The following is a 54,780-nucleotide window of genomic DNA, read 5'->3' on the forward strand; positions in this document are numbered from 1 at the left end:
CGCCGAGGATCAGGAGGCCGACGATGGTGAACCACGTCTCGGGCGCGAAGCCGAAGGTGGTCACCTCGGCCGCGCCGTTGAGTGCCTCCTCGGCGAGCACCGGGAACGCCCCTTCGCCCGCGAACTTCGCGGTGCCGAAGGTGGCGAAGACGGCGACGACGCCGACGAGGAAGAAGTAGTCACCGAAGCGGGTGACGAGGAACGCCTTCTTCGCGGCGCTCGGCGGTCCTTCCTGACGGAACCAGAAGCCGATCAGGAGGTACGAACAGAGGCCGACGAGTTCGAAGAACATGAACGCCATGAGCAGGTTGTCGGCGACGACGAACCCGAGCATGGACGCGGTGAAGAGGCCGAGGCCGGCGTAGTAGCGCGGCAACCCCGTCTCGCCCTCGTCGTTCATGTAGCCGAGGCTGAACACGTGGACCAGTAGCGAGACCAGCGAGACGATGAGCAGCATCATCGCCGCCAGCGGGTCGAGCAGGAGGCCGAAGGTGAGCGAGACGGTCTCCTCGCCCGCGCCGGCCGCCCACGTGTAGAGCGTCTCGTTGTAGGCGTTACCCGCACTGACGGTCAGGAAGACCCACGCCGAGAGGAGCAGGGAGCCGGCGGTGGCGGCGATACCGCCGAACGCGCCGCCCTTGGGCAGGTACTTCCCGCCGCCCAGCGATACGAGGAAGGAGAGGAACGGAAGCAGAACGATCGCGGGTGCGTAGTCGAATGCAGCCATGTTACCACCTCATCTCCTTTGCCAGCGTCACGTCGACGTCGCCGAAGTTGCGGTACAGCACGAGGATGATCCCGATGCCGACGGCGACTTCGGCGGCGGCGAGCGCCATCGTGAACAGGCTGAACGTCTGGCCGGTGACGTTGCCCCAGTAGGCCGAGAAGGCCACGAGGTTGATGTTGGCCGCGTTCAGCATGAGTTCGACCGACATCAGGAACAGCAGCGCGTTCTGCCGGGTCAGGATGCCAAAGAGGCCGATACAGAACACGGCCGCGGCCAGCAGGAGGTACCACTGAACCGGAACCATCAGCGGTCACCTCCCTGATCGGCCTGCGGCCGCCCGTCCGAGGAGCGTCGCTCCTCGCTCTCGCCATCCGTCAGTTTGTCACGAACCTCCCGGCCACCGTCGGCCAGGAGGGCCACGACGCTCCCTTCGTGTTCGCGCCGGGCGAGCATCACCGCGGCCACGAGCGCGGCCACGAGGACGATGTCGATGATCTCGAACGCGACGAGCATGCCCTCGCCCGGGATTGCTCCCATGTCGAGATTGAACATCGCGTAGCCGATGCTCGCCGTGATCGGGGCGTCCGGTCCGAACCCTTGCGGGTCGCCGAACGAGGCTTGGAGAATGGCCGCGGCCATCACGACGAAGAGGACGACGGCCGCGAGGCCGGGCAGCAGGTGCGCCCCCGTCCGGAGTTCGGGTTTCGTCGTCACGTCTCACGCACCTCCGTTGTCGATGCCGATTCCGCTGCCGCTGTCGATTTCGTGAGCATCACGGCGAACGTGATGAGGATGAGAACCCCGCCCACGTAGACGAGTATCTGCATGGCGGCGAGAAACTCCGCCTGCATCATCACGTAATGTACCGCGACGCTCAACAGGGCGCCGCCGAGGAGGAGTGCGGAGTGCCACACGTCCTCGACCAGGACGACGCCCAGGCTGCAGCCCAGTGTGATCAGGGCGAACAGCGCGAACGCGATCGTTTCATACACCATTGCTTGAATTTGCTTGAGGTATTCCTTTGAACGTTTCGAGACGGCTCAGCGCCGACTCGGCTATCACTGGTAGTCGATTTCGCCGTCACCCTCGCCGATCCACGCGCTCCGGTCCGGGTTGCGCGATTCGAGCGGGTCGATTCCCTTGTACCACGGGACGTTCTTCAACTGCTCTTTGTTGTAGACGAAGTCGTCCTTGGTGTCCGCCGTGAACTCGAAGTTCTGGGTCAGCAGGATGGCGTCCACCGGACACACCTCCTCGCAGAGTCGGCAGTAGATACACTGGCCGATGTGGAGGTTGTACTGTTCGCCGTTGCGCTGGTCGTCCTGCACGATCTGGATCGTGTCGTTCGGACAGACGTTCTCGCACTGCCGACACCAGATACAGCGCTCCTGGCTGAACTTGTGGACGCCCCGGAACCGTGGGCTCACTTCCGGCGCCACGTCGGGATACTCGACGGTGAACGTCTTCCCGTCCAGCGCGTGTTTCATCGTTACCGCCATGCCTTTGAGGATTCCAATCATTACGCGATCACTCCCACGAGGACTGCCGTGAGCACCAGGTTAGCGAAGGAAAGCACGAGCATCCCCTTCCAGCCGATCTCTATTAGCTGGTCGATACGCACGCGCGGGACCGCGGAGCGGGCCCACTGCGTGAACAGGAAGAACGCCCACATCTTGATCACCATCCAGACGAACCCGGGCAGGACCGGTCCCGCCGGGCCGCCGAGGAAGAGGACGGCGATCAGCGCGCCGCCGAGGAAGATGTGGATGAACTCCCCGAGGTAGAACAGCACGAAGTAGACGCTCGAATATTCGGTCTGATACCCGGCGACGATTTCGGTCGGCGCCTCCGGAATGTCGAACGGGTTCCGGCCAATCTCTGCCATGTTCGCCGCGATGAAGAGGACGAACGCGAACGGGTTGACGAACGCGTACCAGCCCGGAATCGCGATGCCCGCGATGGTCACGAGCGTCTCCGTCTGGGCTGCGACGATTTCGCTCGTCCGGAAGGTGCCGGCGAAGATGATCACCGACGCCGCCGTGATGACCAGCGGAATCTCGTACGCGAGGTTCTGCGCGATAGAGCGCAGCGCCCCCAGCAGCGAGTACTTGTTGTTCGACGCGTAGCCAGCCATCACGAGACCGACCGACGCGATGGAGGCGGCCGCGAACGCGAAGACGATGCCCGTCTCGGGGTCGGCCAGTTGGAGGCCGCTCCCGAACGGGATGACCGCGAAGCCGAGCAGCGCCGAGAACGGCAGGATGATGGGCGCGATGTCCCACGCCGGCCGGTCGACGCCTTCCGGAATGATCAGTTCCTTCGAGAGCAGGCGGACCGCGTCGGCCACGATGATCAGCAGGCCGAATGGCCCGATCCGGTTGACGGCGATACGGTCCGTGAACGCGGCCGTGATCTTCCGCTTGGCCCACGGCCCGGCCAGCGCCGTCATACCGAGCATGATGTTGGCGATGAGGAAGGCGCCGATCAGGCCGCCGACGATGTCACCGAACGTGCCGGTGAGGCCGAGCGCACCCGAGATGGTCTCGGGGAGCGTCGTCACCGGGCCGGAGGCGGTGGCGGTGGCGTTGGCCGTCGCGTTCGCGGTGCCCGTCGGCGTCGGTGTCCCCGACTGGAGCAGCACCGGATCCATCAGCGATCCACCTCGCCGAGGACGATGTCGAGGCTGCCGAGCGACGCGATCAGGTCGGGGATGTACTCACCGTTGGACATCTCCGGCAGCGTCTGGAGGTTCGAGAAACACGGGCTCCGGATCTTGAACCGGGCCGGCTTCTCGGTGCCGTCCGCGCGGACGTAGATACCGAGTTCGCCTTTCGCGCCCTCGACGGCACGGTAGATCTCGGTGTCGTCGTCCGGCCGGATCGTCCGCGGCACGTTGCTCTGGATCGTCCGCTCGTCTTCCGGCCAATCTTCGAGCAGGTCGACACACTGCTCGATGATCTTCGCGGACTCCTCCACCTCGCGCAGACGGACGAGCAGGCGGCTGTAGTTGTCACAGCCGTCCTCCGTGACGACGTTCCAGTCGAGTTCGTCGTAGTAGCCGTAGGGGTCGTCACGACGGAGGTCGTAGTCGATTCCTGAACCCCTCGCGACGGGACCGGTCGCCCCGTAGCTCTTGGCGACCTCCGGCGGCAGGACGCCGGTGTCGACCGTGCGCACCTGCAGGATCTCGTTCGCGGAGATGAGGTCGTGGTACTCCTCGAGGGCCTCCGGGAGGTCGTCGAGGAAGTCACGGATCAGCTCGAAGAACTCCTCGCGGGGTTCGGGCAGGTCCCAGACGACCCCGCCGAGACGGAAGTAGTTGAACATCAGGCGCTGGCCCGTGAGTTCTTCGAGGATGTTCTGGGTCTTCTCGCGGTCGCGGATGGCGTACATGAAGATGGCGGTGAAGTCGCCATACACGTCGAGCGCGAAGGTGCCGACCGCGAGCATGTGGGCCGCGATCCGACACAACTCGGCGCCCAGCGTCCGGATGACCTGCGCGTACTCCGGCACCTCGATGTCCGCGAGGTCCTCCGCGACGCGGGCGTACGCCCACTCGTTGAGCAGCCCCGCCGAGATGTAGTCCCATCGGTCCGGGTAGGGCATGATCTGGTAGCGATACGTCCCCTGCTGACAGATCTGCTCCTCGCAGCGGTGGAGGTAGCCGATGTCGGACTCCACGTCGACCACCTGTTCGCCGTCGAGGATGGTCTTGAGGTGGAGGACGCCGTGGGTCGCCGGGTGGTGCGGCCCGATGTTGAGGAACATCGTGTCGCCCGCGTCGCTCGCGTGGTCCTCCTGCAACGGGTTGGCGTGTTCGCGCAGGGGGACGATCTGCGGTCGATCCTGATCGTAATCCCGGCCCAGTGGATGCCCCTGCCACGTCTCGGGCAGGAGGATACGGCGCATGTCCGGGTGGTCATCGTACTCGATGCCGACGAGGTCGTACGCCTCGCGTTCGTGCCAGTCGGCGGTGCGGTAGACGGGTTCGGCCGACTGGCTCACCGGATTGTCGGTCGGCGTCGGCACGACGACGCTCACCTCGTCCGTCGGGTCGTCGTACTTCTTGAGGTGGTAGATGGACTCGTAGCGGTCCTCGTACTCCTGTGCGGTGACACAGGAGAGGTGGTCGTAGCCGGCCTCGTCGCGCAGGCGGAAGAGGGCGTCCTGCACCTCGTCCGGCCGCACGACGAAGCCCGGTGCGTTGAGGTGGTCGTCACGGTCGAGGACCAGATCGCCGAGCAGGTCCTCGATCTCCTCGGCGGTCGTCTTCTCGACCGTATCCGGAGTGGATTCTTCGAGGCTCATGGCGAGTCAGCCCAGTTGTAGCGCATGACGAGGTCGTCCTCGTCGATCTGTTCGGCGAGCTTGTCCACCACTTCGTCGCGGTCGAGGTCGCTGAACTGTTCGAGTTCGTAGGGTTTGACCGTCACCGGCGAACTCTCGCCGTTGGCGATCCGCTCCTGCAACTTCGCGACGCCGTAGATCAGCGCCTCGGGTCGAGGCGGACAGCCCGGGATGTGGATGTCGACCGGGATGACTTCCTCGGCACCCTTGACGACGTTGTACCCCTCCTGGAACGGGCCGCCGGAGATGGTACACGACCCCATGCCGACGACGAACTTCGGTTCCGGCATCTGGTCGTAGACGCGCTTCATCCGCGGGGCGAACTTGGAGACGATGGTCCCCGGGACGATGATCACGTCGGCCTGTCGCGGCGACGCGCGCGGCACGCCGGCCCCGAACCGGTCGAGGTCGTGTTTGACCGCGTACGTGTGCATCATCTCGATACTACAGCAGGCGATGCCGAACTGTAGCATGAACATCGAGGAGCCACGCACCCACTCCATGAACCGGTCGAACTTCGTGAGGATGAACGGCGAGGAGCCGAACGCCTCGCGAAGTTTGGAATTGAACCGGTTGTCGGTTCCCGACGCCCCGATACGGGCGTCGCGTGTCTCGCTTCCTACCTGACTCGTGTCGGTGATGAATCGTTCCTGTTCGCTACTCATGATTGACGCTCCGTTTTACGGCGGGATGCACGCGGGCTCTTGACCCACTTGACCGCGCCGTTCCGCCAGGCCCAGACGAGACCGACGACGAGAACCCCGATGAACACCAGCATCGGCACGAGGGTTTCGACGAGGGACGCCCCGCCCTCCAGCGCGGACCGATAAATCAAGGTCCACGGGAAGATCAGGACGGTCTCGACGTCGAAGATGACGAACAGCAGCGCGACCATGTAGTACTGGATGTTGAACTGGACGTGCGCCGTCCCCGTCGGGACCTCGCCGCTCTCGTAGGGTGTTGTTTTTCCTTGCTCCGGTACGGTGGGACGCAGGAGTGCCGAGGCGACCATCATCCCCACTGGGAGGCCGACTCCGACGAGTCCCAACGCACCGATGGCAATCCATTGGTTCATATACAAGTCTCCTGAACGTACCGAAGTTAGAAACCCTCCGTTATAAGCGTTGATTTACGTTCTCACGGTCATCTAAGCCGCTCAGACACGCGAAAAAAGGCAGAGCTGGCGACAGAGGGGAACAGTCGTGTCACAATTCGTCAGCTGACTGCCGGACGACGGAAAGAGATAATGCGGTCCGGGTGTGGAACTTACGTAATGCCAGCGCGCGACCGGACTGCGTACGATGTTGTCGTCGTCGGTGGGGGGCCGGGGGGATCAACGGCGGCCTATCAGCTACAACAGTTCGGCCACGATGTCCTGTTGATCGACAGGGAGACGTTTCCACGCGACAAGCTCTGTGGCGGTCTCATCACGTACAAGACGCTCCGACTCCTCGACCGCGTGTTCGACGAATCCGAGAGCCATCTCGTCGACGAGGGCATCCTGAATTTCGGCGCCGATGAGTACGCCGCCTACTTCAACGACGACCTCGTTCTCCGGGACAGTATCGACGTGCCGTTCTACTTCGCCAAGCGGTTCGAGTACGACGAGTTCCTCCACGACCGGGCCGTCGAGGCGGGTGTCGACACCCATCTCGGGGACGGGGTCAGCCGCATCGACATAGAGGGATCGACCGTCGAAACGACCGACGGTGAAACGTTCACTGCGGACTACATCGTCGGTGCCGACGGCGCCTCCAGCCGTATCCGGAGCCAGTTGGCCGACGAGGGCCTCGTCGACACCAGCGGGTGGCGAAAGAATCTCGCCATCGCCGCCGAGGCGTACGTCCCACGGGACGCTATCGACGTCGACATCGACTACCCGATGCTTCACTTCGGTGTTCTGGATTGGGGCTACGGGTGGGTGTTCCCGAACACCGACCGCCTCCTCGTCGGTGTCGGGGGACTCAACGCCAAGAACGACCGGGGGTTCCGGCGCATCCTCGACGACTACTTCGACCTGCTCGGATTCGACTACGATCCCGACACAGTCAAGGGCCACCCGATTCCGTTCGGCAACTATCTCGACCGCCCGGCCCACGGGAACGTCCTCCTCGTCGGCGACGCCGCCGGCACCGTCGACGCCATCACGGGCGAGGGCATCTTCTACGCCCAGCGAAGCGGGGAACTGGCGGCGTGGGCTATCGACCGCGCGGAGTCGGGCACGACGGCCGCAGTCGCGGACGACTACACCGACATGCTCCACGAGTACGTTCACCCCGAACTCCACCACTCCAAGCAGGCGCGACTGTTCATCTGGGGTGGTCCACAGTTCCCACGCCGGCTCGCGATGAAAGCCTGGTTCGCGTTGCTCAGCGATCCGTCCGTCGAACTCGTCCACGGGATCCGAATCTACGACCTGCTCCGACGCCGGGGCGACGTGATGCACGAGACGCTGCCCGGTGGAACGCCGCGCCCGACCTGAACGCATGTTGAGCGACTCCCTCGACTACAACCACACGTCACACTGGGTGAGCGCCGTCATCGAGGCCGACCGTCCACTGCCCATCGACAACCCGGTCCTCGCGAGCATCGTCCGGTTCGGAACCCTTCCGAACGCCTTCTTCCTGTTCGTGGTGACGGTGGGACGGGCGCGCGTCCCCGAGGATTTCACCATCGCCATCTTCTTCGCCGTCGTCTGGCTCAACATCGGCCCCGCGCTCATCTGGTACTACGACGAGCGCGTGATGCCGACCTTCTTCCGGGAGGTGACCGAACTCGTCGAAAACGACGAGCGCATCACCGCCCTCAGCGAGAAATACGACCACTTCTTCTCGGATCAGTACTGGATTCCGACGGGACTGTGGACGCTCCTCCTGTTGGCGCTGTTCTTCCGAAGCCAGTCGTATCTGGCTGCCGAGGGGATGTTCACCGTGGGCGGCCCCTACTACTTCGTCTTCCTGATCTCCGTGGTGTGGCTCGGGGTGTTCACCGGCATCGGCTTCATTGGCGTCCTGACGACGATGCTGGTCATCCGGGAACTCTCGAGTGAACCGCTCAACATCAGTCCACTCCACCCCGACGGGCTCGGGGGACTCGGCTTCGTCGGCTACTACGCGATCCGAACGACGCTCACGTTCTCCTCGGGATCGTTGCTCCTCCCGCTCGCGTTTATTTTCGTGCGCACGAGCGAGTTCACCGTGCTCATCTACCTCATCGTCGTCTCGTACATGGGATTCATCGCCGTCTCGTTCGCCTATCCGACCTACAAGATCAACAAACAGGCACAGCGGATGCAAGAGAAGCAACTCGACCAGTTGCGCCGCGAGTACGAACGTGCGAAACGCCGCGTCCGGAGCGGAAGCCGCGTGGAGGGCGACGGAAACACGACCGATCTCCAAGAGGTTACGGATCAGTTACGTCTCCAGCACATCAGAGAGGAGTATCAGAACTACCAGAACGTCCGGCTCTACCCGTTCCAAGTCGACATCATCGTCAAACTGGTCAGTTCGGTCGTCCTCCCGCTGGTTTTTCTCGCCATCGACCAGTATCTGATCTAGTCGCCGACGGACCGTTTGAGTGCGTCGATGAGGTTCTGGATCTCGTCGTCGATGTTCGCCTTGAAGAACCGCTCGACGCCCGGAAGCTTCTCTTGGACGCGGAACCGGATGGTTACCTTACAGCCGTCGTCGGTTTCTTGGAGTTCGTGTTCGCCGACGACGCGCATCACCTTCGACTTCCCGACGAACCGGACGTAGTGTGGCGGATCGCGATCCACGTCGCGTGTCTCGACCGTGATCCGTCGGTTGAGGAATCGGACTGGAATCTTCACGTACCACGTCGCTTCGTCGCCGTTGATCTGGTACTCGTCGACGAACTGTATGGACCGTGCTCTGTTCTCCGGATCGGAGATGAACGACCAGACCTCCTCGATGGGGAGCGAGAGATCGAAGACCCGCTCAACGGTGACGGTCACGGACGTATCTTCCCCGTCCGGACTACAAATAGACAGCGGAAGCCCGACGGAACTACTCCTCCCGCTCCCGGAATCCGTCGATGCCGAGGTCGTGGAGCGCCCGCGAAACGTCCGCCACGCCCGCTCGCAGGTCGTCGTGTTCGACTTCCAGTCGCTCCACGAGTTCCGCGTGTTCGCGGCCGAGGATCTGCACCGCCGACAGCGCCGCGTTGTACGACTTGCCCGCGTCGACGGCGACGATGGGCGCGCCAGTCGGCATCCCGATCACCGAGTCGACCGACTTCTCCTGCACCGGCACGCCGATCACCGGGAGCGGATAGGCGATAGAGGCCGTCATGTTCGGCAGGTCCGCGGATTTCCCGCCCGCGCCCGCGATGATCACGTCCAGTCCCCGCTCCGCCGCCGTCTCGCCGTAGGCGTACATCAGATCCGGCGTCCGGTGGGCGGAGACGACGTAGCTCTCGAACGTGAACCGGGCTTCGGGCGGGTTCGCGTAGTCGGTCTGCTCGGCGAAGCCGAGTTCGCGCAGGGCGTCGTACGCACCCGCCATCACGTCGAGGTCGGAGTCCGACCCCATGATGATCCCCACCTCGGGGGTCGCCTCGGGCGGGTAGTCGGCGTCGGCCTGTGCGTGCAACTCGTCGATCAGGTCGTGTACGTCGGTCATTGGAAAGTGAGACTGTCGCGCAGTTCGCGGGTCGATTCGAGCAGATCGTCGAGTGCGTCGGTCGACGGCCGACGGCCCTCCTCGCCCGTCGCCGTCACGTGCCCCATCTTGCGGAGCGGGCGCACGTCGTCCTTGCCGTACCAGTGGAGGTTCGCCCCCTCGCGTTCGAGAACGCGTTCGACGCCGGCGAGGGTGGCTGGCTTGGTCTCGTCGACCGTGCCGAGGATGTTGGCGCTCACCGTCGGCGCGCGCTGGCGGGTCGAGCCGAGCGGCCACCCGAGGACGGCGCGGGCGTGCTGTTCGAACTGCGAGGTGATCGCCCCTTCGATGCTCCAGTGTCCGGAGTTGTGGGGGCGCGGTGCGATCTCGTTCACCAGAATCTCGCCCTCGCGCGTCTCGAACAGTTCGATGCCGAAGACGCCGCGGCCGTCGAGGGCGTCGAGTACGTCGCGGGCGACGGCTTGGGCGCGCTCTTTGACCGCCTCCGTGGTCCGCGCGGGAACGACCGTCTCCCGGAGGATCTCCTCCTCGTGGACGTTCTCACCGACGGGGAACGTCCGGACCTCGCCGTCGCCCTGCACGCCGATGACGGAGACTTCGCGCTCGAAGTCGACGAACGTCTCCGCGACGGCGTCGGGGTCGTCGACGGACCCGACCTCGCGGATCGCGTCCTCGGCCTCGCCGACCGATCGAACCGGAACGTTCCCCCGGCCGTCGTAGCCACCGTGACGCGCCTTCAGCATGACGGCACCGAACTCCTCGACGGCGGCTTCGAGGTCGGCCACCGAGTCGACGCGGCGGTATTCGGGGACCGGAATCCCCGCCTCGGAGAGCATCTCCTTCTCCGCGAACTTGTCCTGAATCGTCCGCAGCGTCTCCGGCGTCGGGTGGACCGGCACGTCGGCCGCGGCGCCCGCGTCCGCGAGGTAGTCCGGGTCCGCGAGTTCGATCTCGTAGGTCAGGGCGTCGGTGCGCTCGGCCAGTCGACTGATGGCGTCCGGATCGTCGAAGTCGCCGACGATCTGGTCGCGAGCGACGGGCGCGGCTGGACAGTCCGGCGTCGGATCGAGGACGATCACCTCGACGCCGAGGGGCGCGGCCGCCTCGGCGAGCATCCGGCCGAGCTGACCGCCGCCGACGACGCCGAGCGTCGGTCCGGGGACGGTTATCGTCATGGGTGGTCGTGGTGGCGAGCCGCGCTTAAACGTTGTTACACCGGACGAGCGGGGCGGTGACCTGCCTGCACATCACGACGACGCGACGGTAGGATCCAGATCAGTCCACGAACTCCATCCCGGTGATCTCGAACCGAGCGCCGCCGGACTCGGCCGTACGAACGTCGATGCGCCAGCCGTGTGCCTCGACGACCTGTTCGACGATGGAGAGCCCGAACCCGGTGCCTTGCTTGAGCGTCGTGTGGCCGCTCTCGAACACCTGCTCCCGTCGCGACTCGGGAATCCCGTCCCCGTCGTCTTCGATATAGACGCCGCTCCGATCGGGGAGGACCCCAGCAGTGACCGTCACCGGCTGTGTGTTGTGTTCGCTCGCGTTCCGGAGCAGGTTCTCGAACGCCTCTTTCAGCCGGTTCGGATCACACCGAATCCGCGCCGAGTCCACGATGTCGAGCGTCCGTCGGGCCATCGCGGTGTTGGTGCCGCTCGCTCGCACGAGGTCGGCGAAGTCGACGGTGGTCAGTTCGCCGATGGTCTGTCCCGTCCGTGCGAGCGACAGGAGGTCTTTCAGCATGTCGCTCATCTGCTCTATCGCCCGCGAACACGTCGCCAGGTGGTCGCTGTCACACTCCCGCCGGGCGATATCGAGATGACCGTTGACGACGTTCAGCGGGTTTCGCAGGTCGTGTGCGACGGTCGACGTGAACTGATTCAGTTTTTCGTTCCGGTTCGCTAGATCGCGCTCGTGGGTCTTGCGCTCGGTGATATCGCGTGTGAAGCCGGTCACCCGTTCGACCGTGCCGTCCTCGGCCACGATCGGTTTACAGTGTGATTCTACCCATCGTTGTATCGACGACGGGTGTTCGACGCGGAATTCGATCTGCTGGGCTTGGCCCTCCGAGACGCGTTGCATCGCCAGTTTCACCCGGTCGAGATCGTCGGGGTGAACCCCTTCGAGAAACGATTCCGGCGCGGCGCGAAGCGTCTCGGCGGGCTGACCGAAGACGGGTTCGTACGCCGCGTTGACGAACAGGAGTTCGTCCCAGTCCGCGGAGAACGTCCAGAGCACGTCGTTGGACATGTCGGCGAGTTCGTGCAACCGTTCGTCCGCCTCCGCTGCCCGTTCTTCCATCCGATGCCGTTCGACGTACGTGATGATCCGTTGGGCGACGAGCGGATGCTGGTTCTCGAGCGTTTCCCGGACGATATAATCGGTCACGTTCGCCGAAATTGCCGCACTGGCGACCGACTCGCTGCCCGTTTCGGTGAACATGACGAACGGAATCTCTTCGTCCTGGGCTCGGACGGTTCGGAGGAACTCCACGCCCGTCCGTTCGGGCATATGATAATCGCTCAGGATGCAGTCGATGGGTTCGTCGTCGAGAATCTCGAGGCCCTTCTGTGCCGATGTCGCCGTTCGGACGGTCAGCTGCTCCACTTCGCGCTCCAGTCCCGTGACCAGGAGTTCGAGGAGGTCGGGATCGTCGTTCACGTAAAGAACGGTTATCGGCTCGTTCTCTACTCGCATTTGTCCTATTTCCCACCCGCGACAGATGTATTTTGACCCCCAGCTATCACCTCGGATAATCAGTAGTCACGCTTCTAGTGACCGCTCCGAGCAGTCGAACGGACGGGGAGTTCGCGGAGCGGCCGTGCAACCATCGTCGGTAACTCGCTTCTGGCGGTCGAAATCGTGCAGCACCCGCGTCGTTCGGTCGACTGTGGTGCGGTGTCCCTTCGTCGTGTCCGGCGGGTGTCACCGCGTTCGTGTCACTGGCTTCCGGTACTAATCGTGCCGGAAGGACCTGTGACCGGTGAACGCCATCGCCATATCGTGTTCGTCGGCGGCGGCGATCACGTCCTCGTCGTTCACCGACCCGCCGGGCTGGATCACGGCCGAGATACCGGATTTGGCGGCTTCTTCCACGCCGTCCGGGAACGGGAAGAAGGCGTCCGAGGCCATCACCGCCCCCTCCGCCGACTTGCCCTCCGCGTGTTCCTCGGCTTTCATCGACGCCAGTCGGACGGCGTCGACGCGGCTGACCTGTCCCATGCCGATGCCGACCGTTTCGGTCCCCGACGCGAACAGGATGGCGTTGGATTTGACGTGTTTCAGCGTCCGCCACGCGAACAGCATCGTCTCGATTTCCTCTGCCGTGGGTTCGCGCTCGGTGACGATTTCGAGGTCGTCGCGGGTCGGCACCCAGTCGTCGCGCTCCTGTACGAGGCGACCGCCGGTCAGCGGCTTCTCGGTCAGTGTGTCGCCCCGGTCGCCCAGTTCGCCAACGTCGAGAATTCGGAGGTCCTCCTTCTCGGTCAGCACGTCGAGGGCGCCGTCGGTGTAGCCCGGCGCGACGACGACTTCCTTGAACGACTCGACGATGGACTCGGCCGTCGCGGCGTCGCAGGTGCGGTTGAGAGCGACGATGCCGCCGAAGGCGCTCATGGCGTCGGTCGCGAGGGCGTCGTCGTAGGCCTGCGCGAGGGTGTCGGCCGTCGCACACCCTGCAGGGTTGGTGTGTTTGATCACCGCCGCGGCCGGTTCGTCGAACTCCCGGATCAGGTCGAGAGCGGCGTCGGCGTCGTTGTAGTTGTTGTACGAGAGCGCCTTCGCCCCCTCGTTCAACTGGTCGGCGTGGACGACGCTCGCGCCGTCGTCGCCGGCGTCGGCGTAGAGTGCGGCGTCCTGATGGGGGTTCTCTCCGTAGCGCAGCGTCCGGCTCCGGTCGTCAGAGACGACGCGGCGGGCGGGGAACTGCCCCGATTCGTCGCCGTCGACGACGACGCCGTCGTCGGTGACCGTCACGCGGTCCTCGGCGAACCACTTCACCGCGCGTGGATACGCCTTGAACTCGGCCTCGTGCAGGACGCGCCGCTTCAGGTCAGCAGCGTCGTCGTCTTCGTAGACGGGCACGGCCTCCTGCGTGACGATGGGGCCGGCGTCTAGCTCTTCGGTGGCGACGTGGACGGTACAGCCGGTGGTCCGGACGCCCGCCGCCAGTGCCTGTTCGTGGGCGTCGTCGCCGCGGAACGACGGGAGCAGGGAGGGGTGGACGTTGAGGACGGTCGGCAAGGCGCCGAGCATCTCGCCCGAGAGGACGCGCATGTAGCCGTCCATGCAGACGAGGTCGAACTCGTAGTCGTCGAGGTGGTCGCGCATCCGCGCCTCGTGGTCGGCGCGGGACTCGTCGTCGCCGCGTTCGACGACTTCGGTCGGGATGCCGCGGTCGGCGGCCGCCGAGAGCACCGGTGCCGATTCGTGGTCGGTGAGGACCACCGCTACCTCGGCGCCCCCGGGCGCCAGATCCGCGATGTGCATCAGGTTCCGTCCGCGATTGCCGGCGAGACCTGCGATTCTGAGCATGGTCGTGGGAGGCGTGCGCGAGGGAAAAACAGTTCCGACTGGCTCCGACCGTCCGGCGACACGATTCCCCGCGAGACAAATTATTACTGTTCTGCCATCCTTGGTCGATGCGGATTAATGTTATTGCTCCAACAAGAATTCGGGCTCGATCCACAGCAGTACATCCCGCCGCTGATCAGCGCCGTCACGACAGTCGTGTTGTTCGTCGTCGTGTTCGTCGTCCTCTACCTGCTCGGAAAGTACTTCGTGACCCGAGCGGTGGGGGGCGGACTCAGGCACCGCGACTTCGACGAGACGCTCGTCGGGCTCGCCGTGAGTACGACGGTTGGAGTCGTCGCCGTCGTGGCGGTCGCACTGGCCGCGACGGTCGCCGGCTTCGGCGTCGTCCTAGCCGCCTTCGCCACCCTCGCCGGTGCGCTCGCCCTCGCTGTCGGCTTCGCCGCGCAGGACCTCATCGCCAACTTCGTCGCGGGCGTGTTCATCATTCAAGACGAACCGTTCACGGTCGGAGACTGGATCGAGTGGAGCGGGAACAGTGGCGTGGTTCGAGAGATCCAACTGCGGGTGACGAAACTGGACACGTTCGACAACCAGTTGGTCACCGTCCCGAACAGCGACCTCGCTAGCGCGGCAGTCGTCAACAACGTCGCGAACGACCGACGCCGGGTGTCCGTCGGCTTCGGTATCGGATACGAGGACGACGTCGAACGGGCGCGGGAGGCCATCGTCGACGAGGCGTCGCGTATCGACGGGGTCCTCGACGAGCCTGCACCGACCGCCCCCGTCACGGAACTGGGCGACTCGGCCGTCGTCCTCTCCGGTCGGGTCTGGATCGATCCGACCGAGAGCGGCTACGGGGGCGTGCGCGCTCAGTTCCTGGAGGCTGTCAAGGCACGCTTCGATGCCGAAGGGATCGACATGCCGTACCCCAACACCGAACTGTCCGGCGGTATCGAGGTCACGAACGTCGGCGGAGAGGAGGAAACGGCGATGTGATCTTTCGACGGACATCCAACGGATCGGTACGCTTTTGCGTCGTCCCCGGACACTGCCGCCCATGACCGATCTGCCACGGAGCGACCCGCTCGCGGCCGTCTCGCCGCTCGATGGGCGCTACGCGCGGTACACCGAACCGCTGGTTCCCTACGCCAGCGAGTCGGCGCTCATGCGGGCTCGCGTCCGCGTCGAAGTCGAATATCTGCTCGCGCTCGCCGACCTCGACGCGACACCGGTCGCCGTCGATGCCGACGAACGCGAGTCGCTGCGCGCCTGCTACGAGGAGTTCGACGCCGAGGACGCCCGCCTGATCAAGCGCCTCGAAACCGAAGGTACCGACGGGTACGCCGCGACCAACCACGACGTGAAGGCGGTGGAGTACTTCCTGCGGACGCGGACGCGGGAGTCGCTCCACCCGTGGATTCACTTCGGCCTCACCAGCGAGGACGTGAACAACCTCGCGCACCGGTTGCTGCTCAAACCCGCCGTCGAGGAAGTGCTTCTTCCCGCGCTCGCGGACGTGCGCGACGAACTGGGGACGCTGGCTCACGACTACCGGGATACGCCGATGCTCGCCCGGACGCACGGGCAACCGGCGACGCCGACGACGTTCGGCAAGGAGATGGCCGTCGTCGCCGCCCGCCTCGGCCGGACGATGGGCCGGGTTCGGGAGGCGGCAACCGGACTCTCGGGCAAACTCGCCGGCGCCTCGGGCACCTACGCCGCTCACGACGCCGCCTACCCCGACGTGGACTGGCCGGCCTTTTCCCGCGAGTTCGTCACCGGTCTCGGCCTCGATCACACGCCGCTGGCGACACAGGTCAATCCCTGTGACGATCTGGCCGCCCTGTTCGACGCCCTCCGCGGCGTCAACAACGTCCTCCTCGATCTCGACCGGGACGCGTGGCTCTACGTCTCGGACCGCTACCTCGGTCAGCGAGCGGTGGAAGGGGAGACGGGGTCGTCGACGATGCCCCACAAGGTGAACCCCATCGACTTCGAGAACAGCGAGGGGAACCTCTCGAAGGCCAACTCGGATCTGACCTTCCTCGCGGACTACGTCACCACCTCCCGCCTCCAGCGTGACCTCTCGGACTCGACGGTCAAGCGGAACATGGGCGCGGCGCTCGGTCACTGCCTCATCGCCTACCGCAAAACTGAGGCGGGGCTGGGGAAGGTCGTCCCGAACGAGCAGGTGATGCGCGAGGAGCTCGACGGGACGCCGGAGGTGATCGGCGAGGCGGTCCAGACCATCCTGCGCCGCGAGGGCGACACCGAAGCCTACGAGCGTGTGAAGGAACTCACGCGGGGCCAGCGGGTGACCATCGAGGACTTCCGCGACCTGTTCGACGACCTCGACGTGGACGAGTCGGTGCGCGAGGAACTGCGGGCACTGACGCCGGCGGGCTACACGGGCCGGGCGGCGGAGTTGGCGGCGACGCCGGACGAATAGGGCGTCGCGCGGTGCGCAACCCCTTTTAGTCGTGGTGTCGTACGTGTCGGCATGACGTTCCAACCCGGGAGCGACCTCGACGCGGACGCCGTGCAGGAACGTGTCGACACCGCAATCGAGGAGAACGACGTGGTGCTGTTCATGAAGGGCAACCGCCTCATGCCCCAGTGTGGCTACTCCCAGCGGGCGCTCGAACTGATCGACCAGTACGTCGACGACTTCGAGACGGTCGACGTGCTGCCGGCGCTGCCGGAGTTCCGCGAAGCGCTCGAATCCCACAGTGGGTGGGAGACGACGCCCCAGACGTACGTCCAGGGCGAGTTCGTCGGCGGGAGCGACGTCCTCGCGGAACTCGACGAACGGGGCGAGCTCGAGGCGACACTCGCCGGCGAGTAACCGGACGTGTTGCCCCGTCAATGAGAACAGCAGGTCATATAAACATACGCCCCCTATACACGAGTAGACGGGCGTAGCGGTGCCACCTTCGCCGAGAACAAACTATGTCAGGCCGCGTATATCGACTCCACTCGACGCTCGAACTGCCACTCGAAGACGTGCAGGACTATTTCGAGGGGGATCCCGACCTTCCTCCCGAAATCGCCGACGTAACCCTCACACGACGCAACAACACACTCATCCTCAAGGCCGTCTCGGAAGACGAAGACCTGAGCAAGTACACGCCGACCGCACAGCTCAAAGCCAGCGTCACCGAGACGCGGGTGTACGAGGAGGAGCCGCCACGGGCCGGTGGGCCGTGGCAAGAAGAGGAAGAGGAGATTCCCTCGGAACTCGTCGAGTTCGCCTGCTTCAAAGGTGACCGCGAGACGGTGCTCCAGAACACCGCGCTCCAGTACCCCATGTTCCTCGTTCTCCGGGATATCGCCCGGATGGCCGAGAAGGGAACGCTCACCGCCATCGTGGAGGAGGACGACGAACTCAAGGCGACCCGGATCGTCGAGGGCGAGGATCGCCCGGCGTCGGTCGAAGTCGTCGAGAACCCCAGCCAGTCACAGGCCGAGAAAAACGGCGTCAACTGGCGGGACAACCAGTTCATCTCGTAGCGTAGGCCTCCGGGGAGGGATCTGCCGCCGAAGGGCACGGAACTCTCTTCCGTAGTGCAGGCTGGCGGTTTCGAGTCGCTGTGGATACGGTGTCCGGTCGACAGTCGCTCCATCGTGGCAATATTTATCATTATTTACCGTGTAGGTAAGCTAGCGCTCTCCGTGGGGGAGAGGGGGGTGTGAGAGGTGTCGACAGAGCGCCAGAGAGGGGAGACTATGTCAACACCAGCAACGGAAGTCGATCAGACTTCCATCGACGACTTTCGGGAAGCGGTACGGGGGGCGCTGATCCAACCCGGTGATCCTCTGTACGACGACGCGCGCGCGATCAACAACGGGATGATCGACAAGCGGCCCGGGCTGATCGCCGAATGTACTAACGTCGCGGACGTGATCGCGGCCGTCGACTTCGGCCGCGAACACGACCTCGATATAGCCATCCGCGGCGGCGGTCACAACGGTGCTGGGCTGGCCCTCGTGGACGACGGGCTGGTCATCGACCTGTCGGAGATGAACGGGGTCCGCGTCGATCCCACGGAGCGGACCGTCCGGGTCGACGGCGGCTGTACGTGGGGTGACGTCGACCACGCCACGCATCCGTTCGGCCTGGCGACGGTCAGTGGCGTCATCTCGACGACCGGCGTGGGTGGCCTCACGCTCGGCGGCGGTCACGGCTACCTGACCCGCAAGTACGGACTGACAATCGACAATCTGCGAAGTGCAGACGTCGTACTGGCCGACGGCAGTTTCGTCCGCGCCAGCGACGACGAACACCCGGATCTGTTCTGGGCGCTCCGTGGTGGCGGCGGCAACTTCGGCGTCGTTACGTCGTTCGAGTTCGACCTCCACCCGGTCGACACCGTCGTCGCCGGGCCGATGTTCTGGCCGATCGACGAACTCGAATCGACGATGCGGTGGTACCGCGACTGGCTACCCGAGCAACCGGACGACGTCTACGCGTTCTATCTCAAACACCAGGTGCCACCCGCGGAGCCGTTCCCGGCGGAGATTCACGGCGAGATGGTCTGTGGGCTCATGTGGTGTTATCTCGGGTCGGCCGAGGACGTCGACACGGTGTTGCAGCCGGCACGGGAGATCGCCGAGCCGTTGTTCGAGCACGTCGGTCCCGTGCCGTACCCGGCGCTACAGAGCATGTTCGACGACCTCTATCCGCCGGGCGATCAGTGGTACTGGAAGGCCGACTTCGTGCACGAAATCACCGACGAAGCCATCGCCGAACACGAGCGATTCGCCCACGTGCCGACGGCGAAGTCGGGGATGCATCTCTATCCAATCGATGCGGCTGCCCATCGGGTCGACAGCGGCGAGACGGCGTGGGCGAATCGGGACGCCACGTGGTCGATGGTCATCGTCGGCGTCGATCCCGACCCGGCCAACGCCGAGAAGATCACCGAGTGGGCTCGCGAGTACTGGGAAGCGCTCCATCCGCACTCGGAAGAGGGAGCGTACGTCAACTTCATGATGGACGAGGGCGAGGACCGAATCCGCGCCACCTACGGCGACAACTACGAACGGCTCCGAGCGGTCAAGGCCGAGTACGATCCGACTAACCTCTTCCACGTGAATCAGAACATCCGCCCGGCGACCTGACGGCCGAACATCCCCGCTTTTTCGGGGTTCGACGCGATGTCTCGGTCGAAACCCCACCGACCGCGTCCGTGACGTGTCGGGTATTCCCAATTTACGTGCCCGTCTTGCCCCTATCCGCTGATTCAAGGGCCGATGACGCGAGGGGAGTCCCGTATCGTCCCCGAATACGCACATGGACCCGCGACCACACATGAGCTGCCGACGCACCCGGATTCCCTCTCGAACGTCGTCGTACCGCGAGCGCGAGCGACCGAGCCGCCGTCGTCGCCGGAGCGCACGGTAAACTCGTGTCACTCGACACACCCACGCTCGGCGTCCGCCGCTGGTTGACCCACGCTCCCGTCTACTACGGCTGGATCGTCGTCGCCGCCTGTTTCGTCGTCGGGATGATCCTGTGGGGGACCGTCTGGTCGTTCGGCGTGTTCTTCAGCCACATCCTCGACGAGTTCGGCCTCTCGCACGCGAACACGTCGGTCGTCTTCTCGCTCCAGCAGGTCGTCACGTACGTCAGCGCCGCCATCGTCGGGTTCGTCATCGACCGCTACGGCATCCGGCGGCTCCTGGGTCTCGGGGCCGGACTGGTCGTCGCCGGCCTGTTCGGCGTGACGCAACTCACCTCCTTCGCCAGCCTCCTCGTCTCCTACGGCGTCGTGGCCGCGTCGGGCTTTGGCATCCTCTTTGTCATCTCGAACACGACGCCGACACGGTGGTTCGAGCGCCGCCGCGGGTTCGCGACGGGCGTCGCGACGGCCGGCGCCGGGTTCGGCATCCTCGTCGTCCCGCCGATCGCCGAGTCGATGATCGTCGCGGTCGGCTGGCGGGGGGCGTTCGCCGGCCTCCTGATCGCGTTTTTCGTCATCGTGGCGCTCGCGGTCCTCGTGATCGCTGACCGGCCGATCGATCTCGACGTCGATCCAGCGGCCGAGTTCCCCGACGGGGTCCCGGAGCGGTCGTCGTCGGACGACGGCCTGCGCGCCCAGATCGCACACATGAAAGGCGTCGCGAAGTCGCCGGCGTTCGCGGTCACGTTTCTCGCCTTCGTCTGTTTCACCATGCCCGTCGGCATCCTGAACGTCAATCTCGTCGAATACACGACCAACGCCGGAATCGGGCGTCAGGTCGGCGTGCTGGCGATCAGCGTGATCGGCGGGCTGAACGTCGCCGGCAAGTTCGTCGGCGGGGCGGCATCTGACCGTCTGGGACGGCCGCCGACCATCGCGACGAGCGGCGTCTTCATGGCCGCCGGCATCGCCATCCTGCTGGCCGTGCAGACGCGATTCGCGGTGCTCGGCGCCGCCGCCGTGTTCGGCTTCGGGTGGGGGATCTGGATCGCGTTGCTGGCGCCGCTTCTGGCCGACCTGTTCGGCACGCTCAGCATCAACGCGCTGTTCGGCATCACGACTCTGGCGTTCGCCGTCTCGTTCTCGGTCGGGCCGTATCTCGCCGGTCGCGGCTTCGACGCGTTCGGCTCGTACGCCCCAGCGTTGGCCGTCGCCAGCGTCGTCGGCGTCGCCGGCGGCGGACTGGTGTTGCTCGCCAGCCGACTCGCACCCGCTCGCTAACCGGATCCATCGGCGCCGCCGTGTCGACGCGCCACGAACCACGTGCTCCCCGCGACGACGACGGCGACGGCCGCCGGCCACCGAGCCGAACTCAGGAACAGGTTCGGTCCCGGTAGTCCGGCGGCCGTCACCGGCCAGAGGTAGGGGTGGGTGTAGCCCGACGGGAACAGGAGGAGGGAGTCGAGGACGAAATGCGACAGGGAACCCAGCGACAGCATCGCGGCGGTGGTGCGTCGGAGCTGGCGGGGAACGAGCAGCGTCCCGAGCGCGATAACGACGGCGACGCCGCCGACGGTCAGGAGCGCGTCCCACCCGAACGGCACGCCGAGGATCGATTCGGCCGTCGACGACGGCACGAGGAGGCCGAGCCGATTCAGGTCGGGAACCAGTCCACCGACCATCGCCGCGGTCACCATCGCGGGCGTGACCCGGTCGTCCCGGAGTGACAGGAGGGTGGCGAGGACGTAGGCGGACAGGACGTGGGTCAGCAGGTCAGCCATCCGACTCCTCCCCCCGGTCACGCGGGACGACCTGCCACCGGTCGGTGTCGACGCGCCACGTCCGGACGACCCGGCCGAGCGTGAGCAGGCCGCCCAGTAGCGAGACGGCGTAGAGGTACGTGATCTCCCACGGTGCGCGGACGATGGCCCGCACGTTCCGGATGGACCCGTCGCGGTAGATGCCGTAGAGCCACACGTCGGCACCGGGGGCGGCGTCGAGACCTCTGACGACGACGCGCGGGCCGCCATCGAGGTCGACGACGGTGCCCTCGGTCGTGTCGCCCCGGGCGGTGCCGGCGACGACGACCCGGTCCCCGGTGTCGACCGTGCCCGCCGCAACCGCGCCGTTGCTAGGGAACCGGCCGGTCGCCGGATCGGGTGTCAACGTCCCGTAGCCGACGAGGAGGACGAGGAGGAGCGTACAGCAGGCGGCGATGGCGACGCCACGTCGAACCGACCGCATGCGACCCGGGTTTCGGGGCGGCGCGTATGAGGCTATCGGCTGGTTCGCGTGGGGAAGGTTCACGCATACCGATCCAGCGTCGTACCGGGCGCTTTAATTCGGGTGCCACCGAGCGGTACGTATGGGCTTCGGGAGCTACGACGAATCCGAACAGCAGAATCAGGAAGTCAACACGGACGAGGGCGAGGGTGTCAACGTCCACGAGAACGACCACGAGGGGAAAGTCACGTTCGAGACGGACGCCTCGACCGACGATCTCATCGACCAGCTCGGTGAGATGAAAGACGACGAGTAGGCGTCTACCGCTTGTTGTCGGTTCACACGCCCGAGATGGCCAACAATCGCGGCCAAAGGCAAAAGAAACTTTACAGTGGCTAATTATATCTAATTACACGATGAGCGAGTTCCCCGACTACCTCGACGTCGACTACACGGACGGCGAGGGCGAGACGCCGGACGACTATCCGACGCTCGAAGACAAGATCGAGAAGGCCATCGAGGTCACGCGAATCGGTCTCGAACAGTACGAGAACCCCGCCGTGATGTGGACCGGTGGCAAGGACTCGACGCTTACGCTCTACTTCATCAAGGAGGTCGCCGAGCAGTTCGACCTCGAGACGCCGCCGGCGGTGTTCATCGACCACTACCAGCACTTCGACGCCATCCACGACTTCGTGGACCACTGGGCCGAGGAGTGGGACCTCGACGTGATCTACGCCCGCAACGAGGACGTGGGCAACTACGTCGACGAACACGGGCTGGAACCCGGTGACGACATTCCCGTCTCGGAACTCTCCGAACACAACCAGCACCACATCCGCAACATTCTGGAGTACGAGGAGGACGACTTCCCGTTCCTGCTCGACACCTACGTCGGCAACCACCTGCTGAAGACCGTCGCCCTCAACGACGCGCTGGAGGAGTACGACATCGACGGCGTCATCTCCGGCGTCCGCTGGGACGAACAGGAGGCCCGTGCCGACGAGACGTTCTTCAGCCCGCGTCACGACCCCGACATCTACCCGCCCCACGACCGCATTCAGCCGATCCTGCAGTTCGCGGAGCGTGACGTGTGGGACGCCTTCTGGAACTACGTCGTCCCCGACACCGTCGAGGACTTCCCGGGCGAGGGTTACGTCCCGCAGGGTGCCGATGACCTGCCGAACGGCCTCACGCAGGACGACATCCCCGTCAGCCCGAAGTACTTCGCCGGCTTCCGGTCGCTGGGCAGCGAGGTCAGCACCGAGAAGTCCGACGAGGAGCCCGCGTGGCTGCAGGACATCGAGAACACGACCGAGCGCGCCGGCCGTGCCCAGGACAAGGAGGACCTGATGGAGCGCCTCCGCGACCTGGGCTACATGTAGCGAGTATCGTAGTCCACGGCTGGCCGTGCCGTCTCCGCACGGTGCGGCCCGTTTGACGGGTACGATACGAGCTATACCGGCCACCGAACCACAGCCCCTAACCTCTCGCCCACTGTACCGACGCCAATGACCGACAACGGTGCGTGGGCGAGCCTCTTCTCCGGCGGCAAGGACTCCTCGTGGGCGCTGTATCGCGCCCTCGAAGACGGCCTGAACGTGACGCGACTGGTGACGGTCCATCCCGGCGACGACTCCTACATGTATCACGTCCCGGCGACGGACTTGGCATCGCTGGCCGCGGAGAGCATCGGCATCGAGTTGCTGGAAATCGACCCTGACGACCTCGGCGCCGACGCCGCGACCGACTCGGCGGCCCAGGGTGACGCCGAACTCGAACCGCTGGAGGCGGCGCTCCGCGAGTTAGCCGACGCGGGCGAACTCACCGGCGTCACCGCCGGCGCCGTCGAGAGCGAGTTCCAGACCAGCCGGATCGAGGCGATGTGTGACCGCCTCGGCATCGACCTCTACGCCCCGCTCTGGCAGCGCGACCCGGTCGAACTGGCCGAGGAGATGCTCGACGCTGGCTTCGAGATTCTGATCATCCAAGTTGCGGCCGCCGGCCTCGACGAATCGTGGCTGGGACGGCGACTCGACGCCGACGCGCTCGACGATCTACTCGACCTGAACGAGCGGTACGGCGTTCACCCGCTGGGGGAGGGCGGCGAGTTCGAGACGCTGGTGACCGACGGGCCGCACATGGCCCGCCCCATCGAACTGGAGTGGGAGCGGGTGTGGGAGGGGTCGCGTGGCCACCTCCGGATCACGGACGCGCGGCTGGGTTAGGTTCCGTTCGTCATCGTCGAGTGCGCGCCGATGAGCGCGTCCGCGAGGTCGAGGTTCTCGATCCGCGTCTCCTCGTCGATGATCGACCGCCGCACGTCCGCGTCGCGGATGGTCGCGTTCGGGAAGACGACGGTCCGTTCGAGCGTCGAGTTCACGACTTCCGCGCCGGCCATCACGTGGACGTTCCCCCGCAGTTCCGCGTTCTCGACCGTCGCGCTCGGGTCGACGCAGTCGTCGCCGCCGAGGTGCCACGCGACGGCGTCGAGATAGCTCTCCGGCGTCCCGATGTCGAACCACGCGCCGTCGAAGGTGAAGGCGTGGACGGGCTGGCGGGACTGCATCCACTGGATGAACCAGCCCGGTTCGTCGGGGTTCTCGCCGGCAGCCAGATACTCGTCGAACAGGGGAAGCGTCTCCGCGGGGAAGGCGTAGCAGGCGATGGAGACGAGCGTACTTTTGGGGTCGTCGGGTTTTTCCTGGAAGTCGACGATGCGGTCGCCGTCGAGGTCGACCAGCCCGTACGACTTCGCCAGTTCCTTCGAGCCCACGTCGTAGGCGGCGATGGCTGGCGTTCCTTTGGCCTCGAAGAAGTCGACGAACTCCGCGATGTCGAAGCTGATGAGGTTGTCACCGGCGACGACGAGCAGGTCTTCCTCGACCCCTTCGCGGTCGATGAGCTGGGCGAGCGCGCCGACGACGCCGAACTTCTCGTCTTCCCCGGTCGTCTCCTCGACGGAGAGGGTCGGCTTCTCGAACGCGCTCTCCGCCAGATACGTTTCGAACTCGGCCGCGAAGCGCTCGTTCGTGCTGACGTACACCTCGGAGATGCGCTCGTCGGCTTCCAGATCCTCGAAGACGGTGTCGATGACCGTAGACTCGCCCACCGGCAGAAACATCTTGGGCCGGTGCTTGGTGATCGGCCAGAGTCGCGTCGCGTACCCCCCTGCCAGGACGATGGCCTTCATACCAGAGCCGACCGACCACAGTGCCAAGTTCTTTTTGTATCGGTGATCGGGTGCCAAAGGAATTTGTCGGAACCCCGCCAACGCCTCCTATGGAGTCGACGACACGGGAACAGATCGCTGACGCGCTCCGCGAGGAGGCGGCGACGGCGAGCCAGCTCTCGGCTCGCGTCGGCACGTCTCGCTCCGCCGTCTACGATCACCTGCGACACGTCGCGCGCTCGCTCCGCGAGCGCGACGACGAACAGGTGCTCGTCTCACCGCCGACCTGCCGTGACTGCGGGTTCGACGGCTTCGACGACCCGATCAACCATCCCTCCACCTGTCCCGAGTGTCGGAGCGAGAACGTGGCGGAACCGGCGTTCCGCATCGACTGACTTCACTCGCGTCGGTTCAGGTGGCAGGCGCTCTCCCGGAGCGGCCCGAACGCGTCGTACAGTTCGTCGGCGGCGTCGGCGGCCCGACCGGCGAGCAACGAGTCGACGGCCGCGGACACCGCACGGTCGGCGTCCGAATCCGACAGCGGTTCCGGGAGGCGGAAGGCGGCGCGGATGGCGAGGCGGTCGACGCTCCCCTCGCGGTTCGTCTCGTTCGCACAGCGCGCTTCAAGGCGGTCGGTCACCACCTCGCGGTCGGCGTCGACGAGCGTCGCGATCCACACCCGGAACTCTTTGATCGCCGCCCACTCGTCCGCCGAGAGGTCGGTCCCGTCGGGGACGAGACCGGGCCGTTCGCGCCGGCAAACGGTGGGGAAGGCCTCTCCCAATCGCTCGGCTGCGCCGTCGGCGTCGCCGGCGACGAGTCGGTCCAGCGCGCCCGACAGCGCCTCCTCGGCCCGCGGATCGGGCAGGGTGGGCGGTAGGTCGAACTCCTCGCGGATCTCGGCGCGCACCGCCTCGGGATCGGCGGCCTCGGGGTCGTCGCCAGCGGCGGCGTAGACGCGGACGGCCTCGATGTCGATCCCCTGTGACGCCGCCCGCAGACGGAGGTTCAACACTGCCCGCCACGTCTCGGCGTCGAGGTCGTAGTCCTCGTCCGGGATCACCTCGGGACAGCGGGTGTGGAACCGACAGCCCGGCGGCGGGTCGGACGGACTCGGCACGTCGCCGGTGAGTTTCGTCCCCTGTCCCCGTCGCCGCGGATCGGCCACCGGCGTCGACCCCAGTAGCGCCCGCGTGTAGGGGTGTTGTGGGTCCTCGAACAGCTTCTCCGTGGGCGCCGTTTCGACGATTTCGCCGAGGTACATGACCGCGACCCGATCACACACCTCGCGGACGACACCCATGTCGTGACTGATGACGACGATGGCGAGGCCGAACTCCTGCTGGAGGCGGTCGATCAGGTCCAGAATGTCCGCCTGCACGCTCACGTCCAGCGCGCTCACGGGTTCGTCCGCGACGACGAGGTCGGGGTTGATGACGAGCGCGCGCGCCAGTCCGATCCGCTGTTTCTGCCCCCCGGAGAACTCGTGGGGGTAGCGGTCCATATCGGCGGCGTCTAACCCCACCCGCTCCAGCAGGTCGCCGACGATGCGCCGCCGGCGCTCCCGGTCGCGCATCCCGTGGACCCGGAGGGGTTCGGCCACCGACTCGCCGATGCTCATGCGTGGATCGAAACTCGACGTGGGGTCCTGAAACACCATCTGGGCGCGCCGGCGGAAGCGTTTCAGCGCCCGGTCGTCGTACGCGGTCACGTCCTCGCCGTCGAAGACGACGTGGCCGTCGGTCGGTTCCTCCAGTCGCAGCGTCGTCGTCGCCGCCGTCGACTTGCCACACCCGGACTCGCCGACGAGGCCGAGCGTCTCACCACGGTCGACGGTGAAGCTGATGCCGTCGACGGCGCGGACCCGCCCCACCTCGTTGCGGAGGACGCCCTCCGTGACTGGGTAATGTTTCGTCAGCCCCTCCACGTCGAGCAGGGGTCGGGTCATGGCCGGTCACCCCGCTCTCGACCATCGCCGTCGAGGGCGCGCCCGCCGTCGGCGGGCATCGCCTCCTCGTCCCGCACGATCGACGGGTCGCCGCCGGGTTCGTAGTGGACACACGAGACGACGTGGTCCTCGTCGCCGTCGACGGCGCAGGCGGGCGGCTGATCACCCTCTCGGCAGGCGTCGACGGCGTACTCACACCGGGGATGGAACCGACAGCCGTCGGGCGGGTCGGTCGGTGACGGGAGTTTGCCGCCGATGGAGGAGGCACCGCCGTCGCCCCGACCGGGCAGACAGTCGAGGAGCGCGCGCGTGTAGGGGTGCGAGGGGCGTTCGAACAGGTCGAAGACGTCGCCACGCTCCATCACCTTGCCCGCGTACATCACGACGACGCGGTCGGCCACCTCCGCGACGACGCCGAGGTCGTGGGTGATGAGCAGGATGCTCATGTCGAACTCCGCCTGTAACTCGCGGAGGAGGTCGAGAATCTGGTTCTGGATCGTCACGTCGAGCGCGGTGGTGGGTTCGTCCGCGATCAGTAGATCGGGGTTGGTGGCGAGCGCCATCGCCAGCGACACGCGCTGTTTCATGCCGCCGGAGAACTCGTGTGGGTAGTCGTCGAACCGACGGGTGGCTTCGGGGATGCCGACCCGATCCAGCAGGTCGATCCCGCGCGACCGTGCCTCCGACCGCGACACGTCCTGATGCAGTTGGATCGCTTCCACGATCTGCCAGCCGACGGTGTAGACCGGGTTGAGCGCCCCCTGCGGGTTCTGGAAGACGTGCGCGATGCGGTCGCCCCGGAGGGCACGGAGTTCGTCCTCGGAGAGCGTCGTCAGATCGCGCCCGTCGAAGACGATCTCACCCCCCGCAATCTCGCCGGGTGGCATCCGGATGAGCCGGGTGATCGACTCGCCGGTGACGGTCTTGCCGCTGCCAGACTCGCCGACGAGACAGACTGTCTCGCCGCGGTCCACGTCGAAACTCACGCCGTCGACGGCGCGGACGAGGCCCTCGTCGGTGTGGAAGACGGTGCGTAAGTCGCGGATCGAGAGTAGTGGTTCGGTCATGTCTCCTGTCGCGGGTCCAATGCGTCACGGAGCGCATCACCCATGAAGTTGAACGCGAGGATGGTCGTGAAGAGGAACACGCCGGGGAAGGTGGAGACCCACCACGCCGTCGAGAGGTCGCTCCGCCCGTTGGCGATCACCTGCCCCCACGAGGGGACGGTCGGATCGCCGAGCGAGAGGAATGAGAGGGAGGCCTCGAAGAGGATGAATCCCGGAATGAGGAGGGTTGCGGCCGTGATCACGCTGTTCGAGACGTTGGGGACGAGGTGGCGACGGATCACGTAGAGCGTGCCCGCGCCGGCGCTCCGGGCGGCAGTGATGTACTCCTCCTCCGCGCGCTGGAGGGCTTCGGAGCGGACGAGGCGAGCGATAGACCCCCACCCCGTCAGCCCGAAGATGAGGATGAACATGAACAGGCTCCCACCGAAGAGGTAGGTGAGCAGGAGATAGAGGAAGAAGGCGGGAAAGACCAGTTGGATGTCGACGTAGCGCATCAGGAGTTCGTCGACGAGGCCGCCGCCGTAGGCCGCGACGGTGCCGACGGCCGTCCCGATGGTCACCACCAGCAGAGTGGAGATGAGGCCCACCTTCATGCTCACCTGCATCCCGTAGATGACGAGGACGAGGATGTCCTTCCCGTCGCCGGTGGTGCCGAGCGGGTGGGCCATCGTTCCCTGACAGCGACCGTTCACCACCTCGCCGACGCAGTTGACGGGCACCGTCGAGTCGACGCCGAGGTAGATCGGTGGCTGGTACGCCTGATCGAGCGCGAGCGTCGGCTTGTCGAGGAACAGCGGGCCGACGACGCCGATCAGGAAGACGACGATCAGATACACCAGGCTCAGGACGGCCATCCGGTTCTTGCGGAACTCTCGCCAGTAGTAGGCGGTCAGCCGACGGTTGTCGTAGAGCGGCACGGCGACGTAGAAGACGAGTGCGAGGAGCGTCGCCACGAACAGCCAGTCGAGTTGCGTGACGTTCCACTCGACGGGGAACGTGATCGTCGGCCGGTTCTCCGGCAGGACGAGGTAGTCGTACAGGAAGACGACGACGAGGGCGAGTCCGGTCAGGAGCGCGCCTCGGTCGCGCCGGGAGAGCGTCGACAGTCGGCTCCCCGTCTCGTCCCAGTCGACCGTCTCGAAGGTGTCTTGCCCCGCCATCAGCGATCACCGTAGTCGATCCGCGGGTCGAGGACGGTGTACGCCACGTCCTGTATCAGGTTGCCGATCACCGAGATGAACGTGAAGATGAGCGTCGTCCCCAACACCAGCGACGTGTCCTGGGCGATGATGGCGTTGTACGACAGTTGGCCGAGGCCGGGGATGCCGAACACCACCTCGACGAGATAGGAGGCCGCGAGGAAGATGCCGAGGATGTCGCCGACGAGGATGGTCATCAGCGGCACTGCGGCCGGGCGCAGGATGTGTCGGGTGAGGATACGGTAGCCGTCCGCGCCCTTCGATTTGGCCGTCTTGACGAATTCGGCTTCGACGTACTCCAGCGCCTCCGCCCGCGAGTAGCGCATGATGCCCGCGATGGTGCCCGTCACGAGGACGATGACGGGCAGGACGAGTTGGCGCGCCATCCCGAGACTGAAGAAGGGCAGGTCGGAGTCGAAGACGACCGGGAACCAGCCGAGTTGCACGCCGAAGACGAGGAGGAGGATGATGCCGAACCAGAAGTTTGGGATGGCGTAGCCGAAGAAGGCGAAGAAGGTGGCGGCGTAGTCGGTGCGCGTGTACTGGTGGGTGGCCGAGTAGAGGCCGATAGAGAGGCCGACGAGGATGGAGAGGATGGTCGTCGGCACGGAGTAGATAGCCGTGTACGGCAGGGCGCTGGCGATGGCGTCGATGACGGGTTGGGAGCGAGTCTGTGACCACCCCCAGTTGAGCGTCGCCATGTTGACCATGTACTCGCGGTAGCGGACCCACGGCGAGCGGTCGAGGCCGCGTCGGGCCTCGAACGCCTCCTCGGCGGCTTCCGCGGACCCGCCGCTGGCTGCCGCCTGGAACTGCATCTGCTCGGCCGCCGGATTCGGCGTGATGGCGAGCAGTCCCCAGGTGATCGAGAGGATGAGAAACGTGGCGACGACGGCCCACACGACCCGCCGAACCACGTACCAGCGCATGCTCACTGCCGGAATCGACCCCCTCGACCGGCTGCGTGTGCCGCCCCGGACGCACCGGCGCGCGTCGACCGTCTGGGCCGACACCTGCGGCCGCCCCTGCTCACGCGAAGTACCATGTCTGGGAGTCCCACCCGGTGTTGAACTCTTCGTCGTAGCCACGGACGTTGTCGGCGTAGCCGCTCACGCTGGACGGCATGGCGAGGAAGCCGAAGGGCTGTTCCTCGCTGATGAGGCCGAACGCGCGACCGAACAGTTCCTGCCGGCGCGTTTCGTCCGTCGTCGCCGACGCCTGCTCGTACAGTTCCGCGATATCCGAGTCGGGGTAGTAGCCGTAGTAGTTGATGCCGCCCTGCCGCTCGAAGAAGCCCTTGCTGGAGGCGGGCGTGAAGGGGTAGGTGTTGAACTGAAGGTTTATCGACATATCCCACGGCTCGGCGCTGGTGGCCACGTCGCGCGGCCCACCGTTGAACACGCCGGCGGTCCACTCGGGTTCCGTCCCCTCCGGCGCCGACGTCTGGACGTAGTTGCTCTGGAACGTCGACGAGGAGACGGCCTCCGGTTGGACGTCGATACCCGCGTTCTCGCCGAACTCCTGTGCGATGAACTCCGCGATGGTGCCCTCCGTCGGCTGCCCGGAGTCGTAGTAGATGGAGAGGGTCACCTGTTCGCCAGAGCCGTCGACGAGCGTCTCGCCGTCGTACGCGTATTCGGTGTCCGAGAGCGCGGATTCGAGGCGGGAGCGGGTCGCCTCCGGTCCGTAGCGGTCGCCGACGCCGAACTCCTCGACTTCGCTGTCGACGTACCACTGCGACCACTTCGGCTGCATCGTCTGGGAGACCTGCCCGTAGCCGCGCAGGATGTTCTGCACCACCGTCTCTTTGTTGACGGCGAACGCCAGCGCCCGGCGGACCGCCTTCGACCGGAACGGCTCCCACCCGTTCGCTCGCATGTTGTAGACGATGATGCGGGCGTACGGCTGGGGGGTAACGTTGACGTTGACGTTCGGCAGGTTTTCGAAGCGGTTGGCCTTGTCCGGCGGGATGCCTGCCGAATCCACCTCGCCCGACTCCAGCGCACCGAGACGCGTGCTCTCTTCGCTGATGACCCGAACCACTTGCTGGTCGAAATAGGGTGCTTCCGTGAACCGTTCGGGCACGCCCTCCACGTCCTTGAGGTAGTAGTCCTCGTTTCGGGTGACGGTGTAGCGCGCGGAGCGCTCCCACTGCTCGTACGTGTACGGGCCCAGATTCCCCGTATAGGCCAGCGTGTTGAGTTCTTCGTCCTGCTGGAGTCCTTCGGTGTCCTGATCCGGGACGTACTTCTCCAGAATACCTTTGGGAATGCACTGCTGGCGCCAGAGGACGGGCTTGAACGGGAACGAGGGGTCCACCTCGAACAGCCGGATCTCGAACGTCCGGGTGCCCGTCTGCTCGACCGGAATCGGTTCCCGTTCGCTCGACTCGGGGTTCATCCGGAACCACGAGTCGGCGTTGGGGTACCCGCTCCAGTTGGGACGGGCCTGGAAGACGTTCGTGATCATGTAGACCCAGTCCTCGGCGGTCATCTGTCCGTAGCCCGCGCCCCACTCCAGATTCTCCCGGAGTTCGATTTCGTAGACGCGACCGTCGTCGGTCGAGTAGTCGGCCCACAGCGGGAAAATCTCCCGCTCGGGCTTGATCGCCCACGCTCCGTCGAGCGTTGCCGTGACGTACGATCCCGAGGTGGCGTCGGCGATAGTCAGCCAGTTGAGCGACTGCGCGTCGACGCTGGACGCCGAGACGTACGTCCCCTGGACGCTCCGGTCGCTGCTCTCGCCACCACCGTCGTTTCCTCCGTTCCCCGAACAGCCAGCGAGTCCGGCGACCCCCGTCGCGCCGATGAGTTTCAGTACGTCGCGTCGTCTCCGTCGTCCCCGACGACCCGCCGTGCCCGAGTCGCTTCGGCGGTCGTTACCAGACGGCATACCTTTTCAAAACGGTGGTGTACACTAATACCCATCGGTCACCCCAGAACCGCCCGACATCGTCGGCGTTCGGCGGTTAGCCGTCGCCGTGTGGGTCGGTGATGATGACTTCGCCGTCCTCGACGGTGACGTTGATCAGCGTCTTGACGCTGTAGCCCGCGTCGTCGAGTTCGTTCGGGCCGGCCTTCTTGATCACCGCGACCACGTCGATCACTTCCGCGCCGATGTGTTCGAGGGCGTCGAGAATTGCCTTCATCGTCCCGCCCGTCGACAGCACGTCGTCGAGGACGAGCACTCGGTCGCCCGCCTCCACGTCGTTGATGTACATCTCGCTCTCGGAGTAGCCGGTCTGGGCGGCCAAGGACACCTCTCCCTCCAGACCGTACTGGCGCTTCCGGATGACGACGAGGGGGATGTCGGTCATCAGCGAGACGGCGGTGGAGATGTGGATCCCCATCGCCGCCGGCGTGACGATCTTGTCGATATCCTCCAGATCCGCCTTGCGGATGATCTTGATGACGATTTCGCGCAAGAGTTCGGGACGGAGCATCGGTACCCCGTCGCTGACGGGGTGGACGAAATACTCGTAATCCCCTTTCTCGATGATCGGCGCGTCGAGGAGGGATTGCCGCAACTGGTCCATGTCGACCGTACCGACCGTCGAGAATAAAAGGTGGCGATCCCGGTTTCACCACCTCTACGAAGGGACGGCGACGACCGGCGAACGGGGCGACCACCACACGTCTGCCCCCGTCTGACGAGCATTGATGATCCGTGCGGCACACGTGACTCCGGGAGGTGAACGGTGACGTGGACGAAGTCGCGAGTGGATTGTTCATCGGAACGGTCGCCGACGCTGGCGACGGGGAGCGCCTACGTCGTCGCGGCGTCGGTGTCATCGTCTCGCTGACATACGGCGACCCGGACGGCGGGTATCCCGACGGGGTGACCGTCGTCGACGTGCCGATGGTTGACGGGCCACGGAACGATCTGGCGGCGTTCGGCCGGGCAGTGACCGCGGTCACGTCACGACTCGACGACTACGGCGTCCTCGTCCACTGTTCGGCGGGCGCGTCTCGGAGTCCAGCAGTCGCCGCGACGGCGCTCGCGCTATCCGAAGGGATCGGTCTCGACGATGCGTTTCGGCGGGTCGCGGCGGCCCGGGACGCCGTCGACCCCCACGACGCGCTCGTTCGGCGGGCCGCGAGCGTCTACGTCGACCGGCGATAGCTCACACGATGCCCAACCACGCCAGCACACCGCCGAGAACGACCATCAGGATGAAGATGCTCCCGCCGATGTTGGCGCGGTACCGCGAGAGCATCGTCGGATCGGCGCGCACGTCGGCAGCGCGGTCGGCCGCGGCGACGGCGACCCGGTCCACCGCGGCGTACGTCTCGGTCACGCCGTGGACGACCGCCCGCGTCCCGTAGAAGGCCAGCGGGTTGTACGCGGCGTCGACGTCGGGCACGCGCCCCACCTTCGACAGCGGTTTCTTCAGTATCGCGAAGCCGACCAGTCCGATCACCGCCAGCGCGACCCCCTCGATCACGTGGGGCACGGTGTAGGTGTGGTAGACGTGGGCGACGACGGTTTCGTCGGTCACGTCGAACGGGAGCAGACTGAACAGCGCCCCGTCGAAGACGCCGTAGAACACACACAGCGTTGCGACGACGACCATCGCGACCTGCTGTGTCCGCGGCGCCGGCGTCACGGGGTCACCCTCGTACGGCCCGTGGAGGAAGGCGTAGTAGCCGAACTTGATGAACGAGAGGAAGGTTCCGACGCCGCCGACGAGGAGCAGCAACTCCAGCGTGTAGAACTCGCCGACGACGAGCGGCCCTTTCACGAACGTGTAGTGGCTGGCGGAGATGACGATGCCCTTGCTGACGAAGCCGTTGAACCCGGGGAAGCCGGCGATGGAGAGCGCGGCGATGGTGAAGGCCGCGGCGGTGACGGGCATCTTCCGCGCGAGGCCGCCGAGGTACTTCAAATTCTCCTCGCCGGTGCGGTAGATGACCGCTCCCGCCGTCATGAACAGCAGGCTCTTGTAGAGGATGTGGTTGAAGACGTGGCCGAACGCGCCCGCCTGCGCCAGCGCGCTCCCGATGCCCACCCCCGCGACCATGTAGCCGACCTGCGACTGGATGTGATAGGAGAGCAGGCGGCGCATGTCGTTCTGGAGGAGGGCGGCGGCGGCGCCGAAGACGGCCATCGCCCCGCCCATGTACGCGATCATGAGGTGGCCCTCGGGGAACGCGCGGTACATGGCGTAGACGCCAGTCTTGGTCGTGTAGACACAGAGGAAGACGCTGGCGGCGATGTGGGGGCGCGGATAGGTGTCGGGGAGCCACGCGTGCAGGCCGATGAAGCCGACGTTGACGCCAATCCCCACCGCGGCGAGCACCTGCGGCACCGTCCCGACCATGCCGTCGGCGGCGGTGAAGAGGAACGAGCCGACCTCGACGTAGTGCCACGCGATGGCCGCGAGGACGAGACTGCCGCCGATGCCGTGCAGGATGGCGTAGCGGAAGCCCGCCCGGACGGCCTTCCCGCCGTAGTCCCAGACGAGAATCGTGCTGGTGACCGCCATCAGCTCCCACCAGACGACCATGGTCAGCCAGTCGCCGGCGAAGACGGCGCCGAGGCTGGAACCGACGTAGGTGAGCGCGTACGCGGTCTGTTTACATTTCGCGCCCGTCGCCCACGAGTAGACGATTGCGGCGGTGGCGATGAAGGCGAAGACGAGGCCGACGACCCGCGAGAAGGGGTCGACGGCGAAGAAGACGGCGTCGAAGCCGAACAGTTGCCCGGTGAGGTGGGTGCCGGCCGGGACGACCCACACCCAGACGGTGACGAGGCCGGTCGTGAGGCCGGCCAGCAGGTGGCCGAGGCGACGACGGTCGCCGGCCAGCCCGGTCGCGAGGGCGGCGGCGAGGACGACGACGACGGGCGGAATCGCCGTGAGCGCCGAAGCCATCAGACGCCCACCCCCGTCGCCGCGGCGACGATGACCTCGATCAGGCGGAGGAAGACGGCGGTTCGCGGAATCACGCCGAGGACGACGGCGCCCGTCATCGCCGCGAGGATGGGTCCGAGCATGAACCACGTGCTCTCGCCGCCGCGCCAGCCACGGCGTTCCCAGCCGTCGGCGGGCGGGCCGCCGTGGTGGCTCTCGTGGCCGCCGTGGGGGGCATCCTCGGGACCGCCGTCGTCGTGTTCGTGTCCACCATCCGTCACCGGATCGGGCTCCGGCGCCGCCGCCTCCGGCCGGATCGACCGCTCCTCACCGCCGAGCGGGAACTCGATCAGCGGCTTGGCGTCCGTGGCGTCCTCGCTCTCGAAGAAGGCCTGATAGAAGACGGGCCAGAAGTACGCGATGTTGAGGACGCCCGAGAGCAGGAGGACGACGGCGAAGATGCTCTGGCCGGCGCTCACGCTACCGATCAGGAGGTACCACTTGCTGACGAAGCCGGCGACGAGGGGGATGCCGGCCATGCCCGCGGCGGCGACGCCGAAGGCGAGCATCGTCAGCGGCATCCGTTTCCCGATGCCCGCCATCTCGCTGATGTCGTCGGTGTGGGTCTCGACGTGGATGGCGCCGGCGGTGAAGAAGAGGGTGAGCTTCATGAACGCGTGGGCGGGGATGTGGAGGAGGCCGCCGACGATGGACTGCGGGTCGAGGACGGCGATGCCGAGGACGATGTAAGAGAGCTGACTCACCGTCGAGTACGCCAGCCGGCGCTTGAGGTTGTTCTGCCGGAGCGCGATGACGCTAGCGATCAGGAGGGTGGCGGCGGCGACGACGGCGAGGGGGAGGCCCATCCCGAGCGAGCCGGTGAGGTCGACGCCGTACACGTCGAGGACGACGCGCGCGATGCCGAACACCCCGCTCTTGACGACGGCGACGGCGTGGAGCAGGCCGGAGACGGGCGTCGGCGCCACCATCGCGTCGGGCAGCCACGAGTGGAGGGGCATGAGCGCCGCCTTCACGCCGAAGCCACCGATCAGGAGGACGAACGCCGCCCGTGCGAGGACCGGATCGGCGTTCGCGAGGCCGGCGATACCGCCCGCGGTGAACGCCGTCGTGCCGGCCATCGTGGCGACCATGACCGTACCCGCGAGGACGGCGACGCCGCCGCCGAAGGTGTAGGCCAAGTATTTTCGGCCGGCGGCCCGCGCTTCCGCCGTCTCGTCGTGGGTGACGAGCGGGTACGTCGCCACCGTCAGCAGTTCGTAGAAGACGAAGAGGGTGACGAGGTTGGAGGCCATGGCGACGCCGAGGGCGGCGGCGACGCTCGCGGCGAAGGACGCGAAGTAGCGGGTCTGGGCGTGTTCGGAGAGGCCGCGCATGTAGCCGATGCTGTAGAAACTCGTGATGAGCCACAGGAGACTGGCGACGGTGGCAAAGAGGAGGCCGAGCGGGTCGGCCTGCAGCGAGAGTTCGACGCCGGCGACGAGCGTCCCGAGGTGGGAGACGTAGGTCGTCCCGCCGATGGCGGCGGGGAGCATGCTGGCGACGAGGGCGAAGGCGCTCGCCGCCGCGATGACGGTCCACCCCTCGCGGACGTTTGGCCGGCGGCCGGAGGCGAGGATCGGTACGACGGCCACCGCCGCGATGGCGACGGCCAGAGCCGGTCTGAGTGAGGCGATGTCGGTCATGAGAGGAGGCTATCGATGGTCGGCTGAAGTGCGGTCTGCAGGTCGGTCACGGCGAGGCCGAGAATGAGGGCGACGACGGCGGCGCCGATGATCAGCGCGAGGACGCCACGCGGCGGCGTCGCCGGTCCGCCGAGACGCTCCGACCCGCCGTCGGTCGCGGCCTGCATGCTCGCCGAGGCCGGCGCGACGAACATCCGTTCGACGAGGATGGCGAAGTACGCGAGCGTCAGGAGCGTCGACGCGAAGATGACGACGGCGACGGGCCACGTCCCTGCCCGGACGGCGCCGAGCGCGATGTACCACTTGCCGGCGAAGCCGACGGCAGGCGGGACGCCCACCATGGCGAGCATGAGGGCGGCGCTCGCCCCCCCGAGGACGGGGAATCGGCCCGCGAGGCCGGCGTACTCCTCGGCCGTCGTCGCACCGGTCAGGTCGTCGATAGTGCCGGCAGCGACGAACAGCCCACCCTTCATGATCGCGTGGCCGACGAGGTGGACGATGGCGCCGAAGACGGCGGCAGGGGTGCCGATGGCCAGCCCCACCACCACGAGGCCGTACTGCGAGACGGAGGAGTAGGCGAGCATCCGCTTGACCTCCGACTGCGCGACGGCGAGGACGCTCCCGACGACGATGCTCACGCACGCGAAGACGACGAGGGCGTCCCGGGCGACGGGCACGGCCTCGAAGAAGGCGGGCGTGTAGACGGTGTACAGGATGCGCAGGAGGGCGTAGGCCGCCACGGTGGAGACGAGGGCGGCGATGAGCGCGCTCACGCTGTCCGGCGCGTCGTTGTAGGCGTCTGGTTGCCACGTGTGCAAGGGGAACAGCGCCGTCTTGGTGGCGAGGCCGACGACGATGAACCCGAAGGAGGCGAGGACGAGCGGCGAGTCGTAGCCCGCCTGCGCGAGTTCCACCGAGAGGTCGGCCATGTTGAGCGTCCCCGTCGCCACCAGCGCGTAGCCGACGCCGAGCAGATACAGCGAGGCGGCGACGGTGCCGAACAGGAGGTACTTGAGCGCCGCGACGGCCGACCGGCCGTCACCGGCGCTGGCGACGAGCGCGTACGTCGCCAGCCCCGAGATTTCGAGGAAGACGTACAGGTTGAACACGTCGCCAGTGACGCTCATGCCCGACAGCCCCGTCACGAGGAGGAGATATTCGGTGTAGAACGCGGCGCCACCGGGGTCGTCGCGGACGGTGTAGACGAGGACGACGAGCGAGACGGCGGCGACGAGGACGACCACGACCGCCGACAGGCCGTCGACGACGAGTTCGATCCCGTAGGGGGCGACGAAACCGCCCACCTCGTTCGACAGCGGGCCGTCGGCGATCGCGCGGGAGCCGATCCACGCCGCGAGGGCCGTCTGGACGGTGAGGACACCCGCGGCGACGGCCGGTGGGCCCCGCTCGGTCACTAGCCCCGACGCGACGGTGAGGAGCGCACCGAGGAGGGGAACCGCGACGAGGAGGGGAACGAGCGTGTCACTCATTCGCCAGCACCTCCTCCAGCGTGTCCTCGTTGATGGTGCCGTAGCTCTCGTAGATGCGGACGACGAGGCCGAGCGCCACGGCGGTCAGACTCACGCCGACGACGATGGCGGTCAGGATCAGCACGTGCGGCAGGGGAGAGACGAAGGGACCGCCGCCACCGCCGGACTGGACGACCGGCGACCGGCCGCCCGTGCGGAAGGCCGCGGAGATGAAGAACACGAAGATACCCGTCTGGAAGATGTTCAGGCCGATGATCTTCTTCACGAAGTTGTCGCTCTCGATCATGACGTACGCGCCGATGGCGAGGAGCGCGACCACGACGAGGTACGTGTACTTCGTGGTGAGCAATTCGATCATTCAGCGATCCTCCTCCGTGCCGGGTTCGGTCGCGTCGCGGGCGGTGTCGAGCCCCGTCCCCAGCAGGAAGAAGAGGCCGGAGATGACGCCGGAGACGACGAGGCCGATACCGACTTCGACCAGTTCGATGCTGTACTTGCTACCATGGTGGACTAGCGTCTCGTATGCGGAGACCTGCAGGAAGTTCTCTCCGACGAGGTAACCCCCCAGTCCGATGCTGAGGAACGTTCCCAGCCCGACGAGGACGAGGAGGGCGAGGTGTTCGTTTCGCAGGTGGGCCGCAATGGGTTCGATACCGAACGCGAAGCCGAGCATGACGACGGTCGTCGCGGCGATGACGCCGCCCTGGAACCCGCCGCCGGCGGAACTCGCGCCGTGGAGCATCACGAACGCACCGAGCGTGAGGACGAAGGGGGCGATCACCCGGACCGTCGTCATGATGATCGTGCTCTCGACGTACGGCGGACGTTCGGTCGCGGGGCGGGAGAGCTCTCCCTCCTCGCCCTCCGCGGCCGGTTCGGTGCCGCGATCACGCTCGCTCATAGGAACGCCTCCCGCCGGAGGACGAGCAACATCGCCACGCCGGCCGCGAAGACGACGGCCGCCTCGCCGAGCGTGTCGAACCCACGGTAGCCGACGAGGACAGCTGTCACGACGTTGGTCACGCCGGTCTGTTCGTACGCGTTGTCGAGGTAGTACTGGCTCACTGCGCCGTCGAGGACGGGGGTGCCGGCGGCGCCGACGGGGGGAAGCGCCGGCACCGTCGCGCCGACCGTGACGACGATGGCGACGACGGCTAGGCCGGAGCGGAGGCTGATCCTCTCGAACCGGTCGGACCGGGAGACGGTCGTGCGAGCGATGGTGAGCAGGAAGAGGACGGTGGTGATGCCGGCGCCGACGGCCGCCTCGGTGAGCGCCACGTCGGGCGCGCGGAGGAACGCCCAGAGGACGGCGACGCCGAAGCTGTAGCCGGCGAAGGCGACGATGCTCCCGACTACGTCCTGAAGGACGGCGGCGGCGAGGGCGCTCCCCAGCATGAACAGGAGGACGCCCGCGACGAGCAGCGACGAACTCATCGCTCCCCCCCTTCGCCCTCGCTCTCGGCGTCGTTCTCGTCGAGCCACGCGTTCTCGCCGGCGGGTTCGACCTCCTGCTCTTTCGCCGCCCGGGCGATGGCGTGGGCGGCGGTCGGACTCGTCACGAACAGGAAGACGAGCAGGAACACGAGTTTCATCGACTCGGTGGTGATCCCGAAGACGACGGCGATGCCGGCGAGCGACAGCACGGAGCCGAGCGTGTCGCTTTTCGACGCCGCGTGCAGGCGCGAGTAGAGGTCGGGCAGGCGGATGATGCCCACGGTGGCGACGAAGCCGAAGAACGTCCCGACGGCGACGAAGGCGGCTGCCAGAATCTCCAGCGGCGTCATATGACCCCACCCCACTCGACCGTGAACTTCGAGACGGCGATGCTCATGACGAAGTTGAGCAGGGCGTAGACGAGCGCCACGTCGAGGTAGCCGTACTCGCCGAAGGCGACACTCACCAGCGCGATGACGATGACCGTGTTCGTCCCGACGACGTTGATGGCGACGATGCGGTCCTGCGTGGTCGGGCCGCGCACCACCCGGTAGAGGAGGGCGACCGCGAAGAGGGCGAAGGCGCCCGCGGCGGTGAGGAAGATGGTCGATAGCGTCGGCGAGATGGTCACGTCCGGCGTCCCGCCGGCGGCGGCGAGGAGCAGCGATGTGGGTAGTACGCCCGACATCAGTTCTCCTCCTCGCCGTCGTCGAGTCGTTCGCGTGGTGAGGCGATGCTCGCCGAGTCGCGGCCGTAGAAGACGAACCGGACCAGCCGTTCGAGCGTTCCTTCGAGCAGGTCGTCCTCAGCCTCCGGAATCAGCGCGTGGACGAGGAAGTGCTGCCGGCTCACGTCGATGGTGAGCGTCCCCGGCGTCAGCGTGATCGAGTTGGCGAGCGTGGTGACGGGCATGTCGCCCCACACCGCGGCGTCGAACTCGACGATCCGTGGGTCGATGGGGAGGCGCGGATGCAACACCACGTACGCGAGCGCGACGTTCGCCTTGGCAATCTCCCAGAGGAGGATCGGCGTGTACGCCGCGAGGCGGACGAGGCTCATGCCGATGAGCCGGAGGTCCGGCAGTTCGCTCTTGAGCGCTACCCGCGAGAGCGTGAGGGTGACGACGCCCGCCGTCGCGGCACCCGTCACCACCTCGTACAGGTCGGTGACGTGCCACCCGCCGAGCGCGAGATAGAACAGGAAGGAGACGGCGTACACGAGGAAAAATTCCGGAAGGCCGATGTCGGTGAACGGCAGGCGCCGACGCGTCTGGCGCGTGACCGGCGCCTCGAACACGTCGAACCCCCGCTGGGCGAGTTCCTCCTCGAACGAGCGCAGGATCGGGACGCTCCCGCCGGGACGGAAAGAGGGATCGACGACGATCCGTTCGACCCCGTTCGCGTCGGCGTACCGGCTGATCACGTCCGCGAAGTCGCCGGGGCTGAAGACGTACTCGCTCGTGCCCACGGTCGCGGACTCGACGTTGACGGGTTTCGGTGCGTCCTCGCCGACCAGTTCGTCGAGGTCCTCCTCGGCCCAGACGACGACCCGGTTGAGCAGTTCGTTCGCGATAGTGATGTCATCACGGTCGGTCTCGAAAATACGCCAGCGGGCGGGGTAGACGAAGTGAATCGTCACCGATTCCCCCGTCTCGGCGGCCGACTCGTAGGCCTGTTCGACCGCGTACGCGACCGTCCGTCGGAGCGTCTCCGAGTCGCCGACGGGGACGAGTACGTCGCCGTGGTCAGCCACCATTCGGTGGTCGACCTCCAGCGACCCGAGCGGTGGCTCCTCCGTTCATTCTTGTCATTCTGTAGCCTTCGGTTCCGCTTTGATAACTATTGCTATACGGCAAGCGGCAGGGTCGTGCCTGCCGATTCGCTTCGACCCATCGCTCGGCGTCCACCACGGACTGATCAGTCGAATTCGGCCGCGAGGCTGGCCGCGACGCGAGCGCCGAGGCCGGTCTTCGATCCCGTGTACGTCGCCGCTTCGTCGGCGCGGACGAACAGCGCCCGCGTCTCGTCGCCGCCCATCATCGTCGCGTCGTTGGCGACGACGAAGGCGAGGTCGACCCGGTCGCGGAGGTCCTGTGCGCGTTCGATCATCGCGTCGTCGTCGCCGCTGGTCTCGGCCTTGAATCCCACCATCGTCAGGTCAGGGTGGGCCTCCCGGATCGTGTCGAGAAGTTTCGGCGTGGGTTCGAGTTCGAGCGTCAGAGGCTCGCCCGAGCGGATCTTCTCGGACGCCGTCTCGACGGTGAAGTCACCGATGGCCGCGGCGGAGACGAGGGCGTCGGCCGGACCGTTCCCGCCTGCACCTTCGATGGCCGACCGCGTGGCGTCGAGCATCTCCGCGGCGCTTTCGACCGGTCGCACGTCGGCGTAGGGTACGTCCGGGCCGTCGTGGACGAGCGTCACGTCCGCGCCGCGGACGTAGCAGGCGCGGGCGACGGCGCGGCCCGTTCGTCCGGAGGCGCGGTTCGAGAGCGTCCGGATCGGATCGATCGACTCCGTCGTCGCGCCGCTGGTGACGACGACGTGGCGATCCGCCAGCGTCGCGGGCGTCGTCGCTCGTGCCGTCGCGGTGACGATGGCTTCCTCGCTCGCAATTTTCGCCTTCCCTTCCTCGATTCGGGGATCGACGAAGTCGACGCCCCACGACTCGACGCGGTCGATGGCGTCGAGGACGCCGGGGTGGTCGTACATGGGTTCGTGCATGGCGGGGGCGATCACGACCGGCACGTCGGCGCCGAGGGCGGTCGTCGCACACGTCGTGACGGGCGTGTCGTCGACGGCGGCGGCGATCTTCCCCACCGTGTTCGCCGTCGCTGGCGCGATCAGGAGTACGTCGGCCCAGCCCTCCCGACCACAGAGATCGACGTGTTCGACCGCGCCCGTGATCTCCGTCACCGGATCGTGGCCGGTCGCGAACTGGAGCGCCCACGGGTGGACGATCCCCTGCGCGCTCGGTGTCGTGACGGCACGGACGCTCGCCCCCTGTCGCCGGAGTTCGTGGGCGAGTTCCACCACGGTCACCGCCGCGATGCTCCCGGTGACGCCGAGGGCGACGTTGGTGTCCTCCAGCATTCGTCCCCACTTCCGCGGCGAGGGTCTTAAGCCCCGGTCGTCGGCGGTGGGTGAAGTCCCCGTCGAAGTCACCGAAACGGGTTTTCGGGCGGCGGCCGTGTGACTGCTCATGACCCGCGAATCCGAACTCATGCTGTATTTCCTGCTCGGAATTCCGGCCGTCGTCGTGGGTTTTTTCCTCCTCATGATGGGCCCCATCGGCTGGTTCCTCGCCGCCTTCCTCGGCATCGCGGTCCTCGGCGCGGCGTCGGTGTTCGGGGAGGACAACGCGGAGCGCGAGGGCCCGGCGCGCGTGAACTGCCAGCACTGTGGGTCGCGGACGGACGCTGGCGAGGTGTGCGAGTACTGCGGGGAGCCGCTCTGATACCGCTCCGTCCGCATCGCCCGGCACTCCCTCACTCCGCCCGCAACGCCGCCCGGTAGTACCCCGTATCGGCCGACGAGGGATAGTCGACGGCGACGACGGACCACTCGGGCGCGGCGACGGTACGCAGTCGCTCGGGAGCGAACAGCAGGAAGTGGAGCGGGTTGCCGCGGACGCCTTCGTACTCGAACTGCAGCCGTCGTCGGGCGAGTCCCGGCCGCGGATCGGGGTGGTAGCCGACGAGGTCGGCCGTGCCGGAGTGGCCGGGATCGTAACCGTCGACGACCGCCGTCGCGTCGGCCGTCGTCACGGCCGCGAGGGCGGTGAGCGTCTCGCTGAGTGTCGCCAGCGACCCCGCGAGGCCGAGTTGTGTCCCCCGGATCAGCGCGGATCGGAACCGGCTCTCGGGAGCCGTCTCGCGGAGGGCGAACAGGTCGCCGTGGCGGGCGTCCTCGACGCCGCGGTCACGCATCGTCTCGACGAGCAGGTCGTCGACTTCGACGGCGACCGTCTCGAACTGGCGCTGGAAGTACAGGGCGTCGCGGCCGACGCCGGCGCCGAGGTCGACCAGCGGGCCGTCGAGCCACGACTCGATCCACGGGAGCGCGTCGTCGTCGGTCGGATCGCCGAAGTAGAACGCCTCGATTGGGTGTTCGCGGGACGCGTCGTCGCCGTGGACGCGGAGCGGCGCCGTTCGCTCGCCGAGGTAGTGGTCACGGAGGGCGCAGGCGAACGGATCGGGCACAGGCAGATCGAACGCGGCGGCACGGGAAAATCCCTCGGCGGTGCGGAACGCTCGGGCACCGACGATACCGTCACGCGCCCTCGTCGGCGCGGAACGCTTACCCCGATCCGGGCCAACGGTGATCCGTGGACCGTATCCACGTCAGCACGGTCGTCTGCCTCCCGGTCGAGGAGGTGTACGAGTTCCTCGTCGACTTTCCACGGTACGCCCGTTACTCGGAGTATCTGACCGACGTGCGTGCGGAGGGCGACGGCTCGCCGGGGACGCGCTACCATCTGCGCTTCGCGTGGTGGAAGCTCTCCTACACCGCCCACACCGAAGTGACGGAGGCCGACCCGCCGACGCGACTCGACTGGCGGGTGGTGAAAGACCTCGACGCGCGGGGGAACTGGCGCGTCGAACCGCTCGACTCGGTGCCGCCCGGTCTGCCCGCGGACGCGGAGACGGCGTGTCGCGTCCACTTCGACGTCGTCTTCGACCCCGGCTCCGCGGGCGACGGGATGCTGGATCTCCCCCGGTTCGTCTCGCTCGACTGGGTCGTTCGGAAGGTAAAACCGATTCTGCTCGAGGAGGTCGAGCGCGTCGTCCAGCGTGTCGTCGCGGACCTCGAAGGCCGGCGGCGGGAGGTCGAGTTGGTCGTTCACGAGGAGCCGGGAGGGTCCTGACGTGCTAAACGAAATCGTGAAACCGCGGGCGCACCCAGTGGGACGCATGACCGGGAGCGATCCGGCGTGCGCGTAATCATCGTCGGCGCGGGACAGGTCGGTTCGAGCATCGCGGCCGACCTCGCCGGCACGCACGACATCGTCGTGGTGGACCGGGACGGAGACCGGGTCGAGGACTTGACTTACTCGCTCGACGTGCTGACCGTTCAGGGGGACGGCACGTCGCTGTCGACGCTGGAGGAGGCGGGCGTCGACGAGGCCGACATGGTCATCGCCAGTACCGACGACGACGAGACGAACATCGTCATCTGTTCGACCACGCGCGCCGTGAGCGACGCGTTCACGGTCGCCCGCGTGAAGAACACGGAGTACCTGCGGACGTGGGAGCGCTCCGAACGCGCGTTCGGCATCGACTTCATCGTGTGTACGAACCTGCTCGCCGCCGAGTCCATCGTCCGCGTCGTCGGCATCCCGGCCGCCCGCGACGTGGACTCCTTCGCGGGCGGGAGCGTCCAGATGGCGGAGTTCGAGATCCCGCCGGGGAGTCCGGTGACGGACCAGACGGTCGCGGAGGCCGACCGGTTCGAGGAACTCACGTTCGCCGCCATCCTCCGGGACGACGACCTCGAAATCGCGCGCGGGGACTCGGTCCTCCACGAACGCGACCGGGTGGTAGTGATCGGAGATCCCGACGCTGTCCGCGGGTTCGCGACCACCATCGCGCCGGACGAACCGCCGGGAACGGCGGAGGAAGTCGTCATCGTCGGCGGGAGCGAAATCGGCTACCACGTCGCCCGGCTACTCGGTGATCGGGGGTTCAAACCGCGGTTGATCGAGCAAGACGCCGAGCGCGCCCGCCAACTCGCCGAAGACCTCCCGAACGCCATCGTCATGGAGAGCGACGCCACCGACATCGACTTCCTGGAGCGCGAACACGTCGGCGACGCCGACTTCGTCGTCGCGGCGCTGGATTCGGACGAGAAGAACCTGCTCGTCTCGCTTCTGGCGCGGCGACTCGGCGTGGATCGGACGGTCGCCGTCATCGACACGTCCGAGTACGTCGAACTGTTCGAGGCAGTGGGCGTCGACGTGGGTGTCAACCCGCGCGAGGTGGTCGCGGAGGAGATCACGCGGTTCACCCGCGAGGGCGGCGCGGAGAACGTCGCCATCATCGAGAGCGACCGCGCCGAAGTGCTGGAAATCGAGGTGGACACGGAGAGCATCCTCGCGAACCGCCCGATCCACGAGTCGGTGAGCGACCTCCCCACGGGCGTCGTCATCGGCGCGATCACCCGTGGCGAGTCCTTCATCACGCCCCGTGGCGACACCGTGATTCAGCCCGGCGATCACGTCGTGGTCTTCCTCGACGCGTGCATCGTCGACGACGTGACGCCGAAACTGTAGGCGGATGTCAGCACTTTAAAGCCGTCTCCGCGAGCACCGACGGACGAAGCACTCGATGGCTATTCGTGTCGACTATCGGGCGAGTCTGAGTCTCGTCGGGAGCGTTCTCAAGTATCTGGCCGTGCCGTTAGCGCTGCCGCTGGTCGTCGCTCTCGCGTACGGCGAATCGGTCGCGCCGTTTCTCGTCACCATGCTGGTGACCGTCGCGGTCGGCGGTGGCCTCGAACGCCTGCGCCCCGACCCCGATATCGGCGCCCGCGAGGGCTTCCTGATGGTCGCGGCGACGTGGCTCGCCGTGTCGCTGATCGGCGCGCTTCCCTACCTGATCGAGGCGTACGGCCTGCCGGGATTCGTTCCGGCGAGCGCCCCCGAGTCGACGCTCCGTCATCCCCCGAACGCCCTGTTCGAGAGCATGAGCGGGTTCACGACGACGGGGGCGACGGTCCTCGGTGAGATTTCGCTCGACGCTCACGGCCACGGGATCATGCTCTGGCGACAGCTCACCCAGTGGCTCGGCGGGATGGGGATCGTCGTCCTCGCGGTGGCCATCCTGCCGGAACTCTCCGTCGGCGGGGCGCAGTTGATGGACGCGGAGGCACCCGGCCCGGGCATCGAGAAACTCACGCCTCGCATCGCAGAGACGGCCCGGGCGCTCTGGGGGGCGTATCTCGGCTTCACCGTCCTCGAAATCGTCCTGCTCTACGGCCTGCATCTGGCGGGCATGGCGCCCGCGATGGACGTGTACAACGCGGTCGCGCACGGCCTGACGACGATGCCGACCGGCGGCTTCTCGCCGGAGGCCCGGAGTATCGAGGCCTTCTCCGCCGCTGTCCAGTGGCTCATCATCCCGTTCATGATCGCCGCCGGAACCAACTTCGCCCTGTTCTGGCACGCACTCACGGGCGACCCGAAGCGGCTTCCGGGCGACTCGGAGTTTCGCTTCTACGTCGGGGCGATGGCGGTCCTCACGGGACTGGTCGCCGCGTTCCTGTTCGTCGGGAACGGCATCGCGACGTTCGTCCCGCCGGGGGCGACGTACGACTCCGCCTACCTCTCGGGCGTTCGGGCGACGCTGATCGGGAACGTCGAACCGGCACTCAGACACGCCGCCTTCCAGATCGTCTCGCTCGTGACGACGACGGGGTACGCCAGCATCGACTTCAACGCGTGGGGGCCCTCGGCGCAGTATCTCCTCCTCTTTGCCATGTTCGTCGGCGGATCGGCCGGGTCGACCGGTGGCGGGATCAAGGTCGTCCGGTGGTACGTGATCCTGAAGTCGATCCGGCGGGAACTGTTCACCACGGCCCATCCCGAGGCGGTGCGCCCGGTGCGACTCGGCGGCCGAACCGTCGACGAACGCGCCATCCGCGGCATCTACGCCTTCACCGTCCTCTATCTGGTGCTGTTTTTCGTCGCGACAGGCCTGATCTTCCTCGACGCCGGACGCGTTGGCCTCTCGCTGTCGGTGCTCGAAGCCATGAGCGCCGTCGCCGCGACGCTCGGCAACGTCGGTCCCGGCTTCGGCCTCGTCGGCCCGATGGGGAGCTATCTCGACTTCTCGCCGGAGTCGAAGGTGTTCATGGTCGCGCTGATGTGGCTCGGCCGCCTCGAAATCCTGCCCGTGCTTGTCTGCCTGACGCCGGAGTACTGGCGGCAGTAGCAAAATCAGCGCTGAAAATCGGGAGCGCGGTTTTATATACCGAATCGGTCTACCGTCGAGTGCGACGACCGGTCGCAACGGCGGTTCACGCCGCAGCCGGACTCTGTCCGGCCGTGTCCGGGGGAACGTCGTTCCCCGCCGCCGGCGACGAATCCGTCGTGATGGGGGCGAACACGGGTGGGGAGGATCGGACCAAGACGCTATACGACTGGGGTGTTGTACTGTGAGTGACACACCCACACCCGTCGCTCCGCATTTTATTTCCTATGATATAGTTGCAATATAAATGACATTTACCGAGCCATCCAGCGATTCATCCGCATGGTCGATTTGACTCGACGAAGCTTGATGGCAACGTCAACAGCTGCGGCGCTCGGCGCCAGCGTGGTCGGTTCCGGTGTGGCCAGCGCTGACGTTGACGAATCGGACACGCCGGGCGCCCCGAGCGTCAAGGGTGAGCTCAAACGGTTCTCGACGACGGCGTTCGGGGCCGAAGTGACCGGGCCGTTCGTGTTCGAGGACGGGTCGGTGCTGTACAGCCTCCAGCACCCGGAGGGGGGCAATCCGGAGCCGTTCGGTCGGGCCGCAGTCGGCTACTTCAGCGGCTTCACCTTCGAGTTCGACGGTCACGGGCGGCGCGGCTCCCACGGACCCCGACGGCGACGGGGTCTACGAGGACCTCAACGGTAACGGGCGCCTCGACTACGAGGACATCGAGATCCTGTTCGACAACTTCGACGCCGACAGCGTCACGATGAACGAGTCGGCGTACGACTTCAACGAGAACGGACAGCTCGACTTCGACGACATCGTCGACCTCTACGAGGAGGTCAACTGATCGTGTCGGCCGTCGCCGGCATCCGCACCGACCGTTCGCAGTCCGGGAGCGACGCGCCAGCGGCCGACAGCGACAGCAGTAGCACGGACGCCAGCGGGAGCAACGGCGGCAGTGACACCGACGCAGCGGCCGAGTCCACGTCCGGCGCCGGTCCCCTCTCGCCCGCGCTGATACTCGTCGCCATCGTTCTGCTGACGGCCATCGGTCTCCGGCGGCGGACGTAACGCATCGCCTTCCGACCACACCCCTTCGACGACCCCACATGTCCCGATCCACCCCCACCACGGACGACTCGACGGAATCGATCCACTGCGACTACATCCTCGGCGTTCGGATCGTCGAGCGAACGACCGCCGACGGTGACACCGTTTACCGGTTCGAGGCGCCACACCACGGCGGCCTGGAGTTCGACGACCCGGAGACGGCGGAACTGTACGCCGACGTCTACTTCGACGTGAACGGCTTCGACGAGGAGAAGGTCGGCGAAGAAGGCGTCCCACCGGCGATCATTCAGGCCGGCCGGGACACCCTCGCCGCGTACTTCCTCACGCAGTCGTACGGCGACCTCAACTGGGTCGCGTCGTACTACGGCATCAAACCGGAGCGAGCCGAACGGCTGGTCAACCGGGTCCGCAAGCGCGCCAAGCAGATTCGTGACGGTGCCGCGGAGCGCGGGATGGTCTGATCTCACCGGCGAGAACCGAACCTGATCGCCGGTCGGGCCGAGCGGTCGACCACGCCGCCGTCCGCGAGTATCATTAGTGAGAACTCGGTCCGTAACGTTATGTCACTCCCTCCCTCCGTTGGTGATGGGCGACTCGATTCGGCACCGGTACGACGACTTGTCGTTTCGGACACGCAGAGACGGCGCGGTTCCGGGGGGAACGCGCCGCCGGTCGAATCGGGGCGCCTATCGCGTGTGACCCTCTCACCCCCTACCAATTGTCACGGATTCAGCCCGTAGAGTGCCGACCGGACGAAGAGGGGATGATCTCTAGCCGGCCGATCCACATGTTGAGGACGAACGCCGCCTCGGCGAGCGGCGGCATCGCGGGGCCGGTGATCCCCGTCGAGAGGCCGACGTTCCCCTGCGCGCTCGCCACTTCGAGGAGCGCGTCGGCGCGGTCGGTTCCGACCTACGCGACGGCGCTGGCCGCGCGGATGATCGTCCGCTCGTCGAAGGCGCCGCCGATCAACTGGAGGCCGACCGGGAGGCCGTCGGCCTCGCCGGCGGGCACGGAGATGGCGGGGAGGTTGGCGAGGTTGACCGGGACCGTGTTGGCGTCCGCGAGGTACATCTGGAGCGGGTCGTCGAGGCTCTCGCCGAGTTCGAAGGGGAGGACGGGCATCGTCGGCGACGCCAGCACGTCCGCCTCCGCGAGCGCCTCGTCGAAGTCCTGTTTCAGCCACGCGCGGGCGTCCTGCGCCTTCGCGTAGTACTTGTCGTGATAGCCAGCGGAGAGGGCGTAGGTGCCGAGGAGGATGCGGCGTTTCACCTCGTCGCCGAAGCCCTCCTCGCGGACGGCGGCGAACGTCTCGTTCCAGTTGCCCTCGGCTTCCGTCGCCGGTCCGTAGCGTACGCCGTCGAAGCGCGCGAGGTTCGAGGACGCCTCGGACATGGCGATGACGTAGTAGGCCTGCACGGCGCGTTCGACGGAGGGGAGGCTCACTTCGTGGGTCTCGGCGCCCTGTGCTTCGAGGTCCGCGAGGGCGTCCTCGAACGTCTCGACGACGCGCTCGTCGGCACCCTCGATCAGTTCGGTCGGGACGCCGATAGTGAGACCCTCGACGTCGCCGTCGGCGGCGTCGGCGTACGTGGCGTCGGCGCCCTCCTCGCGCGTCGTGGCGTCGTTGTCGTCAGGGCCGGCGATCACTTCGAGAACCTCGGCGGCGCCCTCGACGGTCCGCGCGAACGGGCCGATCTGTTCCAGCGAGTTGGCGTAGGCGACAAGACCGTACCGGGAGACGAGGCCGTAGGTGGGCTTGATGCCCACGACGCCACAGAAGGCGGCGGGACAGCGAACCGAGCCACCGGTGTCGCTCCCGAGGGCGAAGTCGGCTTCGCCGGCGGCGACGGCCGCGGCGCTCCCGCCGGAGGAGCCGCCGGGAACCCGGGACTCGTCGACCGGATTCTTCGTCGGGCCGAACGCCGACGTTTCCGTCGTCGTCCCCATCCCGAACTCATCCATGTTGGTCTTGCCGACGATGGTCGCGCCCGCGTCCTTCAGGCGTTCGACGACCGTCGCGTCGTACGGCGGCACGTAGTCGTCGAGCATCGCGGAGCCACAGGTGGTCCGGACGCCGTCGGTCGAGATGTTGTCCTTGACGGCGACGGTGTGGCCCGCGAGGGGGCCGTCGTCCGCGCCGTCGATGGTCTCTCTGGTGATGAACGCGTCGAGGCTCATGAGACGCTGGGGCCCTTGAAGTAGCCGTCTTCGGTCTCCGGCGCGTTCTGCAGTGCCTCCTCCTGGCTCAGGCCGTCGCGAACCTCGTCTTCGCGCATGACGTTCACCAGGTCGGCCTCCGCCTCCACCTCGGGCACGTCGTCGAGTGCGTCGAAATAGGAGAGGATGTCGGCGAACTGCACGGCGAAGCGGTCCACCTCGTCCTCGTCCAGGTCGATCCGAGCGAGGTCGGCAACGTGGCGGACCTCGTCGGCGTCGACGGGCGTCTCGCTCATGTTGATGCGGACTTCCGGGCCGGCACTAAGGGTTTCGGTCCACCAGCGTGCGTCCGTCTTTCATCCACTGACGACGGCCAGTAGCGTTTATGTGTCCCCGGCGAACATCCGTTGGCGATGGTCGATGGAACTTTCGGCGGCTACGGCGGCCGTCACGTCCCCGAAGCGCTCGAAGAGCCTCTCGAACACCTCGCGAACGCGTACGACGAGGTAGCGACGACGGAGTCGTTCCAGGCCGACCTGCGCGACCTCCTCGAGACGTTCGCCGGGCGACCGACACCGATCTATCACGCCCGCAACCTCAGCGAGCGATACGGCGCCGACATCTACCTCAAGCGGGAGGACCTGCTCCACGGCGGCGCCCACAAGATCAACAACACGCTCGGGCAGGCGCTCCTCGCCAAGCGGGCCGGGAAAGACCGCCTCATCGCCGAGACAGGCGCCGGTCAGCACGGCACGGCGACGGCGATGGTCGGAGCGCTCCTCAACCTCGATACGGAGATTTATATGGGGAAAAAGGACGTGGAGCGCCAGAAGATGAACGTCTTCCGGATGCGGCTGATGGGCGCGACGGTCAACGAGGTGACCCGTGGCGGCGCGGGCCTCGCGGACGCCGTCGACGCCGCCCTCGAAGACATGGCCGCGAACATCGAGGACACCCACTACCTCGTCGGGAGCGTCGTCGGCCCCGATCCGTTCCCGCGGATGGTCCGTGACTTCCAGTCGGTCATCGGCAAGGAGGCACGCCAGCAGATGCTCGACCGCACGGGGGAACTCCCCGACGCGGCCGTCGCCTGCGTCGGCGGCGGATCGAACGCCATCGGCCTGTTCCACGCCTTCCGCGACGACGACGTGGCCTTCTACGGCGCCGAAGGCGGCGGCGAGGGTGAGGGCTCCGGCCGGCACGCCGCCCCCCTCGCCGAGGGCGAGGACGAGGTCATCCACGGCATGAAGACGCGCGTGATCGGTGAGGACACGGAGGTCCACTCGGTGTCCGCCGGCCTCGACTACCCCGGCGTCGGTCCCGAACACGCCATGTTCCGGGCGGTCGGCCGCGCGGAGTACACCGCCGTCACCGACGACGAAGCGCTCGCCGCCTTCCGTGAACTCTCGGAGACGGAGGGCATCATCCCGGCGCTCGAATCGAGTCACGGCGTGGCGCTGGCCATCGAGTTGGCCGAGGCGGGTGAGCACGACAGCATCCTCGTGAACCTCTCCGGCCGCGGCGACAAGGACATGGAGACGGCCGCGGAACACTTCGACCTCTAGGCCGGTTCGACCACGTTTCTCCGGTGGCTGGAGCCCCCGAACAGCCGACGCGCTCCGTTCGCGCGACCGTCCGTCGTGTCGTCGCCGACGGATGCTCACGGAGTAAACGGTCCACAAATTTGTTTCGTCCCGCCAGACACGCGATATCAGGGTCGCACTCGCTCTCTCACGAACGGACAATTAGTAATTGGTTTTGGTTACTCTCTCGATCTGTAGTCGACGACGAACTCGGAGCTATCCCGTGGCGGTCATTAGCCACGATTATACAATAAAAGGCGTTGAAACGGATACTTCCCGGTAGGACCTGGTACGTTCTCCTCGTCATCGTTGGTGGCGCCGTGACGTAAAAACGAATGCTTATCACGCCAGATCCAGAATGACCGGCCGCATGGTTCAATCCATCACTCTTGACACAGCAACGGAGTTGATCGAGGCGGCCGAGCGGAAGGCCGAGGAGATCGACAATCCGATGGTCATCACCGTCGCGAACAGCGAGGGAAACCTCGTCGCGCAACATCGGATGGACGACGCGTGGCTCGCGTCCGTCTCCATATCGCGGAACAAGGCCTACACAGCGGCAGCACTGGACACGCCAACCCACGAACTCGCCGAACCCTCCGAGCCCGGCAACTCCCTGTACGGGCTCCAGACGACCGACGAGGGTCGTCTGGTCGTCTTCGGCGGGGGCTATCCGCTGACGGACGAGGAGGGGAACGTGGTCGGCGCGTTCGGCGTCTCCGGTGGCGCGGTCGAACAGGATATGGAAGTGGCGGAAGCCGGCGTGAACCGGTGGGAAGCGATGCAGGGTAGAGACACCGAATCGTCGCTGAGCGCCGGTCCCGCGTAGGCCGCCGCCGAACTGCCATACCACACTGCCCGACCGTTCTGCGCCCGGATCGACGGGCGTAATCGGTCGTTCGTTCTCCGACAATATTAAGTGCCTGCGATGAACTAGGTTCTGTATAGAGCCGTTTTGCTCACTGATTCAAACCAATGACCGATAGCGTACGCGGTTACACGACCGAGCGCTCACGCGCGCGCGAGAGCGAGGACGAAGCCGAGAGTACCGAGGACAGCGAACAGTTGCGATGCCCGGAGTGCGGCGGTCAGCTCGCCACGGACACCGAACACGGCGAGACGGTGTGTGCGGACTGCGGGCTCGTCGTCGAGGAAGACGAGATCGACCACGGCCCCGAGTGGCGCGCCTTCGACTCGAAGGAGAAGGACCAGAAATCACGCGTCGGCGCCCCGACGACCCAGATGATGCACGACAAGGGGCTGTCGACGAACATCGGCTGGCAGGACAAGGACGCCTACGGCAAGACGCTCTCGTCCCGTCAACGCGAGAAGATGCAGCGCCTGCGCACCTGGAACGAGCGCTTCCGCACCCGTGACTCCAAGGAACGGAACCTGAAGCAGGCGCTCGGCGAAATCGACCGGATGGCCTCCGCGCTCGGCCTCCCCGAGAACGTCCGCGAGACCGCGAGCGTGATCTACCGCCGCGCCCTCGCCGACGACCTGCTCCCCGGCCGCTCCATCGAGGGTGTCGCGACGAGCGCCCTCTACGCCGCCGCCCGGCAGGCGGGAACCCCCCGTTCGCTCGACGAAATCGCCACTGTCTCCCGTGTCGACAAGGACGAAATCGCGCGGACGTACCGCTACGTCGTCCGCGAACTCGGCCTCGAAATTCAGCCCGCGGACCCCGAGCAGTACGTCCCCCGCTTCGCCTCCGAACTCGATCTCTCCGACGAGTCCGAACGGCGTGCGCGTGACCTGCTGAAGACGGCGAAAGATCAGGGCGTCCACAGCGGCAAGAGTCCCGTCGGCCTCGCGGCCGCCGCCATCTACGCCGCCGCCCTGCTCACCAACGAGAAAGTGACCCAGAGCGAGGTGTCGGAAGTGGCCAACATCAGCGAAGTCACTATCCGCAACCGATACCACGAACTGCTCGAAGCCGAAGAGCAGATTCAGGTTCCCTAATTCTTCTCGCGCTCTATCGTCACCGGCACGTCGGGCGGGAGGATGATCGTGGTTTCGTCACCCGACAGATCGATCTCGATCGTCCCGACCGTCGACTCGACGGGGACGATGCGGTCCAACTGATCGTCAGTAATGCGTACGTGACTCACGGTGGAGGGCACCTGCCGGCATATCCACCCCACCCATGAAAAAAGTGCGCGTCGGAAAGTCGATACGCCCGGCAGTCTACTACCGCGCATGGAGACGACTCGGCATTTCACCGCGACGGTGTATCTCGTTGCCGACGGTGCGACGGCGCTCCACGACCACCCTCGCCTCGGCATCCGCCTGCCCCCCGGCGGCCACAT

Annotated in this window: 60 protein-coding genes and 3 pseudogenes (2 of these 63 cut by a window edge); 25 read left to right on the forward strand and 38 right to left on the reverse strand. The window is 66.5% G+C overall.

The features are described from left to right. From nuoL to DU502_RS09085, 9 genes are all read right to left on the reverse strand, one after another. Positions 1 to 727, reverse strand: the start of a protein-coding gene (gene nuoL / locus DU502_RS09045) for an NADH-quinone oxidoreductase subunit L (protein ID WP_121919057.1). The gene continues 1,292 nt to the left of window position 1, outside the view; 727 of the gene's 2,019 nt are visible here — the first part of the coding sequence; it begins with the start codon at positions 725 to 727; the stop codon falls past the left edge of the window. Between the two features lies 1 nt (position 728). Continuing rightward, positions 729 to 1,031 (reverse strand): NADH-quinone oxidoreductase subunit NuoK, encoded by a 303-nt coding sequence (nuoK, locus tag DU502_RS09050; RefSeq protein WP_121919058.1) that lies wholly within the window; start codon positions 1,029 to 1,031, stop codon positions 729 to 731. After that, a complete protein-coding gene (locus DU502_RS09055; RefSeq protein WP_121919059.1) occupies positions 1,031 to 1,441 on the reverse strand; it encodes a proton-conducting membrane transporter in 411 nt (136 codons plus the stop codon). The genes nuoK and DU502_RS09055 overlap by 1 nt, the downstream gene beginning before the upstream one ends. After that, positions 1,438 to 1,722, reverse strand: coding sequence for an NADH-quinone oxidoreductase subunit J (locus DU502_RS09060; RefSeq protein WP_121919060.1), 285 nt, complete (start codon positions 1,720 to 1,722; stop codon positions 1,438 to 1,440). The genes DU502_RS09055 and DU502_RS09060 overlap by 4 nt, the downstream gene beginning before the upstream one ends. Before the next feature lie 63 nt (positions 1,723 to 1,785). Next, on the reverse strand, positions 1,786 to 2,247 hold the full coding sequence (locus DU502_RS09065; RefSeq protein ID WP_049936392.1) for a NuoI/complex I 23 kDa subunit family protein: 462 nt from the start codon (positions 2,245 to 2,247) through the stop codon (positions 1,786 to 1,788). Further along, positions 2,247 to 3,377, reverse strand: a complete 1,131-nt coding sequence (locus DU502_RS09070; RefSeq protein ID WP_121919061.1) for a complex I subunit 1/NuoH family protein — start codon at positions 3,375 to 3,377, stop codon at positions 2,247 to 2,249. The genes DU502_RS09065 and DU502_RS09070 overlap by 1 nt, the downstream gene beginning before the upstream one ends. Then, on the reverse strand, positions 3,377 to 5,035 hold the full coding sequence (locus DU502_RS09075) for an NADH-quinone oxidoreductase subunit D (protein ID WP_121919062.1): 1,659 nt from the start codon (positions 5,033 to 5,035) through the stop codon (positions 3,377 to 3,379). The genes DU502_RS09070 and DU502_RS09075 overlap by 1 nt, the downstream gene beginning before the upstream one ends. Beyond that, positions 5,032 to 5,739 carry an NADH-quinone oxidoreductase subunit B gene (locus DU502_RS09080; RefSeq protein WP_121919063.1) on the reverse strand — a complete coding sequence of 236 codons (708 nt, stop codon included), beginning with the start codon at positions 5,737 to 5,739 and terminating at the stop codon, positions 5,032 to 5,034. Before DU502_RS09080 ends, DU502_RS09075 begins: the two co-directional genes overlap by 4 nt. Further along, a complete protein-coding gene (locus DU502_RS09085; RefSeq protein ID WP_121919064.1) occupies positions 5,736 to 6,149 on the reverse strand; it encodes an NADH-quinone oxidoreductase subunit A in 414 nt (137 codons plus the stop codon). Before DU502_RS09085 ends, DU502_RS09080 begins: the two co-directional genes overlap by 4 nt. Before the next feature lie 198 nt (positions 6,150 to 6,347). Here DU502_RS09085 and DU502_RS09090 point away from each other — a divergent pair, with 198 nt between their 5' ends. Continuing rightward, entirely contained in the window at positions 6,348 to 7,556 is a 1,209-nt protein-coding gene (locus DU502_RS09090) for a geranylgeranyl reductase family protein (protein ID WP_158601123.1), read from the forward strand. Positions 7,557 to 7,560: 4 nt separating this feature from the next. After that, positions 7,561 to 8,631 (forward strand): fatty acid desaturase family protein, encoded by a 1,071-nt coding sequence (locus DU502_RS09095; protein WP_124897053.1) that lies wholly within the window; start codon positions 7,561 to 7,563, stop codon positions 8,629 to 8,631. Here the strand turns inward: DU502_RS09095 and DU502_RS09100 are convergent. The 5 genes from DU502_RS09100 to purH form a co-directional block, all read right to left on the reverse strand. Next, a complete protein-coding gene (locus DU502_RS09100; RefSeq protein WP_121919067.1) occupies positions 8,628 to 9,047 on the reverse strand; it encodes a CoxG family protein in 420 nt (139 codons plus the stop codon). The two genes, DU502_RS09095 and DU502_RS09100, sit on opposite strands and share 4 nt — an antisense overlap. Before the next feature lie 52 nt (positions 9,048 to 9,099). Then, a complete protein-coding gene (gene purE, locus DU502_RS09105) occupies positions 9,100 to 9,714 on the reverse strand; it encodes a 5-(carboxyamino)imidazole ribonucleotide mutase (protein WP_121919068.1) in 615 nt (204 codons plus the stop codon). Next, positions 9,711 to 10,889 (reverse strand): 5-(carboxyamino)imidazole ribonucleotide synthase, encoded by a 1,179-nt coding sequence (locus DU502_RS09110; RefSeq protein WP_121919069.1) that lies wholly within the window; start codon positions 10,887 to 10,889, stop codon positions 9,711 to 9,713. The genes purE and DU502_RS09110 overlap by 4 nt, the downstream gene beginning before the upstream one ends. A gap of 100 nt (positions 10,890 to 10,989) precedes the next feature. Further along, entirely contained in the window at positions 10,990 to 12,414 is a 1,425-nt protein-coding gene (locus DU502_RS09115) for an ATP-binding response regulator (RefSeq protein ID WP_121919070.1), read from the reverse strand. 258 nt (positions 12,415 to 12,672) lie between these two features. Continuing rightward, positions 12,673 to 14,250, reverse strand: coding sequence for a bifunctional phosphoribosylaminoimidazolecarboxamide formyltransferase/IMP cyclohydrolase (gene purH, locus DU502_RS09120; protein ID WP_121919071.1), 1,578 nt, complete (start codon positions 14,248 to 14,250; stop codon positions 12,673 to 12,675). Positions 14,251 to 14,367: 117 nt separating this feature from the next. Between purH and DU502_RS09125 the strand changes: the two genes are divergently transcribed. The 6 genes from DU502_RS09125 to DU502_RS09150 all read left to right on the forward strand — a co-directional run bounded on the left by DU502_RS09125 (position 14,368) and on the right by DU502_RS09150 (position 20,933). Continuing rightward, entirely contained in the window at positions 14,368 to 15,246 is an 879-nt protein-coding gene (locus tag DU502_RS09125; RefSeq protein ID WP_121919072.1) for a mechanosensitive ion channel family protein, read from the forward strand. Between the two features lie 61 nt (positions 15,247 to 15,307). Then, positions 15,308 to 16,699, forward strand: a complete 1,392-nt coding sequence (purB, locus tag DU502_RS09130; protein ID WP_121919073.1) for an adenylosuccinate lyase — start codon at positions 15,308 to 15,310, stop codon at positions 16,697 to 16,699. A gap of 51 nt (positions 16,700 to 16,750) precedes the next feature. Then, the gene (locus DU502_RS09135; protein ID WP_121919074.1) at positions 16,751 to 17,095 is read left to right on the forward strand and encodes a glutaredoxin family protein; all 345 of its coding nucleotides are present in this window, start codon (positions 16,751 to 16,753) and stop codon (positions 17,093 to 17,095) included. 104 nt (positions 17,096 to 17,199) lie between these two features. Continuing rightward, a complete protein-coding gene (locus DU502_RS09140; RefSeq protein ID WP_121919075.1) occupies positions 17,200 to 17,760 on the forward strand; it encodes a DUF7110 family protein in 561 nt (186 codons plus the stop codon). Positions 17,761 to 17,976: 216 nt separating this feature from the next. Further along, entirely contained in the window at positions 17,977 to 19,371 is a 1,395-nt protein-coding gene (locus DU502_RS09145; RefSeq protein WP_121919076.1) for an FAD-binding oxidoreductase, read from the forward strand. Positions 19,372 to 19,658: 287 nt separating this feature from the next. Beyond that, on the forward strand, positions 19,659 to 20,933 hold the full coding sequence (locus DU502_RS09150; protein WP_121919077.1) for an MFS transporter: 1,275 nt from the start codon (positions 19,659 to 19,661) through the stop codon (positions 20,931 to 20,933). On the opposite strand, the gene DU502_RS09155 is transcribed toward DU502_RS09150, so the two are convergent. Then, on the reverse strand, positions 20,930 to 21,433 hold the full coding sequence (locus DU502_RS09155) for a metal-dependent hydrolase (RefSeq protein WP_121919078.1): 504 nt from the start codon (positions 21,431 to 21,433) through the stop codon (positions 20,930 to 20,932). The two genes, DU502_RS09150 and DU502_RS09155, sit on opposite strands and share 4 nt — an antisense overlap. Beyond that, positions 21,426 to 21,896: a hypothetical protein gene (locus tag DU502_RS09160; protein WP_121919079.1), complete on the reverse strand. Its 471-nt coding sequence runs from the start codon at positions 21,894 to 21,896 to the stop codon at positions 21,426 to 21,428. Before DU502_RS09160 ends, DU502_RS09155 begins: the two co-directional genes overlap by 8 nt. A 121-nt stretch (positions 21,897 to 22,017) precedes the next feature. On the opposite strand from DU502_RS09160, the gene DU502_RS09165 reads away from it, so the two are divergent. From DU502_RS09165 to DU502_RS09175, 3 genes are all read left to right on the forward strand, one after another. After that, positions 22,018 to 22,191 carry a DUF5786 family protein gene (locus DU502_RS09165; protein ID WP_121919080.1) on the forward strand — a complete coding sequence of 58 codons (174 nt, stop codon included), beginning with the start codon at positions 22,018 to 22,020 and terminating at the stop codon, positions 22,189 to 22,191. 100 nt (positions 22,192 to 22,291) lie between these two features. Continuing rightward, positions 22,292 to 23,260, forward strand: coding sequence for a phosphoadenosine phosphosulfate reductase family protein (locus tag DU502_RS09170; RefSeq protein WP_121919081.1), 969 nt, complete (start codon positions 22,292 to 22,294; stop codon positions 23,258 to 23,260). 126 nt (positions 23,261 to 23,386) lie between these two features. Next, positions 23,387 to 24,103, forward strand: coding sequence for a diphthine--ammonia ligase (locus DU502_RS09175; RefSeq protein ID WP_121919082.1), 717 nt, complete (start codon positions 23,387 to 23,389; stop codon positions 24,101 to 24,103). Here DU502_RS09175 and DU502_RS09180 read toward each other — a convergent pair. Beyond that, complete coding sequence (locus DU502_RS09180; RefSeq protein ID WP_121919083.1) at positions 24,100 to 25,068, reverse strand: sugar phosphate nucleotidyltransferase; 969 nt, start codon at positions 25,066 to 25,068, stop codon at positions 24,100 to 24,102. The genes DU502_RS09175 and DU502_RS09180 overlap by 4 nt on opposite strands. Positions 25,069 to 25,157: 89 nt before the next feature. On the opposite strand from DU502_RS09180, the gene DU502_RS09185 reads away from it, so the two are divergent. Next, entirely contained in the window at positions 25,158 to 25,442 is a 285-nt protein-coding gene (locus DU502_RS09185) for a transcriptional regulator (protein WP_121919084.1), read from the forward strand. A 341-nt stretch (positions 25,443 to 25,783) separates the two neighbouring features. Here the strand turns inward: DU502_RS09185 and DU502_RS09190 are convergent. From DU502_RS09190 to hpt, 6 genes and pseudogenes are all read right to left on the reverse strand, one after another. Next, positions 25,784 to 26,995 (reverse strand): annotated as a pseudogene (locus DU502_RS09190) (ABC transporter ATP-binding protein); the annotation flags it as partial. Continuing rightward, positions 26,992 to 28,062: an ABC transporter ATP-binding protein gene (locus DU502_RS09195; protein WP_121919086.1), complete on the reverse strand. Its 1,071-nt coding sequence runs from the start codon at positions 28,060 to 28,062 to the stop codon at positions 26,992 to 26,994. The pseudogene DU502_RS09190 and the gene DU502_RS09195, both read right to left, overlap by 4 nt. Next, on the reverse strand, positions 28,059 to 29,222 hold the full coding sequence (locus tag DU502_RS09200; protein WP_121919087.1) for an ABC transporter permease: 1,164 nt from the start codon (positions 29,220 to 29,222) through the stop codon (positions 28,059 to 28,061). The genes DU502_RS09195 and DU502_RS09200 overlap by 4 nt, the downstream gene beginning before the upstream one ends. Then, positions 29,222 to 30,190 carry an ABC transporter permease gene (locus tag DU502_RS09205; protein WP_121919088.1) on the reverse strand — a complete coding sequence of 323 codons (969 nt, stop codon included), beginning with the start codon at positions 30,188 to 30,190 and terminating at the stop codon, positions 29,222 to 29,224. The genes DU502_RS09200 and DU502_RS09205 overlap by 1 nt, the downstream gene beginning before the upstream one ends. A gap of 100 nt (positions 30,191 to 30,290) precedes the next feature. Then, a complete protein-coding gene (locus DU502_RS09210) occupies positions 30,291 to 32,153 on the reverse strand; it encodes an ABC transporter substrate-binding protein (RefSeq protein ID WP_121919089.1) in 1,863 nt (620 codons plus the stop codon). Positions 32,154 to 32,229: 76 nt separating this feature from the next. Next, positions 32,230 to 32,796 (reverse strand): hypoxanthine/guanine phosphoribosyltransferase, encoded by a 567-nt coding sequence (hpt, locus tag DU502_RS09215; RefSeq protein WP_121919090.1) that lies wholly within the window; start codon positions 32,794 to 32,796, stop codon positions 32,230 to 32,232. Between the two features lie 155 nt (positions 32,797 to 32,951). Here hpt and DU502_RS09220 point away from each other — a divergent pair, with 155 nt between their 5' ends. After that, positions 32,952 to 33,383, forward strand: a complete 432-nt coding sequence (locus DU502_RS09220; RefSeq protein ID WP_241966755.1) for a dual specificity protein phosphatase family protein — start codon at positions 32,952 to 32,954, stop codon at positions 33,381 to 33,383. Between the two features lies 1 nt (position 33,384). On the opposite strand, the gene DU502_RS09225 is transcribed toward DU502_RS09220, so the two are convergent. The 10 genes from DU502_RS09225 to coaBC all read right to left on the reverse strand — a co-directional run bounded on the left by DU502_RS09225 (position 33,385) and on the right by coaBC (position 42,828). Beyond that, complete coding sequence (locus DU502_RS09225) at positions 33,385 to 35,133, reverse strand: Na(+)/H(+) antiporter subunit D (protein ID WP_121919091.1); 1,749 nt, start codon at positions 35,131 to 35,133, stop codon at positions 33,385 to 33,387. Next, positions 35,133 to 36,815: a proton-conducting transporter transmembrane domain-containing protein gene (locus DU502_RS09230; RefSeq protein WP_121919092.1), complete on the reverse strand. Its 1,683-nt coding sequence runs from the start codon at positions 36,813 to 36,815 to the stop codon at positions 35,133 to 35,135. The genes DU502_RS09225 and DU502_RS09230 overlap by 1 nt, the downstream gene beginning before the upstream one ends. Beyond that, a complete protein-coding gene (locus DU502_RS09235) occupies positions 36,812 to 38,305 on the reverse strand; it encodes a proton-conducting transporter transmembrane domain-containing protein (RefSeq protein WP_121919093.1) in 1,494 nt (497 codons plus the stop codon). Before DU502_RS09235 ends, DU502_RS09230 begins: the two co-directional genes overlap by 4 nt. Beyond that, positions 38,298 to 38,663, reverse strand: a complete 366-nt coding sequence (locus DU502_RS09240) for a sodium:proton antiporter (RefSeq protein WP_121919094.1) — start codon at positions 38,661 to 38,663, stop codon at positions 38,298 to 38,300. Before DU502_RS09240 ends, DU502_RS09235 begins: the two co-directional genes overlap by 8 nt. Next, complete coding sequence (locus tag DU502_RS09245) at positions 38,664 to 39,206, reverse strand: MnhB domain-containing protein (protein WP_121919095.1); 543 nt, start codon at positions 39,204 to 39,206, stop codon at positions 38,664 to 38,666. Further along, complete coding sequence (locus DU502_RS09250; protein WP_121919096.1) at positions 39,203 to 39,739, reverse strand: DUF4040 domain-containing protein; 537 nt, start codon at positions 39,737 to 39,739, stop codon at positions 39,203 to 39,205. The genes DU502_RS09245 and DU502_RS09250 overlap by 4 nt, the downstream gene beginning before the upstream one ends. Next, positions 39,736 to 40,089, reverse strand: a complete 354-nt coding sequence (gene mnhG, locus DU502_RS09255; RefSeq protein ID WP_121919097.1) for a monovalent cation/H(+) antiporter subunit G — start codon at positions 40,087 to 40,089, stop codon at positions 39,736 to 39,738. The genes DU502_RS09250 and mnhG overlap by 4 nt, the downstream gene beginning before the upstream one ends. Beyond that, positions 40,086 to 40,364, reverse strand: a complete 279-nt coding sequence (locus DU502_RS09260; protein ID WP_394338919.1) for a cation:proton antiporter — start codon at positions 40,362 to 40,364, stop codon at positions 40,086 to 40,088. The genes mnhG and DU502_RS09260 overlap by 4 nt, the downstream gene beginning before the upstream one ends. Before the next feature lie 62 nt (positions 40,365 to 40,426). Beyond that, on the reverse strand, positions 40,427 to 41,494 hold the full coding sequence (locus DU502_RS09265) for a monovalent cation/H+ antiporter subunit E (RefSeq protein ID WP_121919099.1): 1,068 nt from the start codon (positions 41,492 to 41,494) through the stop codon (positions 40,427 to 40,429). A 161-nt stretch (positions 41,495 to 41,655) separates the two neighbouring features. Further along, a complete protein-coding gene (gene coaBC, locus DU502_RS09270) occupies positions 41,656 to 42,828 on the reverse strand; it encodes a bifunctional phosphopantothenoylcysteine decarboxylase/phosphopantothenate--cysteine ligase CoaBC (RefSeq protein ID WP_121919100.1) in 1,173 nt (390 codons plus the stop codon). 109 nt (positions 42,829 to 42,937) lie between these two features. On the opposite strand from coaBC, the gene DU502_RS09275 reads away from it, so the two are divergent. After that, positions 42,938 to 43,192 (forward strand): hypothetical protein, encoded by a 255-nt coding sequence (locus tag DU502_RS09275; RefSeq protein WP_121919101.1) that lies wholly within the window; start codon positions 42,938 to 42,940, stop codon positions 43,190 to 43,192. A 31-nt stretch (positions 43,193 to 43,223) separates the two neighbouring features. On the opposite strand, the gene DU502_RS09280 is transcribed toward DU502_RS09275, so the two are convergent. Then, the gene (locus DU502_RS09280; RefSeq protein ID WP_121919102.1) at positions 43,224 to 43,937 is read right to left on the reverse strand and encodes a methyltransferase domain-containing protein; all 714 of its coding nucleotides are present in this window, start codon (positions 43,935 to 43,937) and stop codon (positions 43,224 to 43,226) included. Between the two features lie 125 nt (positions 43,938 to 44,062). Here DU502_RS09280 and DU502_RS09285 point away from each other — a divergent pair, with 125 nt between their 5' ends. The 7 genes and pseudogenes from DU502_RS09285 to DU502_RS09315 all read left to right on the forward strand — a co-directional run bounded on the left by DU502_RS09285 (position 44,063) and on the right by DU502_RS09315 (position 49,189). Beyond that, a complete protein-coding gene (locus tag DU502_RS09285; RefSeq protein ID WP_121919103.1) occupies positions 44,063 to 44,602 on the forward strand; it encodes a type II toxin-antitoxin system RatA family toxin in 540 nt (179 codons plus the stop codon). A 66-nt stretch (positions 44,603 to 44,668) separates the two neighbouring features. Then, the gene (gene trkA, locus DU502_RS09290) at positions 44,669 to 46,006 is read left to right on the forward strand and encodes a Trk system potassium transporter TrkA (protein WP_121919104.1); all 1,338 of its coding nucleotides are present in this window, start codon (positions 44,669 to 44,671) and stop codon (positions 46,004 to 46,006) included. Between the two features lie 55 nt (positions 46,007 to 46,061). Continuing rightward, the gene (locus tag DU502_RS09295) at positions 46,062 to 47,666 is read left to right on the forward strand and encodes a TrkH family potassium uptake protein (protein ID WP_121919105.1); all 1,605 of its coding nucleotides are present in this window, start codon (positions 46,062 to 46,064) and stop codon (positions 47,664 to 47,666) included. Positions 47,667 to 47,725: 59 nt separating this feature from the next. Beyond that, positions 47,726 to 47,893 carry a hypothetical protein gene (locus DU502_RS18250; RefSeq protein ID WP_158601124.1) on the forward strand — a complete coding sequence of 56 codons (168 nt, stop codon included), beginning with the start codon at positions 47,726 to 47,728 and terminating at the stop codon, positions 47,891 to 47,893. A 94-nt stretch (positions 47,894 to 47,987) separates the two neighbouring features. Beyond that, a pseudogene (locus DU502_RS09300) lies at positions 47,988 to 48,293 on the forward strand (alkaline phosphatase PhoX); the annotation flags it as partial. Positions 48,294 to 48,506: 213 nt separating this feature from the next. Continuing rightward, on the forward strand, positions 48,507 to 48,728 hold the full coding sequence (locus DU502_RS09310) for a hypothetical protein (RefSeq protein WP_121919106.1): 222 nt from the start codon (positions 48,507 to 48,509) through the stop codon (positions 48,726 to 48,728). A gap of 38 nt (positions 48,729 to 48,766) precedes the next feature. Then, positions 48,767 to 49,189 carry a hypothetical protein gene (locus DU502_RS09315; protein WP_121919107.1) on the forward strand — a complete coding sequence of 141 codons (423 nt, stop codon included), beginning with the start codon at positions 48,767 to 48,769 and terminating at the stop codon, positions 49,187 to 49,189. Between the two features lie 260 nt (positions 49,190 to 49,449). On the opposite strand, the pseudogene DU502_RS09320 reads toward DU502_RS09315, so the two are convergent. From DU502_RS09320 to gatC, 3 genes and pseudogenes are all read right to left on the reverse strand, one after another. Continuing rightward, a pseudogene (locus DU502_RS09320) lies at positions 49,450 to 49,625 on the reverse strand (potassium transporter TrkG); the annotation flags it as partial. Between the two features lie 15 nt (positions 49,626 to 49,640). Beyond that, positions 49,641 to 50,909: an Asp-tRNA(Asn)/Glu-tRNA(Gln) amidotransferase subunit GatA gene (gatA, locus tag DU502_RS09325; protein ID WP_121919108.1), complete on the reverse strand. Its 1,269-nt coding sequence runs from the start codon at positions 50,907 to 50,909 to the stop codon at positions 49,641 to 49,643. After that, on the reverse strand, positions 50,906 to 51,184 hold the full coding sequence (gene gatC / locus DU502_RS09330; RefSeq protein WP_121919109.1) for an Asp-tRNA(Asn)/Glu-tRNA(Gln) amidotransferase subunit GatC: 279 nt from the start codon (positions 51,182 to 51,184) through the stop codon (positions 50,906 to 50,908). Before gatC ends, gatA begins: the two co-directional genes overlap by 4 nt. 117 nt (positions 51,185 to 51,301) lie before the next feature. Here gatC and trpB point away from each other — a divergent pair, with 117 nt between their 5' ends. The 3 genes from trpB (at position 51,302) to DU502_RS09345 (ending at position 54,433) form a co-directional block, all read left to right on the forward strand. After that, positions 51,302 to 52,453, forward strand: a complete 1,152-nt coding sequence (gene trpB / locus DU502_RS09335; RefSeq protein WP_121919110.1) for a tryptophan synthase subunit beta — start codon at positions 51,302 to 51,304, stop codon at positions 52,451 to 52,453. A 388-nt stretch (positions 52,454 to 52,841) separates the two neighbouring features. After that, positions 52,842 to 53,300 carry a GlcG/HbpS family heme-binding protein gene (locus DU502_RS09340; protein ID WP_121919111.1) on the forward strand — a complete coding sequence of 153 codons (459 nt, stop codon included), beginning with the start codon at positions 52,842 to 52,844 and terminating at the stop codon, positions 53,298 to 53,300. Between the two features lie 146 nt (positions 53,301 to 53,446). Continuing rightward, positions 53,447 to 54,433 (forward strand): transcription initiation factor IIB, encoded by a 987-nt coding sequence (locus DU502_RS09345; RefSeq protein ID WP_121919112.1) that lies wholly within the window; start codon positions 53,447 to 53,449, stop codon positions 54,431 to 54,433. Here DU502_RS09345 and DU502_RS18255 read toward each other — a convergent pair. After that, complete coding sequence (locus DU502_RS18255; RefSeq protein WP_158601125.1) at positions 54,430 to 54,594, reverse strand: hypothetical protein; 165 nt, start codon at positions 54,592 to 54,594, stop codon at positions 54,430 to 54,432. The two genes, DU502_RS09345 and DU502_RS18255, sit on opposite strands and share 4 nt — an antisense overlap. A 76-nt stretch (positions 54,595 to 54,670) precedes the next feature. Here DU502_RS18255 and DU502_RS09350 point away from each other — a divergent pair, with 76 nt between their 5' ends. After that, positions 54,671 to 54,780, forward strand: partial view of an NUDIX hydrolase gene (locus tag DU502_RS09350; protein WP_121919113.1) — the 5' portion only. 367 nt of this gene lie beyond the right edge of the window; 110 of the gene's 477 nt are visible here — the first part of the coding sequence; it begins with the start codon at positions 54,671 to 54,673; its stop codon lies beyond the right edge, outside the window.

The organism is Haloplanus aerogenes (assembly GCF_003856835.1).
GTDB classification, from domain to species: domain Archaea; phylum Halobacteriota; class Halobacteria; order Halobacteriales; family Haloferacaceae; genus Haloplanus; species Haloplanus aerogenes.

Excerpts from the sequence above, each read along its gene's own strand:
- nuoK (WP_121919058.1), bottom strand. The coding sequence starts at position 1,031 with ATGGTTCCGGTTCAGTGGTACCTCCTGCTGGCCGCGGCCGTGTTCTGT.
- DU502_RS09060 (WP_121919060.1), bottom strand. The coding sequence starts at position 1,722 with ATGGTGTATGAAACGATCGCGTTCGCGCTGTTCGCCCTGATCACACTG.
- DU502_RS09065 (WP_049936392.1), bottom strand. The coding sequence starts at position 2,247 with ATGATTGGAATCCTCAAAGGCATGGCGGTAACGATGAAACACGCGCTG.
- DU502_RS09070 (WP_121919061.1), bottom strand. The coding sequence starts at position 3,377 with ATGGATCCGGTGCTGCTCCAGTCGGGGACACCGACGCCGACGGGCACC.
- DU502_RS09075 (WP_121919062.1), bottom strand. The coding sequence starts at position 5,035 with ATGAGCCTCGAAGAATCCACTCCGGATACGGTCGAGAAGACGACCGCC.
- DU502_RS09080 (WP_121919063.1), bottom strand. The coding sequence starts at position 5,739 with ATGAGTAGCGAACAGGAACGATTCATCACCGACACGAGTCAGGTAGGA.
- DU502_RS09085 (WP_121919064.1), bottom strand. The coding sequence starts at position 6,149 with ATGAACCAATGGATTGCCATCGGTGCGTTGGGACTCGTCGGAGTCGGC.
- DU502_RS09090 (WP_158601123.1), top strand. The coding sequence starts at position 6,348 with ATGCCAGCGCGCGACCGGACTGCGTACGATGTTGTCGTCGTCGGTGGG.
- DU502_RS09095 (WP_124897053.1), top strand. The coding sequence starts at position 7,561 with ATGTTGAGCGACTCCCTCGACTACAACCACACGTCACACTGGGTGAGC.
- purE (WP_121919068.1), bottom strand. The coding sequence starts at position 9,714 with ATGACCGACGTACACGACCTGATCGACGAGTTGCACGCACAGGCCGAC.
- DU502_RS09110 (WP_121919069.1), bottom strand. The coding sequence starts at position 10,889 with ATGACGATAACCGTCCCCGGACCGACGCTCGGCGTCGTCGGCGGCGGT.
- DU502_RS09115 (WP_121919070.1), bottom strand. The coding sequence starts at position 12,414 with ATGCGAGTAGAGAACGAGCCGATAACCGTTCTTTACGTGAACGACGAT.
- purH (WP_121919071.1), bottom strand. The coding sequence starts at position 14,250 with ATGCTCAGAATCGCAGGTCTCGCCGGCAATCGCGGACGGAACCTGATG.
- DU502_RS09125 (WP_121919072.1), top strand. The coding sequence starts at position 14,368 with ATGTTATTGCTCCAACAAGAATTCGGGCTCGATCCACAGCAGTACATC.
- purB (WP_121919073.1), top strand. The coding sequence starts at position 15,308 with ATGACCGATCTGCCACGGAGCGACCCGCTCGCGGCCGTCTCGCCGCTC.
- DU502_RS09135 (WP_121919074.1), top strand. The coding sequence starts at position 16,751 with ATGACGTTCCAACCCGGGAGCGACCTCGACGCGGACGCCGTGCAGGAA.
- DU502_RS09140 (WP_121919075.1), top strand. The coding sequence starts at position 17,200 with ATGTCAGGCCGCGTATATCGACTCCACTCGACGCTCGAACTGCCACTC.
- DU502_RS09145 (WP_121919076.1), top strand. The coding sequence starts at position 17,977 with ATGTCAACACCAGCAACGGAAGTCGATCAGACTTCCATCGACGACTTT.
- DU502_RS09155 (WP_121919078.1), bottom strand. The coding sequence starts at position 21,433 with ATGGCTGACCTGCTGACCCACGTCCTGTCCGCCTACGTCCTCGCCACC.
- DU502_RS09160 (WP_121919079.1), bottom strand. The coding sequence starts at position 21,896 with ATGCGGTCGGTTCGACGTGGCGTCGCCATCGCCGCCTGCTGTACGCTC.
- DU502_RS09165 (WP_121919080.1), top strand. The coding sequence starts at position 22,018 with ATGGGCTTCGGGAGCTACGACGAATCCGAACAGCAGAATCAGGAAGTC.
- DU502_RS09170 (WP_121919081.1), top strand. The coding sequence starts at position 22,292 with ATGAGCGAGTTCCCCGACTACCTCGACGTCGACTACACGGACGGCGAG.
- DU502_RS09175 (WP_121919082.1), top strand. The coding sequence starts at position 23,387 with ATGACCGACAACGGTGCGTGGGCGAGCCTCTTCTCCGGCGGCAAGGAC.
- DU502_RS09180 (WP_121919083.1), bottom strand. The coding sequence starts at position 25,068 with ATGAAGGCCATCGTCCTGGCAGGGGGGTACGCGACGCGACTCTGGCCG.
- DU502_RS09185 (WP_121919084.1), top strand. The coding sequence starts at position 25,158 with ATGGAGTCGACGACACGGGAACAGATCGCTGACGCGCTCCGCGAGGAG.
- DU502_RS09195 (WP_121919086.1), bottom strand. The coding sequence starts at position 28,062 with ATGACCGAACCACTACTCTCGATCCGCGACTTACGCACCGTCTTCCAC.
- DU502_RS09200 (WP_121919087.1), bottom strand. The coding sequence starts at position 29,222 with ATGGCGGGGCAAGACACCTTCGAGACGGTCGACTGGGACGAGACGGGG.
- DU502_RS09205 (WP_121919088.1), bottom strand. The coding sequence starts at position 30,190 with ATGCGCTGGTACGTGGTTCGGCGGGTCGTGTGGGCCGTCGTCGCCACG.
- DU502_RS09210 (WP_121919089.1), bottom strand. The coding sequence starts at position 32,153 with ATGCCGTCTGGTAACGACCGCCGAAGCGACTCGGGCACGGCGGGTCGT.
- hpt (WP_121919090.1), bottom strand. The coding sequence starts at position 32,796 with ATGGACCAGTTGCGGCAATCCCTCCTCGACGCGCCGATCATCGAGAAA.
- DU502_RS09225 (WP_121919091.1), bottom strand. The coding sequence starts at position 35,133 with ATGGCTTCGGCGCTCACGGCGATTCCGCCCGTCGTCGTCGTCCTCGCC.
- DU502_RS09230 (WP_121919092.1), bottom strand. The coding sequence starts at position 36,815 with ATGACCGACATCGCCTCACTCAGACCGGCTCTGGCCGTCGCCATCGCG.
- DU502_RS09235 (WP_121919093.1), bottom strand. The coding sequence starts at position 38,305 with ATGAGTGACACGCTCGTTCCCCTCCTCGTCGCGGTTCCCCTCCTCGGT.
- DU502_RS09240 (WP_121919094.1), bottom strand. The coding sequence starts at position 38,663 with ATGATCGAATTGCTCACCACGAAGTACACGTACCTCGTCGTGGTCGCG.
- DU502_RS09245 (WP_121919095.1), bottom strand. The coding sequence starts at position 39,206 with ATGAGCGAGCGTGATCGCGGCACCGAACCGGCCGCGGAGGGCGAGGAG.
- DU502_RS09250 (WP_121919096.1), bottom strand. The coding sequence starts at position 39,739 with ATGAGTTCGTCGCTGCTCGTCGCGGGCGTCCTCCTGTTCATGCTGGGG.
- mnhG (WP_121919097.1), bottom strand. The coding sequence starts at position 40,089 with ATGACGCCGCTGGAGATTCTGGCAGCCGCCTTCGTCGCCGTCGGGACG.
- DU502_RS09265 (WP_121919099.1), bottom strand. The coding sequence starts at position 41,494 with ATGGTGGCTGACCACGGCGACGTACTCGTCCCCGTCGGCGACTCGGAG.
- coaBC (WP_121919100.1), bottom strand. The coding sequence starts at position 42,828 with ATGCTGGAGGACACCAACGTCGCCCTCGGCGTCACCGGGAGCATCGCG.
- DU502_RS09275 (WP_121919101.1), top strand. The coding sequence starts at position 42,938 with ATGACCCGCGAATCCGAACTCATGCTGTATTTCCTGCTCGGAATTCCG.
- DU502_RS09295 (WP_121919105.1), top strand. The coding sequence starts at position 46,062 with ATGGCTATTCGTGTCGACTATCGGGCGAGTCTGAGTCTCGTCGGGAGC.
- DU502_RS09315 (WP_121919107.1), top strand. The coding sequence starts at position 48,767 with ATGTCCCGATCCACCCCCACCACGGACGACTCGACGGAATCGATCCAC.
- gatA (WP_121919108.1), bottom strand. The coding sequence starts at position 50,909 with ATGAGCCTCGACGCGTTCATCACCAGAGAGACCATCGACGGCGCGGAC.
- gatC (WP_121919109.1), bottom strand. The coding sequence starts at position 51,184 with ATGAGCGAGACGCCCGTCGACGCCGACGAGGTCCGCCACGTTGCCGAC.
- trpB (WP_121919110.1), top strand. The coding sequence starts at position 51,302 with ATGGTCGATGGAACTTTCGGCGGCTACGGCGGCCGTCACGTCCCCGAA.
- DU502_RS09340 (WP_121919111.1), top strand. The coding sequence starts at position 52,842 with ATGGTTCAATCCATCACTCTTGACACAGCAACGGAGTTGATCGAGGCG.
- DU502_RS09345 (WP_121919112.1), top strand. The coding sequence starts at position 53,447 with ATGACCGATAGCGTACGCGGTTACACGACCGAGCGCTCACGCGCGCGC.